This is a genomic window from Spirosoma sordidisoli, from assembly GCF_004138325.1.
GTDB lineage: Bacteria > Bacteroidota > Bacteroidia > Cytophagales > Spirosomataceae > Spirosoma > Spirosoma sordidisoli.
The window spans coordinates 807402-865072 of sequence record NZ_SBLB01000001.1; the positions used below are offsets into that span (position 1 = coordinate 807402).

The following is a 57671-nucleotide window of genomic DNA, read 5'->3' on the forward strand; positions in this document are numbered from 1 at the left end:
AGACGCCATGAACAGAGACGCGAGGGCCGGGACGCCGGTGCGATCGCGTCTCTACAGGCATCATAAGAAACGTGATGAACAGAGACGCGAAGGCCGGGACACCGGTGCGATCGCGTCTCTACGGGCAGAAAATCTTGTAGAAGGTATAACTGACCATGATGCCGGTATAGGTGTAGCTGTCGCGCAGGGCGGGGTTTCCCTGGGCGTTTTTAGCGGTTGTGACGCCGTAGGTAACGTCGCCGAGGCCGTCCAGATAGTCGCTGTTCGTGAACCGGGTTCCAAACTCAGCCCCGATACTCCAGGGGCGTTTGATCTCGTATTTTACGCCAATCCCAATCGGAAAGGTCATGTACCCTCTGGCGCGCACCACCGAGTTCCGGACGCTGAAGAGGCCGATTCCGCCGAAGACGTAGGGTGTCCAGTTGCGGACCTTGGGCTGCGGCTTGTAGGAAAAGAAGTTGTACTGAATGTCGATCGTTGCTTCGCTGACCCGGCTGTTGAACGAGTAATCGCGGGCCAGCTGAAGCGGATCGCGGCTCACCCGATCTTCACCTTTGATACCACCGATGGCCAGTCCGCCCCGGAACGATACGGATCGGGTGGCATTATACCGGAAGAACATATTGGCCGCCGGCATGTAAAAGCGGGGGTTGAGACTGGGCGACACGTCTCCCTTGTACAGCATTCCCCCCAGCCCACCGCCAATCTCGGCTTTTTGCGCCAGTGTAGTCAGACTGATAAAAAGCCCGGCTATGAGCAGCCAGGCCAATTTGATTCTATGCCTCATAGACGTGTGGAGAAACCCAACCGGTATTACTTGATGGGTGGGCACTTGATCCGACCCGGAATAATGTAACGAACGGAGAAATTAGTCAGCAGGTAGCCATCTTTCAGGACGGTGTTAGCCCCGCGAATCTCGCTCTGGAAAGGACTGGGATCGGCGGCAAACAACTCCTGTGCCACCGTGTACCGATCGGTATTGACGCGGGCTGCATCACGTTCGAAGCGCCGGTCGGCCATAATAGCGCCAAGCCCCTGCACGGCTTCCGGGCTGGCATAATTGCCGCCTACATCGTCCAGATAGTCGGTGAATGTAATCCGGAACCCGATTTCGGCGCCCAGGTCGAAGTTATCGTTCAATCTGTAGCGAGCGCCAAAGCCTACCGGCACGGCCAGCGTTACCAGCGAATAGGGCTTGTCGTAGCCGGGCTGACCCTGTCCTTCCGTACGAAGCGGCTGTAGCTTTACCCATTTACGGGCTTCGTACTCGCCATTGTTGTTGTTGGTTTCGGTAGGCGTGCGGGCTTCCGGTGCATGAGCCAGCAGGGCCAGGCCACCAAAAAGGTAAGGCGTAAATTTGGCCCGTGCGTTCGAGTTGCGTCCGTCTTCGATAAAATTATAAATGCCCGTTACGGCAAACTCTTTCAAGTCGTTTCGGAAGTGGAGGTTTCGGGCATACTGAGCCGCGAATAACGTGGGATTCACCTTGCTGAACGTGTAATCGTCGCCCGAAATGCGGGCCCAGGTAAACGATGCTCTGGCTGCAAAATGGGGCGTAAACTGACGCGTATAGCCAAGGGCCACGTTCCAGCGGGGCATGATAAACGTAGCACGCAGCGGCTGCCGGTAACCGGCCAGCTCACCGTAATAATGCGAGGAACCGACGCCCAGGGAGACGGCAGAGTAAGGGGCAAAACGAGTGTTTGGTCGGCGTTGGGCTACACTATCCGTAGCCCGGGTTGCCAGTAAAATAAGAACCGCAACGCCTGCTACTACGTACTGATATGTTTTCATAAAGCGTAAAATACGTGAATCAACCCCCACTGGCCCCAAAAGCCAGCCAATTCCCAAACGGAGGTATTGTTAAAATTATTGGCGAAAAGACAAAAAATGTACGACAGAGCGCCTGTCAAACCATTAATCGGACCATTAATTGACTAAAACGCCCGTCTGGTTTCAATTCCGGATATCCCAGCCCCAGTTAAGTTTGCTCCGGAGGGTGTTCAGGAAATTATCGTCACCGAGCTTAACCAGCCGGGCTTTGAACGCTTCCTTCTGTACGCTGATCCGCACCGACGTTTCAACCGTAAACGACCGGGAGTCGAGGGCGGCCAGAAAGTTTCCACTCCGGCTCTCAACCTCAAACGCCAGCTGACAACTGTCCATCACAATCATGGGCCGCACGTTCAGGTTATGCGGGCTGATCGGGGTAATGATAAAATTGTTGGTTTGCGGCAGCAGCACCGGCCCGCCACAGCTGAGCGAGTAACCCGTAGAACCCGAGGGCGTAGAAACGATCAGCCCGTCGGCCCAGTACGAATTCAGGAATTCGCCATCCAGATAGGTATGCACCGTAATCATAGACGAGGTCTGGGTGCGGGTGATGGTGAAGTCGTTGAGCCCGAACGGAAGCTGGCCGAATATCTCCTGGCTCGACCTGACGCTGACCAGGGTTCGCTCATCAATGCTGTACTGCTCGTTGAAGAGCGCGTCGATCATCAGTCGAATCGACGAGGGCGCTACCGTTGCCAGAAAGCCGAGCCGCCCAATGTTGATACCGATGATCGGAATCTGCCGGGGTCCAACGTGGGTTACGGCATCGAGCAGGGTTCCGTCGCCCCCCAGACTAAAGATGAAATCGGCATCGGCAAGGCCTTCGTCAACGGTATAGGTAGCGGTGCTGTAATGAGTAATGCCAGCGTTGTCGAGAAACTCGCGATACCCCTGCGAGATAAGCACGTCGGCCTGCCGTTTTGCCAGTTCTTCAAACATAGACTGGATATACGGTCGGGCCTGTTCGGGAAAGTTACGCCCGTGAATGGCGATTTTCATGGAAGAGCGTTTATAGTTTTCGGCATGGGGTTCCGGAAGCGGATGACACCCGCGTTTTCATCCAGGTGAAGGCTGACCAGAACCAGGGGCGAAACTACCAAAACTAGGTGTTTAAATAACGAAGCAACGAATCGAGCCGCTCCTGATCGATACTTTCGACGGGTGTGTTGGCAAAAGCCGCTTCGATCTGATACCCGAACCGTTCGAGCGTTGAAATCACGAGGGTGATATCGCGCCGGTTCAGCTTGAGCGTCAGTCGCGAACGGTCGGGTTGCCCGTAGGCCGCGCTGGAAAAATAGCTGCTGACAATTTTGGTGTTGTTCGATTCGATCAGCCGACTAATCTCGGCCATTGAATAATCGCGTTCGTTCAAACTCAGGATCAGAATGGCGCCGGCTTCCTGAACGCCCAGCTCCTGCGCAAACTGCCGGATCAGTTCGTTGGCCGAGACCGTTCCGATAAATTCACGCCCCTCGTTCAGTACCGCCACGACATCCATCCGGTTCTGAATCACGAGACTCAGAATCTCATACAAATGCTGATTATCGAACACGTAAATCTGTTCAAAAAGCCGCATTACATCGCTCAGGGGCTGCTCTTCGTCGGCCACATCTATGAGCAACTCTTCGGTTACTACGCCCCGGTATTCGCTCTGATCAGTCAGCACGAGTTGCCCGATGCGGTGCTCCTGCATCCAGTCCAAAGCCTGTCCGACAGAGTCAGACGGTTTCAGCGCCGGGAGCATGGGGTCAATAAGTTCGGCAGCCAGCATATGAATGGTGTCTAAGAAAACTGTATGCCAGAAAACTACAGAATTTCCGGCATAGTTTCCAAATCTTATTTAAAAGGCCGGGCGCGTAGAGTATAGGCCGGGCTACGAACCTGCGCCCCGGCCCCCGTACCCTATTCTACCAGTTCGCCAACCGGATGGCGGGCCAGCCAGCTTTCGAGCAGCTCGTTGAACCGGGCCGGGCACTCCATCATCGGCGCGTGGCAGCACTGGTCGATGAAGTAGAGTTCTGAATGGGTAATGAGCCGGTTGAACTCGTGACCCACGTTGGCCGGGGTAATGGTATCGTTGAGCCCCCAGACCAGCAGCGTAGGTACCTGAATCTGGTGCAGATCCTTACCGACGTTGTTGCGCTGGGCCGACTTGGCAATCGACACGATGCTCATGCACTTGGGAATGCTGCTGGTGATCTCAAACACCTCGTCGATTAGCTCTTTCGAGGCCACATTGGGATCGTAGAATGTGTAGGCTACTCGCTCAGCAATGTAGTCGTAACTGCCACGCTTGGGAAACGAGCCACCCATGCCGTTCTCGAACAGCCCCGAGCTGCCCGTCAGCACCAGCCGACGAACCTGATCGGGATTTTTGAAGGTGTACAGAATCGCCAGATGGCCACCGAGCGAGTTACCCAGCAACGTCAGGTCCTGTAACCCTTTCTGGGCAACAAACTTTTCGATGAACGCTACGAGCCCTTCCAGGCTGGCCTGCCGGATCGGCATTTCGTAGATCGGCAACATCGGAATAACAACCCGGTATCGGTTCGAGAAGGTCTGGATTACGTCGTCCCAGTTGCTGAGAGCGCCGAATAAACCGTGTAATAACAGCAGCACTTCGCCCTCTCCTTCGTCAACGTAGCGGAACCCCGCTTCTTCTCTGATTGTGTACTTCATGCGCATTAAACAGTTAACGATGCGGTAGATACTGGTTTTGGGTTAGTTTTTGAACAATTTTGATCCAGTTGGTCAGTAACGGAAGCCCCCACTCGGTCAGTACGGCTTCCGGGTGAAACTGAACCCCCCAGAGCGGTAACGTCCGATGCCGGATCCCCATCACCTCGCCCGACTCGGTTTCCAAGATACAGTCCAGACTGGCGGGGAGCTGGGTCAGCACCAGCGAGTGATAGCGCGTAACCGAAAACGAATCCGGTAGGCCGGTCAGCAGCGGATCAGGGTGTGTACCGACCCGCACCCGCGACACTTTGCCATGCATCGGCTGAAGGGCCGGACCCAGGCTAGCCCCAGCCCATTCGCCAATGGCCTGATGGCCCAGACAAACCCCCAGCATAGGCACCCGCCGGTGGTAGTAGTCAATAATATCCAGCAGCCGCCCGGCCTGTTTGGGACGACCCGGCCCCGGCGACAGAACAACGCCATCGACCGGCTGGGCTACCAGACGCTCGAACGGCTCGTCGTTGCGCACCACCCGACAGTCGGCCCCCGCCTGTCGTAAATAATCGACCAGCGTGAAGGTAAACGAATCGTAATTGTCGAGCAGCAGCAACTTCATGTTTCTGTAACGCAATCTGGTATCGCAAAATTAATAGTTTCCCCAAAAAGGCAAAGTCAAATATATAATCATTATTGATTTACAGACGTTTAACATTTAATTAACTTGATTTTATTCAATTTATCCAAAAATAATACTACGCATTTAGTGGATAACTCGCTGGTTAGGAGTCGGAACGTTTATTTTTGGTGCAGAATTCATCGACTCCATTACCTGATCGTATGCCTGCCGAATTACCTGTTGTTATTGTTGGTGCCGGGGTTGCCGGCCTGAGTTGCGCTGTCTATCTCAAACAGGCGGGTATCGACGCACTCGTGCTCGATGCGGCCGATGGTGTGGGCGGGCGCGTTCGTACCGATATCGTGAACGGTTTTCAGCTCGACCGGGGCTTTCAGATTCTGCTGACGGCCTATCCAGAGGCCCGGCGGCTGCTGAACTACAACGCGCTCGACCTGCGGCCGTTCCGTTCCGGCGCGTTGATCCGCCATCAGGAACCCAATCAGGCTGCCAGCTGGATGAAACTGCTGAATCCCTTCCAGGAGCCACTGTCGGTATTCGCTACGCTGGCCTCGCCCGTAGGCACCCTGGGCGATAAACTACGGATTGTCGAGCTGATGCGCCGGACCCAGTCGCTATCCGTGGCCGAGTTATTTCAGCAAACGCCCACCACGACGCTGGCCCTGCTGGACGACATCGGTTTCTCCGATCAGATGATTACCCGGTTCTTCCGGCCGTTTTTTGGGGGCGTTTTCCTCGAAGACGCTCTGGTTACGTCGAGTAACTTTTTCGAGTTCTGCTTCCGGATGTTCTTTGAAGGCGAAGCCGCCGTACCGGCCCGGGGTATCGGGGCTATCGCTGATCAGCTGGCCGGCCGACTCGCTCCCGATCAGATCCGGCTGAAGACGCTGGTTCGGCGAATCAGTGGCTCAACGGTCGAGCTGGCCTCGGGCGAGAGCCTGGTAGCGGGGGCGGTGGTCATGGCCGTGGATGCGGACCAGGCGGCCCGGCTAACGGGACAGGCGCCCCCCATCAGTCGCTCGTTCAACCATACGACCTGTACCTACTTTGCGGCACCCGCCAGTCCTAATCGGGAAAAACTGCTCATGCTGAACACGCACCGCAGTGCTGCCATCCATAACATGGCCGTCATGAGCGACGTAGCGCCCGGCTACGCCCCGGACGGGCAGGCCCTGATTTCGGTCAGTACCCAGGGGTTGGAAACGGTCATCGAAGAGGCCCTGACCCGGCGAATTCGGCAGGAGCTGACGGAGTGGTTTGGCGCCGACGTGGCCAGCTGGCAACACCTGCGTACGTATCATCTGCCGCAGGCCTTACCGGCCTACGATCCTACCGTTGTTCACCAGCCGCTGCAACTGGCCGAAGGGCTCTACCAGTGTGGCGACCAGACGGCGTACCCATCGCTCAACGCAGCCCTGCAGACCGGCCGTAACGTAGCCGAGCAAATCGTGATGAACCATCGCTAACCCAACTCCCCCGACCCTATGCTCTGCCGCCTGCTTCTCCTGTTGCTCACCCTGCCGGGTTGCCAGACCGATCCGCCGTTTCGGTATATGGGTCCAATTCTGAAAGGGGTCAATCTGGTGGCACCACCGCGTCAGCCCGACTCAGCCGCCCTGGCACCCGTTCGGGCGGTAAACGCAGACTGGGTGGCCATTGTGCCCTACGGCTTCTGCCGCAAAGACGACCCCCATTTCTTTTTCAGTGAGAACCGGCCGAAAGAGAGCCGGAAATACGGGCAGTGGTGGGGCGAAACGCCCGCTGGTGTAGCGGAAACGATTCGGATGGCGCAGAAACAGGGGCTTAAAACCATGCTCAAGCCGCACGTCTGGATGCAGGGCGGCTCGCACCTTGACCTGGAGTTCAGGACCGAAGCCGACTGGCAGTCGTTCGAGAAAGACTACCGCCAGTATGTGCTGTTTTTTGCGCGTATGGCCGACTCCCTGCAGGTTGATCTGTACTGCATCACCACCGAGCTGGACCGCTTTGCCATAGCGCGCCCGGCCTTCTGGAACCAGCTGATCACAGACGTACGGAAGCTGTACGGCGGTAAACTGACCTATGCCGCCAACTGGGACCGGTACGAATCGATTCCGTTCTGGAACCAGCTCGACTACGTTGGCGTCGATGCCTATTTCCCGCTGTCCGACGACCGCAACCCCTCGGTAAACGCGCTGGTTCGGGGCTGGAAACCCCATCTGAACGCCCTGCAGAAAACAAGCGATCGGCTGCAGAAGCCCATTTTATTCACCGAATTTGGCTATCGTGCCTGCGATCATACGGCCCGCCGTCCGTGGGAATCGGAGACCGACTGTACACCCAATCTGCAGGCGCAGGCCAACGCCTATGCGGCCCTGCTCAGTGCCACCCGCCCGCAGGCCTGGTTTGCCGGTGGTTTCGCCTGGAAATGGTTTATGGATAGTGAACCGCGCCACCGCGAACGCGACCAGTACAGCCCGCAGGGACGCATGGCCGAACAAACCCTCAAAAAGCAGTGGCTATCCAATGCAAACTAAACGCTGGGAATTAGCCCGACGACCATGAGAGTTAATAGATGAAGCAAGATAAGCCCAACTCAGCTGCGTTGCCACTTTTTGGGTGCCGCTCAGGCTAGCCAGAGTGTTTCCTATCCACGGTAAGTGGCCCCCGCAAGCTGACCGACGACTCTAATCTACTCGTCGCTTTAACAAGTCGTATATGTCCTTGCGTGGGCCTACAGCAACAATCGTAACGACGATTACATCATCTTCAATCGCGTAAACAATTCGGTAATCACCACTTCGAAGGCGAAATAATTTGTCATAGCCTTTGAGCTGCTTGATGTTGCCTGAGCGAGGGGACTCTCCTAACCGGCTAATAGCTTTGATAAGCTGTTGTTGGATCTTTTTGGGCAGTTTAAGCAAATCTTCCAGCGCAGCTTCATCATATTCAATGCGGTAAACAAGACTCATGCAAGTATCAATTGGGGAGCCTTTGCTTATAGCCCTAATCGGGCTTTCACTTCCTCAGTGGAGTATCGCCTGCCCTCCTTAGCCAACCGAGCAGTGGCTAGTTCACCATCAAGCTTATCTTCCAATTGCTGATAAAACTCGTAATCGTCAAAGGAGATGACGGCAGCTACGTTCTTGCCAGAGCGTGTAATGATAGTAGCCTCCTTAGCAAAGGCGGCTTTACTAATAATCTCCGAAAAGTTCTTGCGCGCATCCTGAGTGCTGCTAACTGACCGTGACATGATCTTTGAGAAGTTTATAAGATGACAACTTATAACGAAGATCGTAAGTTCTGTACAGAATGTAAAGTCTGTACAAAAAATCAACGTTCAGTCCACGGCTGATTGATTTGTCCGACCACGCGATATACGCCACCCAAAAACCAACTATTGAACGGACACCGAACTGTCGACAGGCACGTAGCAAATCCGAAAAAATTCTCACTGTCAGACTATTAACCTGTCGACTAAGACGCGCCCACGCCATTTGAATGGACGAACCGCCCAACGCCACGAAGGGCTGATGGTGAGCGCACAAAACGCACAAGCTGCTTTTCAGACCAGCGCGGAGCCTTCGGTACATTTCTATCAGACTCCTTAATAGGGGTATTTCTGATGTCGGACGCTATGTGGCAAACCCACTTTTTGACTCCGCTTGTCAGGGCGATTCTTGTGTCGCAGGCGACCCAAAACTACCAAACCGGGGCGGTCACTTTGTCAACCCAAGCCGCCTAACGAGCCAAACTGCCCGCCTTTTGAACGCGCTGACGGTCGCACGAAAGCTCACAAACGAGCACTATTTTTTGGCGCATCACCCAACGCCAACAGGTGTTGAAGGTGAGCGAAGAACTTCACTGAACACATGTACCTAAACCTTTACACACTCGTTTGGTTGAGCTGTCATTCTAACCTCGGGACGTGCATCCTGTCGCCGGAACAAAGACAGACGCGAAGAAGACAACAACGCACCAATCCGATTTTAGACCGAGCGCGAAGCTGTTGGATTGTTGTTGATCAAGCGGCTTTGTTTGTCGGCTATATAAATAGCCAAAAGGGGCTCCCATTTCAATAGGAGCCCCGATTAGTGTACATAACTGTCTGTAAAACAGATAGAACATGATTAGATTCGGATGTCTCGCATTTGTTTTTGGTTAACGTTGTTACAGTGAAAACCTATAACTAAGGTAAAATGTTAATTATAACTGGCAAAATTTATTTTATTAAAATTTATTAAATGTCAGGTGATAAAGATAATCCATGTTTAAACTCACCTTTCATTATATACTTAGAGGGTTTATAGTACTTTTTTGTAAACACACCAGAAAGACCACTAAGACCATGCCGAACTATAACTTGTAGTTGTAAATATTGGTTTCTTTGAGCAACTAAAGGTCTAATGTCCGTCGTTGTTGTGAAAATACAGGCGCAGGGGGAATTTTTATCTACTAGGCTACACCCCTTGATAACAGACTCAATGTAAAATAGATCGCTCCTTACAAGTGGTACGTCTTGAATAACTATATCGTTTTTGCCGCTAGCGACTTCCTCAGTTACAGACCATAGGTTTAGGTTGACATCAAAAGCCTTAAAAAAAATAGAACTATTTATAATTTTAAATGAGAAAACGGCTTGATTGGGGAATCTTGAATCTTTATCTGTCTCCATAATATAGGAGGATATGAGTATCTTGGGCTTGAGAAGAACAAATATCATTGGCAGAAAAACGGCGGATGATACTAGATTCGTAATTAGACCCAGCCTTGCAGTATTATCATAAAATACCTTCTTAACCCCTTCCTGACCAAACCATATACTTACAGCCGTAATCAAAAGCCAAACAGAGGGCCAAATAATTGCCTTTCCCATAGATAATAATACTTACAAAGCTTAGTGTGTTCGGACGAGTATGCTACTTGTGCATTCTGTACAATTTACTTTCAACATAAGTACAATTAATAAAAGTATAATGCTGACAAGCCGCCACTTTATTTAACGGCATATAAACAGTCGATTACTAGGCATTTATGCAATTTGCAAAGAGACAGGTTCCTTGTCGCTCGGCAGGGTAAAAACAGCGTACCTTTCATTCAAAACCAACTTGCGAAGCTTAGCTGACCAATTTTACTCAGGGCGCGAAGTTCAAAACACGTTTGTCGGGGCGGCTAACTTGTCGCACGCTACGTAGCAAACCCACTTTTTGATTCTCATAACTGGGGTGTTTCTCGTGTCGACCGAAGATCGCCTAACGAACCAAACTGCCCGCCTTTTGCACACGCTGACGGTCGCACGTAAGCCCACAAACGAGCATTATTTTTTGGTGCATCACCCAACATAGTATTGTACGCAACACCACTCACTATTAATCTATTGATTACTAACAAATTAATAGTAAGTGTAAGCAGTAACAACTACGCTTATAATGACTCTTGCCAAAGAAAGGGAGTTACTGACACATTTCAAAAAGATCATACGTGGGCAGTTGGGCGTTTTTAGGCAACGGTGGTTTAGCCAGCCAGGGCACGCCGGTACGCGCTCGGCGTCTGGCCCGTCACGCTCCGGAAGGTCTTGTTGAAATGCGAGAGATTGTTGAACCCAACCGACAGGCCAATGTCGGCCACCGTGCGCGCCGAATGCAGCAGTCGCCGGGCCTGGCTGATCCGGTATTCGTTCAGGAAATCGGTAAACGTCTGGTGGGTCATCCGCTTGAAATACCGACAAAAAGCCGGTACGGTCAGGCTGGCCAGGTCCGCCACCGCCCGGATGTCCAGGTCTTCGGCATAATGCTGCTCGACGTACTGACAAACCCGGTTGATGCGCTCTTTTTCCTTTGGGTTCAGGTCGAAGCGAACCCCGTCGGCGTGAAGCGGCTCTACATCAGTAGCGTCGGCCAGGTAGTGCAACACCCGCAGCAGACTCAGCATTCGTTCGAAAGGGGGCTGCTGGGGCAGCTGGGTCAATAAGGGGCCAACGCGCTGCCGGGTTTCATCGCCGAAGAGCAGTCCCGAGTGCGACCGTTCAAACAGTCGGCGGACCTGAGCCAGCTCCGGTTTTTGCAGAAAGTGCTCGCCCATAAAATCCTCGCGCATCTGCACAACGATCTCCTCGTACTGCCCCTCGGTTCCGTAGCTGAAGTTCAGGTGAGGCAGATTGGGGCCAATAAATACCAGCTCGCCGGCTTCGTAGCGTGAGAGGCTTGTGCCGATGCGTCGCTGTCCGCTGCCCACCGGAATGTAGACAATTTCATACTCGGGGTGGTAGTGCCAGTACACCCAGCACGGCTCGGCTTCGGTACTGTGAATAACCCGAAACGAACTCCCGACTTCGGGTTCTATTTTTTCGAACTGGAGTTTCATAAGGACCAGCGAAACAGGCCGTTTGGAGGGAAACCGCTTTTCGCTTTATAACGTTTATTAATCAACAGCTTGCTTATTCAAAAAACACCATGAACCGAATCCTTCTTTGCTTACTGAGTCTGATCACACTGGCCGGTCTGGCTCAGGGTCAGTCTACCGATTACGCCTTCGCCAAATTACCCGCTCCCAAACCGGGCGAAGCGGTAGCCACCTTGGCGGGCGGCTGCTTCTGGGCACTCGAAGAGGGGATGGACCAGCTCAAAGGCGTGCGCGAGGTCGTCTCCGGTTATTCGGGCGGCTCGGTCAAAAACCCAACCTACGAACAGGTAGGCACCGACCGGACCGGCCATGCCGAATCGGTACAGGTTTACTACGATCCCAAAGTCATCAGCTACGCCCAGCTGCTCGACGCTTTTTTTGCCGGCCATGACCCCACGACCCTTAACCGCCAGGGACCGGACGTTGGCCGCGATTACCGGTCCGTCGCGTTTTACCGCACTCCCGCCGAGAAGGCCGAAATCCTGGCGGCCATCAAACGGGTCAACGACTCGGGCCATTACTCGGGCAAGGTAGTCACTGAAGTAGTGGCGTTTCAGGCTTTCTACCCCGCCGAGAATTATCACCAGAACTATTTCGCCCTGCATCCTGATCAGCCATATATCCAGCGGGTATCGCTGCCCAAGGTCGAAAAGCTCCGCAAAGCAATGGCCGGACGGCTTAAAAATAATACGTCGTTAACAATGAATCGCTAATTAGCGGCATCAAAAAGACAATACAGCATCAGCAGCGGATAATAAAAACACAGAATAGCCGGCTACCACCGGCTATTTTTGCAGCATGAATACACCGGTTACGCTCAACAAATCACACCTAAACCTACTCGTTCGAAATGTACTGTCGTTCTTCACGAACCGACAGGCGCTGGCCGTTGGGTTGGTCTTTGCGTCAGACAGCCTGCTGTTCGGCAGCTGGGTTTCTCACATTCCCTACGTAAAACAGAAGCTAAGTTTATCGGAAGCCGAACTGGGCCTGGTTCTGTTTGCCATGCCCGCCGGTTTGCTGGTGATGAACCCGCTGACAGGCCGGATCATTGCCCGGCTTGGCGAAGCGCGGTCCTGTTTCTGGTCGGCGGTCGGGCTGGCTATTTCGATGTGCATCCCGATTAACGCGCCCAATACGCTCATGTTGACCATTGGCCTGTTCCTGGTCGGGCTGGCCGCAGCGCTCATCAACGTGGCCATGAACACCAGCGCCACCAACCTGGAACGGCACCAGGGCAGCGTGATCATGTCGTCCTGTCACGGCATGTGGAGCCTCGGTGGCCTGCTGGGTTCGGGTATCGCGGGAGCCGTAATAGCCCTGCACGTACCGCCCCCGGTTCATATCATGGTGGTATCGGTGCTGATCCTGCTGGCTACGTTTCTGATACAGCCCATGCTGGCCCGGATTCCGTCCAGCAGCCGCACCGAAACCGGCGAGAAGGCGGGCTCCTCCTTCGTTATGCCGACCTTCGACCTGCTGCTGATGATCCTCATCGGGCTGGCCCTGGCCATGGGCGAAGGAGCCGCTTTCGACTGGAGCGCCGTCTACCTGCGCGAAACCCTGGGAGCCAGCAGTCAGATTGCCGCCCTGGGTTTTGCCAGCTTCTCGCTCACCATGACCGGATTCCGTTTTCTGGGCGATGCCATCATCCCGAAAATTGGCGGCAAACGCTGGCTGCAGATCGGTGGCGTTCTGGCCGCGCTGGGTCTGGTTATGGCCATTGCGCTGCCCTACCCGACCACGGCGCTGCTGGGTTTCGGGCTGCTGGGGGCAGGCTGCTCGCTGGGGGCACCGGTTCTGTACGCGGCTGCGCTACGGGTACCGGGTATTCCGCCCGCGGCTGGTCTGGCTACCTTTGCTACGTTCAGCTTCATCGGTTTTCTGGCAGGCCCACCGCTGGTTGGCTTCATTGCCGAAGGGTTCGGCCTTTATTTCGGGCTGGGCTTTGTGGCACTGATGCTCCTGATTTCGGCGGGACTGGCCCGACTCGTAAACCTGTTTTAACCCGAAGAACAGACAACGGAACCCCGCCCTGGGGCGGTTAGTGTCCCTGCGTTCGCTTCTTCTCTTACTCAGTTATAGTGCATGAAAGCAGTTATTTTTGATATGGACGGGGTGATTGTGGACACCAATCCGCACCACCGCATTGCCTGGCGTGAGTACTACCAGCGCAACGGGAAAACCCTAAGCGACGCCGACTTCGTAGAGCATGTGTCCGGTAAGCACAACACCCACATCGTTGCCCACCTGTTTGCCGATCAAACCCTGACGCCTGACGAAGTGCTACGGCTCGGCAACGAAAAAGAAGCCCTGTTTCGGGAGCTGTACCGCCCGGTCATCACCCCCGTTGCCGGTCTGGTCGACTTTCTGAAAGCCCTGAAAGCGGCCGGGATCCGTACCGCCGTAGCCACGTCTGCCCCGGTCGAGAATCTGGAGCTGGTCATCGACGCGCTTGAGCTACGGCCTTATTTCGATGCCCTTATGAACGAAAGCATGGTCAGCCATCCCAAACCGGACCCGGAAATTTACCAGAAAGCCATGCAGCAACTCGGCGTCGACCCGGCCGATAGCGTGGTGTTCGAAGACTCCATGACCGGCATTCAGGCGGCCCGGGCTGCGGGGGCGCAGGTGGTGGGCGTAGCGACGACCCTCTCGTTCGACGATCTGCGGTCTTTTGTCGACGATAGTATCCACGACTTTACCGACATGGACATCGATAGGCTACAGCGCCTGTACGGGGTAGCGTCTTAAGTTTTTTTAACGTCCGTTTGTCGGGGCCCTGCTCCGAAACTTGTAGTTTTACGGAACTGTTATTCAGAACCAGTTGGGTAGTGAATCGTGCGGCAACTTCCTATCTTGCCACTGCTCACCAGCCAGCTGGTTCTGACCCGTTTTAGCTATGTCGCATCCGAGCCGTTTTTTCCTGGTACTGGCCGTTGCCCTCTGCAGTTTGACTGACATGTGGGCACAGGGGAAATACGTGATCGGAACGGTCATCGATCAAACGACGCAAAAGGGGGTTGACCGGGCAACGGTCATCAACCAGCGCACCCGCCAGCGGGCCCGAACCAACGCAGCCGGTCGTTTTTTTCTGACCATCCAGCCCGGCGATTCGCTCATCCTGAACAGCCAGCTCTACAACCGCACCGCCATCCGGTACGACGGCTCGGACAACCCGACCATTGTGGCCAAATCGTTGCCGCCCATGCCCTACCGGGTGGTCGATCTGGCCGAGGTGACCGTAACGGCCAAGCGGTATGAAGAGGTAAAACGTGAGATTCAGCAGGTGCTGGCCGAGCCTACCGCGTCCCGAAAAGTAACGGGCGAACAGGCATTTGACCGGCTGGCCGATGGCGCGGGCGTCACCCTGCTTTATGAACTGTTTGGCAAACGGCCCAAGTCAGACCGCAAGGCGTATTATATCATGCAGCAGGACCGTCGGCATGCGCTGGCGCTCGAACGGTTCCGGCTGCTAGTCGATCAGGCGACCGACCTCAAGGGCGATGATATCGACCGGTTCTACGACTTCTGCGACCTAGACGACGAATTTCTGCTCAAGGCCTCGGACTACGATCTGATCAACACCCTCCAGCAACTCCGCAACCGCTTCCGCTACGGGTTTAACCGCCCCAGCCGCCTGCAGGCCGACCCCGACGCGCCCCGCCAGTAGCCAGCCCCAACCCGGTCAGTGCAGCACGACAACCGGATCGCCGGCTCCGATCGTTCCGCCCTGAATGACTTTAGCCGTCAGCCCGCCGTGGCCCCGCATGGCGTTATACCCACCGGGACCGAGCGCCGTCTCCATCTTGGAACAGGGATGACACTGACCGGTGATCTGGAGTACTACGCCCCCGCTGGCCGGGTCACCAATCTGGAGCCGGTGGTCTTTCAGGGCCAGCAGGTTTATGCCCGATATAACCAGATTCCGACGCAGCAGGGCCGGATCGAGAGCATCGCGCCCCGTGAGAGCCGCCACAACCGGCAGGTGTTCGGCCTGGATCAGGGTAACATGGCGGTTCCCGCTCTGCCCGCTGTAGTGATCGCCGGCCAGCCCCCCTTTCGTGGATACCTCGACCGACTCGACGACACTGACCTCGCCCCGGCGCTCGGGCCGAATACCGATCCACTCCACCCGACCGGCGCGCGGAAATACCTCAAACAGGTCTTTGATATTTTGCATACGTGTCTCTGCGCCCGGATGAACCAGACAAAGAGATAACCTAATAGCTGAGGTAGCGGTTCTCGACCGAGCCGTCGTCGTACAAATCAACCAGCGCGTACCCGGCGGATGTATGATGATACCGGCCAAACCACCAGGCTCCGCTCACGGCGCCGTTGCAGTAGTACGAAACGCCGTTGTAGTCGACCCGGTCGGTGAGGTGAATATGACCGCTCAGGGCTGCTTTCACGTTCGGATACTGGTTGAAGAGGCCCGTTAATCGAACGGTATCGCTGTGCATCCAGCGCGACGGCACGTTCCAATGGTCGCCCTCGAATCGTTTGCCGTCGAAGAACACACAGGCGGCCAGGATGGGCACGTGCGATACGATCAGGATGGGCGTACTGGCGGGGGTGGCTTTCAGTTCGGCTTCGAGCCAGGCGTACTGTTCCTCGTCGAGGTGGGCGGTATACCAGCTGCCATCGGCTTTGGGCTGTACGCTGTCCAGCACGATGATCTGCCAGCCGTTGCGGTTCAGGCTGTAATAACGCCGGGTCAGCCGCAGCTCGTCCATGGCCCACTGCCGCCCCGACAAAAACGACCCGTTCCGATCCTGATGGCACCAGATGTCATGGTTACCGATGCAGCTGAGTACCGGCAGGGCATTTTCATTCGTCAATACCTTGTTGTAGAGGCTCCACTGGCGCTTAACGCTCTCCTGGCTGCGGCCGTGGGCTTCCATGATGGCGTCGCCCCCGTTCAGGATCAGGTCAGGCCGGTCGGGCAACTCCTGGAGGTGGTGCAGGCACCGCTCAAACCCTTTGGCCGCGCCAATGATGGGCTGCATGTGAACATCGGTCAGGTGAGCAATGCGCAGGAGTCGGCGCTTGGGGGCCGCAACGGGCCGGGCAGAAACAAGGTGAGGGGTCGAAAGGGCAGCCAGGCCCGTACTAACTCGTTTGACAACGTCGCGACGATTCATGCGTCATGATGGTTTGCCAAAAGTACAGACTTGCCGACGCTTGCCCGTTACGCCGATTTTACCCTTTTGTTAGCGAATCGTGTAGGCATCAGCGCCCTTGTTCACATCCGGTCAATACCGGCGGAGTAGCGCCAGCATTTTCTCGTCGAGCTTCATGCCCTTGTAGCGCTTGTACTCGATGTCGGTCCGGTCGCTGTCGAGGATACCAAACGCGCCCCGGAAGTTCCAGAGCGACCAGCCCCAGCCGGCCTGTTTCCAGAGTTTGAGCTGGTCTTCCATCCAGCGCAGTGCCACGTCATGGGGGGTTTTGTTGTAGCAGCCCCACTCGCCCACGTGTACGCCCACGCCCTGCTTCTGCAGTTTCTGCCAGGGCTCGATCGCGATCTTCCGCAGCGAATCGGCACTCCAGGTGGTATTCATCCACTGGGCCGGCCAGGTAGGCGGGGGCGTATCTTTCAGCATGGGCACCCACTCGGCCTTGTAATGGCTGACGTTCATGGGCAGATACCCCCGGGTACTTTGCCCCACCCTCAGGTCGGCCAGCTTGAAAACAGGCTGGTTGCCGTATTGCAGCCCATCGGCAATGATCAGCCGGTCCGGATCAACCGATCGAATCCCTTCGACCAGCGCCCGCACCACCCGCAGGTAGTTGGCTTCGTCGGTGGTGGGCTCGTTGATGAGGTCGAAGGAAACCTCCCGGTTGGGCAGGCCTTTATAGCGTTCGGCCAGGTGTTTCCAGTGGAAAACGGCGGCTTCGAGTGCCCGCTCATCGGTCCACAGATCGAGTGGCTCGGCGGGTGGGTTCACGCAATAGCCCGGAATCCGGTGCAGGTTCAGGTTAACATGAATCTTGTACTGCCGCCCAAACGCCACAGCTTCGTCGATCTCTTTCAGCACCTTTTCGTTGAGCTCGGTCCAGTGGGCCGGATCGGGGGTGGCCCAGCAGTGGTACGACATGGGCAGCCGCACGAAGTTGAACCCCCAGTCGGCGATCATGTCGAAGTCGCGCTCCTGATATGGCCCGGCTGGCGTGGGCCCGGTGTTGCCAGCTACGAACTTTTCGAGCAGGTTGAAGCCGCGCCAGCGGGGTAGTTTATCGGGTGTTGGTTCGGGGAGAGCCATGGGTGTCGCCAGGCTTAGGTGACTAAGACCAGCTGCCGCCGAGAGCGAGGTTTGGATAAAGGAACGACGATGCATAACGGAAACGTGGATAAGATGCCCTGCCGGCAGCCCGCCCAGCCAAAGACGCTGTGATATGCCGACGGGTAATACTGTAACCCGCCGTTTCGGTAAAAGTTGGCCCAATGGCAGTATGCGCCCGCGCTAGCGCCCGAAGTTGAGCGTAGTACCCAGCCGGTAGCCCAGCCCTTTGTAGGCCCCATCCTGAAACTGCCCGATGACCTCTACCCGAAAAAACGGTAGAATTTTAGGAACAAGCCCGTTTAGCCCGTACCCCACTTCGGTATAGTTCTTCAGCGACGGGGTGGTCAGGTAGTTGACGAACAGATTCTCGCGCAGGTCGAGCAGCCGCAGTACGGTCACCTGGGTGAGGATGAACTTCCGGAACTCGCCGAACACGTGGGCCTCGGCAAAGCGGTTGGCGGTGCTGTAGCGGTAATACGGCAACATGCGGAATACCGTTACCGGGTCGCCCTGCTGGAACCAGAATTCGTTGCCCATGAAGTGTTTGAAGTCCGGGAAAAACAGCTTCCGATCCTGCACGAATGCCCCGGCCGATACCGCATAACTGAGTCGGCTGCGGATACCCGTCTCAAGCGACTGCCGGGCCGAGACCTGCAGAAAATCATAATCTACGTCGCCCAGGCCACGCCGGTAGTTCAGGCTCAGCACGGGGGCTTCGTCATCGACCAGCCGGTACCGAACCCCGTTGCGCACCCGGTACCGAATCGTTCCCAGGTTAAGATGGCCCCACAGATCGAGCGTGAGGGCGTTGTGGGTCGGGAAGCTGGTAGTAGCCACCTCGACGTTATCGGGGCGGTTGGGGGTAAAGGTCCGGTTCTTCCAGTCGATCCACGGTCTGATCGATTCTTTAAAGTTGGCCAGCTCGCTGCGTTGGGCGTATTCGAAACTTCCCGCCAGCGAGAGCCGGTCGTTCAGCGTCCGCACGTCGCCCCGCAGCTTCACAAAATCCTTGGCGTACAGCTTCATAAAATTCTGCTCGAACACCAGCGTCGTCAGGCCGTTCAGAACTGGACTGATCGGGTTGGCCGGGTTAAACTGGTAAAAATACCGCCCGCCCGAGGCATCCAGACTGCCTTTCGCAAACCGCACCCCCGTTTGTCCGTAGCCGACCAGCGCCCGGGGTCCAAACTGATAGCGCCCCACGGCCCGCACGTACCAGCGCGGTGTGGATCGGAACACAGTCGGCGTTTTGAGCGAGTCGGCCTTGCTGGCCAGCTGGTTCAGCCGCAGGCCACCCTCGATGGCGTAGCCCTCCACGGTATTGTACTCGATGTTGGATACCGGACTCGTCCAGACTAGCCGCGTGCGGGGCCCCAGCCGGAAGGTAGAGCCAGACAGGACAAAACCGACCGGCGAGAACTTGTCCTTCTTTTTGCCTTTGATGCTGTCGGCTTTCATTTTCACCTCGCGGGTGATCCGCAGGCTATCGTTTTTGGCGTAGCTCGTTATTTCGGCCGTGGTCAGCGGCACCGCCCGGATCGAATCCCAGAAAGCCGTGGAGCGCTTACCCGCCAGCGAATCGATAGCCGTCGAGTCGTTCCGCACCACCTGCACATCGTCGCCCTTCCGCTTCCGCTCCTTAAACTGCTGCTTTTCGTATTCCTTGATGAGCTGTTTGAAGTTCTTCGTGGTCAGCTCTTTCTGTTTCTTCACGGTCTGCTCGAACGACTGCCCTTTGATATCGCGCTGGCTCAGCACCGAAGCCGGCTTCTCTTTTTTCTCGTCGATGACCGGCACATCGTCCACGAAGGCCGGGTTAACGGTCAGCTGATTATAGGTCTGGCTGATGGCGCCCTGGGCCGTAAAGTCAACCCCAAAGAAGCTGCCTTTGCTCTCGAACCGGAAGTTCACCGGCACCCATACGTTCTTGATGGGCGAGAGCGTGGCGCGGGTATTGGTCGTGAAGCCCTGACTGCTGCGGTATTCCAGCTGGAAACTATGCATGGCCCAGGTGTTCTCGATGATGTAGATCACCCCCCGAAAAACGCCTTCGCCCCAGGAGCGCGGAATAACCCGGATCTTACTGATTTCGATCTCCTGCCCGTTCGGACCCGGTTCGCGGAAGGTCCCCTCGTATTCAAATTTGTAATACGCAAACGCACTCGGCGACAGGGGCGACACACAACCGGCTATCTTGGGCGCGTAGAAAGAGCCCAGGTAAAACGAAGCCGGCACGACCTGATCGATCTGCGAATTTCGGGACGCAATGATCCGCCGGTTGTAGGAAGCCGGCTGCCGGAACGTCACCTCCGACACGGTCTCGTACAGGATCGGGCGACCTACTTTAAAGTTAGCTTCGCGTTCGGCTTCGGCCAGCTGTTTCTTGAACATATTGGCGATGGCCGGCAGCTTCAGCACCACAAACGACGCTTTTCCGTAGTTACGGGCCGTAAACTGCTGCACCTGCAACTGGTGGAACCGGCTTTTGGCAATGGCCCGGCGCATGATGGTATAGGCCGGGTCTTCGTTGCCGGCTTTGGCCTGCACTTCGGCCAGCCGGAAGGCCTGCTCTTCCAGTACCACATCGATAGTCTGGAAGCCGTTGGTAATCTCTACCGTTTTCTGAACGGCCTGGAAGCCCAGGTACTGAAAGGTAACGGCGTACTGCCCCGGCGTCAGCGCCAGTTCATAGCGCCCTTCGTCGTTGGTGATCGTCCCCTGCGAACGATCGGTAGCGGCACTACCTTTGACAATAATAGCCGCGTAGGGTAAGGCATCTCCTTTTGCGTTTTTTACCGTACCCCTCAGCCCTGACTGGGCCAGGGCAGCTAGTGAAGTAAGAATAAAGAGGCCAAGCAGCAAGAATGGTTTCATGAACAAAACGGCGAAGTGGGTAGGTGTGATCGGTAGTCTAAGGTAGTGAAGGAACGAAAGAAGGCCATTCTTCGCGCCATAAATAGCTGATTTTTGGCCGGATTGACCGATTTTACCCCGCTGCGTCCGGCATGACGGGCAGCCAGTAGTCGATCATGGGCCTGTTTCTATCCTTTTCTCGCCGGAACGTATACGGCGTTGACAGCCGCAGCCGGGCAGCACCAGAATGGACAGGCCGCCAAATTACAACGACCCGACTAGTACGGGATATCCGTTAAGGTAATTTAAGAATTCGGCCGGGTTGGCTCGCGGGCGAACCCGATGGGGAGGGCTGGGCGTAGAAGCCCGCTGCGTCTGAAACGGGAGCGTTTGGCCCGATGCGTCCAAACGACCGAACGCTGTACCCAAGGGCGTAGAGACGCCGGTCAGCCGCAACCTGGGAGTGAACGGAATACTCTGGACCGTCCACCCAACGGCCCAGAAGGTCGATGGGCTTTACTTAACTAGCCTGACAGCTCATCAATACCATCGCTACACGCGTACGCCTGGTTAGCTATCACTTTCCGCATGAGTGGGCTTCGACTGACGGGAAGCCCACTCATGAAGGATCAGATGGGTCACTCGACTGTCAATGCCGCGATCGGGAAAACATCGCTCAATAACGTGCCTGACGAATCAAACCATTGACATTTCACCTGTTCTTTGTCCTCCACAAGCGTTTTTAGGATGGAACCGTCTCCGTATTTTTTCCCATAACCCGTGACTGTCATTTGCGGACTGCCAGATTTAAGTTTAACGACGCTGCCAATTGTAATTTGTTCCATTAGGTCGGGTTGAAAAATGCATGGATGAAGCGCGAAGCTACAAACTAAATGTTGTCGTTAGAGCAATCACACAAAGCCTACATACATACGCTTTACACTTTTTCAAGGCTTGACCACTGCCTGCGCCCTGGTCAGAATTTGCTCGGCCAGGGCCAGGAGATTGGCTTTACTGCCCGATGCAGCAAAAACAACCTCTTTCTCGCCTTGAGACACTACACCTTTAACAGTGATACCATCACCCTGCACCGTGTAGAGGCCACTAATAACATAAGCACCCGGATAGTCTTTGGCTTCTACATAAGCCACTGGCGCGTCGGCTCCACGGGCACTGAGATCAATGAGGGCCGTTCGCACCTGATTACTCAGATCCAGCACATCGCGTAGGCGCGCGTTGTCAAGAAACCCCTCGACCACCAACACGGGCTTGGGATTAGCAAGTTGAATCTGCCCCTGAACGGCGGGGGTCACCTTCCCCACATCGAAGGTTGCCGAGACCTTGCCCCGGTTCACAGAGTTGTCAAGATTCTTAGGCCGAAAGAAAGGTTTCTGAATACCACCCAAGCCCCGAGCCAGTTGGGGAACCACCTTGACAGCGTGGCCCAGCCAACCTTCTACGTCCAGAAATTTGTCCACGCCCTCCTGCCGCAGTGAAGCTCCCCTCATACCCTGCAACAGAGCATAGGTCAGCAGGCCCTGCCCATACACACTCGCTTCATAACTCACAGCATCGGCCGCAGACCCCGCCAGCACATACATATTGGTGCGTTCGTACAAATCATCCAACGCTCGTTTTTGACTCGCTGGGACGTCGCGGGCCATCGTCAGTATCTTCTCGGCTCCCCGACCGGCCGCGCACACGTCCAGAATAACTACCTTCTTTTTGGCTGGAATCTGATTTAAGTAGTCAGCGATTTCCCCGCTCGACAGGGTGTAGTGCTCCCGAGTAAACCGATCGTTCAGATATTCGCTATCCGTTGAGGTGGCGCCAGCAGTCAGGTAGTATAAATCAGGCTCGGTCTGGTCAGGATTACGGTAGTTCACACCATGCCCCGACAGATACAGCACAAAAATATCGTCCAGGCTTAGGGTTTGCGCTGCTTTCAAGGCTTCGATCAGTTGCTGTCGACTCGTTTGTTGCGGGCCATTGGTATAGCTGGTCAGCAGTGAAATCGACACATTGGCCGCTCCCAACAGTTCGCCCGCCGACAGGCGCAACCCGTTAGCGATCTGTTCGGCATCTTTGTGGGCATAGCGCAGCCCCACGTTGGAGGTGCCGGCAACCACGGCCATCAGCCGGGGGATTGGGTGGGATGTATTATTGGCGGTTTCTGATGCCACCACACCTTTAGACAAAACTGCCGGACGATAGACAACTCGTTCGGGACGACTACGAATCCAGTTTTCACCGTTGTTGGCGATGACACTAATGACGTTGGCCGTGTCTAACCGATTCTGAAAGCGCGACAGATCCAGGGTAAGCGACAGGGTTTGGGGATGGGGTTTAGGGGAAGATGTGGTCCTTAGATCGTTCACCGCTTCGACGCCCTCGATGAACACCGAGACCTTGCCGATGCCGCCATTGCGGTTCTGTAGCTGCACATGCAATAGACTCCCCTGAAGACCCAGACGAATAGTGGGGGGCAGCGGCACCTGAATAAGCGTGTCTACTTCCCGCAACGGGTTTTTGCTGTAGCCCATCAGAATAGGCAGTAGACCGGGCTGATAGTAGCGTCGTTTAAGCTGGTCGAGTTCAACTATTTTCCAGGGTTCCTGATGGTCGGTAGAATCGTTGACCACATAGTGCAGTAGCTTCATAGCCACTGGCGAAGCGTCGAACAGGCCGGTGGGGGTCGTCACGACCCAATCGGTATAGTCAACAGCGATCAGCGTAGCTATTTCGTCGCCGGTAGCGATGTTCCAGAGTTTGGTGGTGGTATCCCAGGATCCAGAAACGATAAAGCGACCGTCGGGCGAAAAGGCTACTGTCTCAACCTGATCCGTATGCCCCCTGAAGGTGCGAACGGGTTGGCCTGTCTGCGTATCCCACAGCTTGAGCGTGTTATCCGCTGATCCCGACAACAGATAACGGCTATCTGGTGAGAAGGCCACCGATTTGACCATACCTGTATGACCCCTGAAAGTGCGAACGGGTTGGCCCGTCTGCGTATCCCACAGCTTGAGCGTGTTATCCGCCGACCCTGACAGTACATAGCGACTGTCAGGCGAGAAGGCTACCGATATAACCATATTTGTATGCCCGGTGAAGGTGCGAACCTCCTGCCGAGTTTGCATATCCCAGAGCTTGACAGACTTGTCATGTGACCCCGACAGCGCATAGCGACCATCGGACGAGATCGTCACTGTTCTGACGCCATTCGTATGCCCGGTAAAGGAGTGAACTGGCTGGCCCGTCTGTATATCCCAAAGTTTGAGTGTGTTGTCCGATGCCCCTGACAGCGCGTAGCGACCATCGGGCGAGATGGCTGCTGAGTAAACCTGAGCCGTGTGCCCGGTGAGGGTACGAACGTCCCGCCCTGTTTCTACTTCCCATAGCTTGACAGTTTCATCATATGAACCCGACAGGGCGTAGCGCCCATCGGACGAGATGGCTACGGAATGAACGGCATTCGTATGCCCGGTGAAGGTGCGCAGGAACTGACCCGTCTGCACATCCCAGAGTTTGAGCGTATTATCTCTCTCATTTGACTGCCGACTGTAAGCTCCGCCCTTCGCATCACCCATTAACAGGAACTGACCATCGGGCGAGAAGACGACCGATTCGACCATATTCGTATGCCCTCTGAAAATGCGAACTTGCCTCCGCATTGGCACATCCCAGAGCCTGAGGGTGTTATCCGATGATCCCGACAGCGCATGGCGACCATCGGGCGAGAAAGCCACAGATTCAACATGATCTATATGCCCCCTGAGTGCGCGAAGTTGTTGCCCTGACTCAACATCCCAAATCCCCAGCGTGTTATCCCATGACCCCGACAGCGCATAGTGACCATCGGGTGAGAAAGTCACTGATCTGACAATACTGGAATGCCCTCGAAACGTGCGGATTTCCTGACCCGTCTGTATATCCCAAAGTTTGAGTGTGTTGTCCGATGCCCCTGACAGCGCGTAGCGACCATCGGGCGAGAAAGCCACTGAGTAAACATGATCCGTATGCCCGGTGAAGGTGCGAACTGCCCGGCCTGTCTTTAAATTCCAAAACTTTAGGGTCTTGTCCAATGACCCCGATAACACATAGTTGCCATCGGGCGAGAAGGCCACTGAGTAAACCTGATCCGTGTGCCCTTTGAACGTGCGAACTTTCCGGCCCGATTGCACCTCCCAAAGCTTAAGTGTCTTATCCTTCGACCCCGACAGAATGTAGCGCCCATCGGGCGAGAAGGCCACTGATCTGACAATACTGGAACGCTCTCGAAACGTGCGGATTTCCTGACCACTTGCTATGTCCCAGAGCTTGATGGTATTGTCCCATGACCCAGACAACGCATAGCGACCATCGGGGGACAGGGCTACGGAGACGACCTGATCCGCATGCCCCGTAAAGGTGCGAACCTCCCGCCCTGTTTCTACTTCCCAGAGCTTGACAGTTTTATCATATGAGCCCGACAGGGCGTAGCGCCCATCAGACGAGAGGGCCACCGAGAAGACATGATTTGTGTGCCCAATTGGTACGACCAGCTGTGGTTTTTGGGCGTAGCCCATCATCGTACCTACGACAAGCAGCGTGCAAATCAGATAGCGGGTCATAGAGGAATAAACAGGGTGTTGTCTGAGAAGATACGTACTATCCGGCGCTGGCCAGCGAATGGGTCAGATAGGGCAAATTGTTCATACGCCTGGATATTCCATAACCTGAAGAAAGGTAACAGAACCGCTCTACTTTCAAGAGACTTGCTGACTGAACGCATGAACTGTCGACATTACTACCCACCGTTCGGCTTTCCTTTGCTGGCGAGTCCCCTATCGCCCCATAGTCAATCCACACCAGGCGTATACAAAGTACGTTCCCAGCCTTAACACGAACAGGCGAATCTCGACAATGCAATACTATCCACTTTCTTACTACCGGGCGCGATACCCAAGCCTACACAGCTGGTGCGCCTACATTGTCGAAATAGAAGCTAAAAGCTTCACCTCTGGGAGCGCTGACTGTCGCCGAGACACTGGCCCACAAACAAAACCTGCTTAACCGGGCATTCCCTGTGTCAGCCGGAACCCGCCGAACGAGCAAAAGCTTGATACCTGCAGCCTGTTTCCTGTCGCCCGACAAGCCGCCTACGTGGAGTGTTAGGCTTATTTAATCTCTACCTTATTACCACTACCCGACACCGAAACATCGGCTTTCCCTTCATCCGACTTAACCTTTACCTGGTTCCCGGCTGAATCGACCGCTACTGAATCCGTGTACTCCTTGCCATTGATGGTCACTTTCGATTGTTGCTCATTTTTTGGTTGGCAACCGGCCAGTAGTAAAGCTACAAACAGAAACGTTTTCATTTTAGCATGACAGATTACCCATCTGTTAGGGGAAGTGCCAAGTCAAAGATGGTTCCAACAAATAAAAATATCCTAACGAACGCTTCGGCTCGTCGAAGACAACTCACCTAACGAACAAAAGCCAAACTTGCGGGGCGCTTACCTTGTCGCACGAACGCTGGACTGTTAAACCAAACGCCAAAATGTGAGTGCATTTCGGTGTGTTTACCCAACGCCCATGAGTGTTGATGATGAGCGAGTTGCTCGACTGGACCAACGTACTTTAACCTTTACACTCATTATGTTGGGCTGCAAGCTCTCTTTTGTGACGTGCTTCCTGTCGACGGGAAGTCCAACCACGCGGAGCGTACACAAGCCGATCCTAAACCAAACTACTCGGAAATTCCTCCGCTATGATTTGTTCAACTGTCTTTGGGTCAGTTTGAGACTTCAACTTTTCAAGGATGGATAACGTTTCTCGGTACTCCATAGCTTCGGGAATTTTAGAGAACTCGGCCTCAATACCTATCTCTTGAATCTTTTGCTCTATCTCTTCCAGCGTTACGTTGAAAAACTCCTTTCGGTAATTCAACATATTTACTTTCCTATTGGTAAAAGCTTTATGTAATTCATATTCCAGCGTCGGAGCCTCATCGGAATAAATCATGGCGTGAATATCAAACTGAAATGGAACCGATGCATCCCCCAACTCTTTGACCCGATCTTCGGGTTCTAAGCGTCGGGTCATACCAATTTTATAAACGTTCTCGCCAAAAGAGCCGATGTTTGAAATGACATAAACGTGTCCACGTTTGGTTTGTTGAGCCATTGACATGGCTCTTTCTTTCTTCTCTTGGGCTTCTTGAAGTTCCTGCTCTAAACGCGCAATTTGGGCTTGTAATCTGTCGTGTTTTTCTCCCGTCGCCAATTCCATTTCCTTTCGAGCCTTGTCTAAGGCTTTTTGATAGTTAGCTTCTTCTTTTTGGGCTTCACGTTGTGTCTGCTCAAATTCTCTCTTGGCCTTTTCTTCTTCCCGCAATTCTTCTTGAATTGCTCTCATGGCCTCTTTTTCTTGTTGGCGTTTTGTCTGATACTCGTGTTCAAGAATCAACTCTTTACGTTTTAAATCAAGATATTGAGTACTGAGATAAACTCTAAAACCTTCTCCTAACTTGTTTATTGCATCAAAAATCTTCTGCATACGTTCTTTCATTTGGTTAATGTTGTTCCATTTCACTTTAGCAATTAGAACATCGCATTCTCCATTGAAAGCGCGTAGCATCAACTTTTTATAAACTCTTACTACTGCTTTGCCTTTTGCTTCGCTTCCTTCTACCGTCCATTGTGTACTACAAATAGCGGCAGTGTCTGCGCTAATCATGGTCTTCTGCTTCTCAACAATTTTGTTTTGCTCCGCACGATATTCGTCTGATTTCTCGAAATCGTAAACGGGTTCATAAACCCCAAATTCAATCAAGTCTAACTTAGATTCGAATACGCCTACTTCTTTTTGGAGTTTAGTGTAAGTGTCTAAAGCTGTTTTGTAATTCTCTTTAAGGGTTCTTAGATTCTCTTCAATAGCCAGAATATCTGATTTCTTGGCTTTAACCAGTTCATCCAGATTGTTTCTTTGTTGGACGGCTTCTGCTTCAATGTCTGAAATGAGCTTGTACTTTTCAAGCTGTGATTTAAGTTCAGCAATCTCTTTGAGTTCTTTCGCTCTTAAAAAGTCAAACAAGCCCATTGGTGATGATATGTTATTTCAAAAAAAATTGAAAACTTCTTTAATTAAAACGTTTGCCTTGTCGGGCGCAACCCGCCTTACATTTTAAGCCTGACCTACGGGGCGTTTACCCTGTCGCAAGGACGCTGGCCTACAAACCTAAACCTGCTCAACCGGGGCGTTCAATTTGTCACACCGAGCCGGATACCGAGACACTTTTTCGACCATCACCCAACGCCCGCAAGGGCTGATGGTGAGCAAGCTGGCTAATCGTGTTGAGGTCTCCCCACCTTTTCACCCTTGCCCGGTTGGGCTGTCAACGTTAAAAACCCGGCGAGCATCCTGTCAGCGGGTAACTACCCCACGCGGAGCGAAAACAAAATCTTACACAGCCGAACTGCTCAATCTGCCTGATACTCAACTACCCGCTATTGCTGGTGATCTGCCTGTATTTTGGCCAGCCCAAAAGCCCATTTACCCGTTGTCAGAGTAACTAATTTTGAGCATTATTTTCGGTAGTTTTAAGCTTTTTTTCTAACTTAGCTTGTTCTTCTTTAGCCTTTATTTCAGCCTCGATAGTTTTAATACGTGCTGCTATTTCAGCAGACTTATTTTTTAAATTATCTATTGTTTCATTAATATTCTGACCTTCTAATGAGTTAACTGTTTCCTTGAAAACACTGTAGTATCCTGCAAGAGCATGAAGAGTTTGTTCATTTTGAGTTCTTAATTCAATTAAACGATCCAAACTGTTAATGTCCTTAATTTTGCTTAACGACTCAGTATCGGTATTAGCTTTTCGTTTCTTCAAATAGTTAGTAACATCATCATATTCCTTCCAGCTTTCTATTATATCAATATTTTTTAATTGATCTCCTAATATGTCCTCAATTTCACGACGTTCTTCCGCTGGACAGCATATTACTTTTATAGAAGAATGTAGAAAATTAATACCTTCACTGTTTGGACATCTCCACTCTCTTTCCCACATAAAACCTTGATAACGAGTCTCCTCTAAGAGAGGAAATAGAAGAGGTTTTGTTGCACTAAATAATTCTTTATAATCTAATAACTGACCATCCTTATCAACTATGTTGTACTCACCGTCAATAATTTTATTGCATAAGTTTAGAACTGTACTGTTAGTTTTTGTGTCAAAATAAAGTACAGGCCGTGCCCCTCTATGCTCTATCAGGGCCGATTTTGAGAATCCAATCCCGTATTGTTGATTATCTGACCATCTACGGTAACTCCTGTAACGGAAAAAATCAAGAGCAAATATTGGAGATTCAGTAAAACAAACAACTTTTGAATTGTATAGTGCTTCTTGACCCTCAAACGAAGGCTGTACGGCTTTTATATATCCTTGATCTTTTTCCAAATTACTATCTTTTGGAGCATTTTGACCTTTTAGAATGCTTACCAGACTATTCTTCCCTGTCATGTGTATGAGAAAGGGGGATAAATCAGGTTTTTCAACAGGCGTTAATTCAAAGGTAGGAGTTGAATTTTGATAATCTTTCCATTTTATGCCACTACTTGGTAAGCTCATAATTTGTATGGTTTAGACTCTTTATAGTCAAAATTAGATTTTTTAAGGCATTCATATTTTACAATTAATAGACAGCTCAATAATGTAACAAATACGCTTTTGTCGAGCCGACTTACCGGGGCGTTTCTCGTGTCGCAAGGAAGTTGCCTGATCTGTCAACGCCCGAATGACGGGACGGTTGGCCTGTCAACCGGAGCCGCCTAACGAGCCTAAAAGCTCCCCTTTGAGCCGTTCAACCTGTCGCAGGTAGCCCGCCCCGAAAGCCCCTTTTGGCCGTTGCACCCAACGACCCCGTGTGCTGATGACGACCGTAGGGAGACATTTGCACACACGGCAGGTTGGGATGAAAACGTTGCGTACCCGGCAAGCATCCTGTCGCCCGTGACCTGACTTGTTGAGTTGCCAAAAGACTTGACTAATGCCGGGTTGCCACTTGTCGCAGGAGAGCCGCCCACGCAGATCGACTACGATAAAACAGGCATTGCATCGTAAGTTGTACCATTCAACTCTCGACCAGCCAGTTTTTTGTTCTTCCCGCCCCACTGCTTGAAAAAGAACGCAACGCCCTGTTCTTCACATTGAATCCGAATATCCTGAACCCATTCTTCTTTCATTGGTCGTGGATTGCGCCCTGACTCTCCACCAACTATAACCCAGTCAATACCAGCCAAATTCAAACTTGGCAGCGGTCCCAAAAGGGGCTCAATTGAAAGAAATTTAGTCTGGGCACCACTTTTTCGAAGATGGTCAATACGATTAATTACTCGTTCATCTTCGACAGATACGCCCATCCAGATATTAGGCGTCCAAATTAGTTGGTCTGAATATTGCTCAACTAAGTCCCCCCGTTTTGTAAGCACTTGAAACGTATGTTGAAAGCACTCATTCATTGTGTTAAATACTTTTTGAATAAATGCAAGAGGCACATTTTTATGAAAAAGGTCGCTCATTGAGTTAACAAACACAGTACGCGGCTTTTTCCAGGTATAAGGCAAACTTAACTCCGAATCATGAGTCTTCACGACTTTGAAGCCGTCCTGATACTTTGGTGAACCCATCGCCTGAAGGCGTCTGCTCATCACCTCTGCATAACAGAATTTACAACCGGCCGACAGTTTATCGCACCCAGTGGTCGGATTCCACGTCATTTCCGTCCATTCAATACTTGACTGTGCCATTTTCGTTATATTTCATTTGTCATATAAAATACGCAAATATATATTACAATCAAAATACTCACCGGCATTTTTATGAAAAGTTTATCTGTGTACCCTCAGCAAAAGTTTTTCCTCGGCGTCGGGATCCATCCTTCTTAAGCTCTTCAACAGTGATTGACCCGTCTTCTTCCATAAGCCTTAATGCAGCTCTCAAGTGTTTAACTAGGTAAACAGTTTTAGTCTCAATCCAAGCTTCCATTTTTTCTATAGGTACCAATTTAGAAGTGCTGCCAACGTCTTTGATCAAAACAACAACATCGTTAGCCGGATCTTTTCTTAAAAGCATCAGTTGGTTGGGGTCGTCCTTGTCAGAAAACCTAAATCCTCCATTTTCATCAACTGACCACATAGCTTCCTTCATTTTGACATATCCCTTGACACTATTACTAGCAAAAAACAAATCATAAATAGGAACTCCTCTATCATCAATCATTGTGAAGGATCCAACAAATTGAGCTGCTTCTTTTAATCGACGCTCGTAAAGATTTTTTATCTCGTTCATCCTGTTAGGGCCTTTGGGTATCGTTATTGTTTCCATACCAAAAAGCTCTGCTATATGATGCTCAACTTTATCGTTTTCAAGATGACGATTTACCGCATTCCTGGCGAAATAAACAAATACTTCTGTTCTTGCCATTCTTAACAGACGATGAATTAAATGATAAGGAACGCTCGAAAAACCAAATGGATCAATAAAGGCAAATATGGGTGCATTAGGAAGACCTTTTTGATCGAAGTTATCAAGGTCATTAGCTAAGACGTTGGCAAATTCTCCTTGTTGAAGATCAATAGTAAAATTCGCCGGATATTTATCTTCTTCAACCATTGATTTTAAGTGGTCGAATCTTTTTGCATCGTTTTCAACAAAGTAAAAGTTAAGTTCTCCTGTAAAGTTTGCAGTGTGATTTTTTGCCAAATTTAAAGCAACAATTGGCGAACCTTTTTCACCGCCCGTGTATTCGCCAGGCCCAGCGAATCCATCCATATATATAATGCGCTGATGATAGCGTCCGAGTATTGGGAACCAGGCATTTAAATACTTTTCTAATATCAAATGCTTTGCTTTAGTGTGTGGGGCACAGTCCCATATTGTTGTCCTAGGTACAGCCATGTAATTTTAAGCGCGATTAGAAGCGAATATTGTCCATTAATAAAGGTTGTGTTGCGCCCTTTTTACCCGGTACTACAAAGAGCCGCCGAATAGATTCTCGTACTATTCAGAAAGGCTATCACTGCGCTTCTTGTGTCACACGTATAAAAAAAGCTGCCCACTCCGGCGTTTATGTTGTCGAGCGCAACCCGCCCAACGAGCACAAAAGTCAGCTTGTAAGAATGCTTCTTGTGTCAACCGGAAGCGAACTAACGAATCGCAAAACTACCTGTCGAGCCCTGCATCCTGTCGCTGGAGTGATGATATACTAGCTTTTTCAATTTGAACCCGCACCCAACTCCTTCAAGGACTGATGGATGAGCAAGCTACTCCAAAAAACCAACGTAGCCTCACCCTTTACATCCTTGATCTGTTGGGCTGAAAACCCTCCTTCGGGACGTGCTTCCTGTCGACGGGAAGCCAGCCCACGCGGAGCGAATCACTTTGTAAAACTTTGCCTTATCAAAAGGCGTTGTTGAACCTCGGCAATCTATTGTTTTTTTTGTAATATTTATAGAGTAGAAGAGCTTCAATATACGCTGGTGGTTCGCCTGCCTTTGAGTACATTACGTAGAAGTCAAAAGAATTGATATTATTTTGGGTCATCAATTCACGAATGTAGTCGTTCGTTTGAATGTCCTTTTTAGTTATCTTATCTTTTCCTCTTGAAGCAAGTAATCTACTTTGGATTGAATGGTCGCCAAGTGTTCCATCGGTCTTTATTTTTCCAGCCATACCAATGTAAACTATTTCATCAGTGGCTTTGTCAACCCATATATAGACCCCAAATTTTTTGCCTACATACTGCCGAACTGTACGATTGAATGCCTCTCTACCGGATTCACTGTCAAAAATTGTTTTGTCAATCTGAAAATTGACGATTGTCTCGTCTACAAATGATTCAAGAAGTGTTTTGACCTCGTCTATTTTCATTTGATTTTATGTGGGTCTTATAACAAAAATATGGATTAATTGTACAGGTTTGGCTTGTCAGTCGAAACCTGCCTTGAAAGCATAATCCTCCGCACCGGGGCGTTCACTCTGTCAGCCGGAAGCTGGAAATGGAAGCCCAAAACTTACCCACCCCGGGCGTTTCCATTGTCGCCCGAAAGCTGGAATTTGAAGCACTTTATGGACCCGCACCCAACATAGTATTGTACGCAAAATCACGGAACTATGTATTTCTGACAGTCAGGCAGATATAGTTCCGTAGTAGTACTTAGCCTCATCTGGTATGGTACTAATGCCGGCAGTATAGAATCAGGACGTCCGACACCCTTGCTATTATTTAGTTCTACGCAACTCCACGTATTGATAAACCGATGATCAACCGTTGACTGACGTTAATTCGGCGGACAGAAACCTCTTCCTCTTTGCGACTGTCTTTATCACAAGAAAAAAATCTAGTATAATAATAGACACATCACGTGTACCGATCACTAATAACAGGCCGGAAAGCCAGACTCGTTAAGCTCGAATTTATTATCCGGTAGTAAAACGGGTATGGGCTACCAGACTGGCTCTGAGCAACGGGGCGAGGCAGATTTGTAAAAAAACGTTGGCTGGGTTTTGTATCTTGCCCGAAACTGCCCATTCATTCCTATGCGTCAACGGATCTACCTGTTACTCTGTTTCTGGCTGCCCCTGGCCGCGGCTGCCCAACCCACCACCATCCTGCCCGAACGCGAACGGGCCCGAATTGTCGATGAGATTCTCGAAGACCGGTTCAACAACTTGCTCCCGCAGCTGATGCGTCGCGAAGGGCTGGATATGTGGATCATCATCTCCCGCGAGTACAACGAAGACCCGGTGCTTCGGACCATGTTGCCCAGCACCTGGCTCTCGGCCCGCCGACGGACCATCATGGTTTTTTTCGACACGGGCAAGGAAATTGAAAAGCTGGCCATTGCCCGCTACGATGTGGGCAACCTGCTCAAAGGCGCCTGGGATATCGATGTGCGGCCCAACCAGTGGGAAGCCCTGGCCAAAATCATCGAGGACCGTAAGCCGAAAAAGATCGGCCTCAACACCTCCACCAACTACGCTCATGCCGATGGCCTGTCGTCGACCGAACAACGGGAGTTTCTGGAAAAGCTGCCCGCCGATTATCGCAAACGCATCGTGTCGGCCGAGAAGGTAGCCGTGGGCTGGCTCGAAACCCGCACCGAGAAAGAAATGGCGATCTACCCCATGATCTGCCGGCTGTCGCACCAGATCATTCAGGAAGGGTTCTCGGAGAGCGTGATCCAACCGGGCGTCACCACCACCGACGATGTGGTCTGGTGGTTCCGGCAGCGTATTACGTCGCTGGGGCTCGACACCTGGTTTCACCCGACGGTGGATGTGCAGCGGGCCGACAGCCAGGATTTCGAACACCTGCGCACGTTCTCGAAGCGGCCCGACAAGCAGGTGATCATGCCCGGCGATCTGCTCCACGTCGATTTCGGGATTACCTACCTGCGCCTGAACACCGATCAGCAGCAACACGCCTACGTACTGCGCCCCGGCGAAACGGATGTTCCCGATGCCATCAAAGCCGCGTTCAAACAGGGCAACCGCCTGCAGGATATCCTGACCGACCAGTTTAAGGCCGGCAAGACGGGAAACCAGATGCTGCTGGCCGCCCTGGATCAGGCGCAGAAAGAAGGTATCAAAGGCACCATCTACTCGCACCCCATTGGCGTACACGGACACGCGGCCGGCCCGACCATCGGCCTCTGGGACCAGCAGAAGGGCGTTCCCGGCACGGGCGACTATCCGCTGCTGGCCAACACGGCCTACTCCATCGAGCTGAACGCAGCCGTTGAACTGCCGGCCTGGAAAAAAACAATCCGGATCATGCTCGAAGAAGACGGTTTCTTCGATGGGCAGTCGTTCCGCTACATCGACGGGCGGCAGACGGAGATCTACACCATTCCCCGCCAGCTGGGGTATGTGAAGTAGGGGCTAAACCAGAACGGGTGCCTGCCATAGACTGTGCGATGAAGCAGCAGGTCTACGGCAGGCACCCGTTCGTTTACCGGTATGGCTTAGGCCAGGCGGTTGATGCAGTTCAGGTCTTCAAACGCAATTTTCAGGCGCGACACCATGCTTTCTTCTCCTTTGCGGAGCCATACGCGCGGGTCGTAGTATTTCTTGTTCGGCGAGTCGGCTCCTTCGGGGTTACCGAGCTGGCTTTGCAGATAGCCTTCTTTCGCTTTGTAGTAGTTCAGCACCCCTTCCCACATGGCCCACTGCATGTCGGTATCGATGTTCATTTTCACGGCGCCGTAGCGGATAGCCTCCCGGATTTCGTCGCGGCTCGATCCCGATCCACCATGGAATACGAAGTTTACCGGCAGCGGACCCGTTCCGAATTTCTCCTGGATGTAGTTCTGGGAGTTGTTCAGGATGATCGGCGACAGTTTCACGTTACCGGGCTTGTATACCCCATGAACGTTACCGAAAGCCGCGGCAATGGTGAAGTTCGGCGATATTTTGCTCAGCTCTTCGTACGCATACGCCACTTCCGACGGCTGGGTGTACAGCTTGCTGTCGTCAACGTCCGAGTTGTCGACGCCGTCTTCTTCGCCACCCGTTACGCCCAGCTCGATTTCGAGGGTCATGCCGATTTTGGCCATCCGCTCGAAGTACTTGGCGCAGATCTCGATGTTCTCTTCGATCGGCTCTTCCGACAGGTCGAGCATGTGCGAGGAGAACAGCGGCTTACCGGTCTGGTCGAAATGCTTTTCGCCCGCCGTCAGCAGTCCGTCGATCCAGGGCAGCAGTTTCTTGGCGCAGTGGTCGGTATGCAGAATGACCGGAACGCCGTACAGCTCGGCCACCTGATGAACATGGGTAGCGCCCGAAATCGACCCGGCAATAGCGGCCTGTTGTTTGTCGTTGGGCAACGCTTTTCCCGCGTAGAAAATGCCGCCCCCGTTCGAGAACTGAATGATCACGGGCGAGTTAACGACCTTGGCCGTTTCCAGTACGGCGTTGACGGAGTCGGTGCCAACAACATTGACAGCCGGCAGGGCGTAATCATTCTCGTTAGCATGCCGAAAAATTTCGGAGACAGCGTCACCGGTCACGACGCCGGGTGCAAATCGAGTGGCTACATCGCTCATAAGAAGGGTATTTTTGGATTCGTTCAAGATATAATTTGCCGGAAAGCAGATTTCCGCCTGACACGGCCAACGGGGGGTAAAATTGCGGATAATCCGGAAATAATACTACTTACCCTACTGCGGTTCCGCGCCCAGGCCCGTCTGATTAGTCGACCAAAGAGTCTGATCCGGTTTTATTTCTCCGGAACGACCCGCCTGATTTACAGCCAGTCGCTCCGGTAGTGCACCCTTGTTATCTGTTGCTATCAGTAGGCAATCGGGGCCGACGGGTTTGTCTGGTATAGCTTTTTCGCTCTACCTTGCATCCATTCGCTAAACCCAGACTCGTATGAAAACCGTATTCTTTTGCCCGATGTGGGGCATGGAAAGCCTGTCCTATCCTGAAGCCGCCAAACGGGTAAAAGCCGCTGGCTACGACGGCATGGAAATATCGGCCGGACCCGGCAAACGTAAAGAAGCCGTTCAGGTCATGCGCGACCAGGGCCTGGAGGTGATTCTGATGGCCTTTGGCGGAGGCAGCAACTTTACCGAGCATAAACAGAAATACCGCGATGACCTGCTCGATATTGCGGCCAACAAACCGCTCTTCATCAACGCGCATACCGGTCATGACTACTTCACCTTCGAGCAGAACGCCGAACTGATCCAGACCGCTCTCGACGTGCAGAAGCAGACCGGGGTCCGTATCCTGCACGAAACCCACCGGGGGCGGTTCAGCTACAGCGCCCCGGCCATTCAGTACTACCTGCTCAAACTACCCGATATGCGCCTGACGGCCGACTATTCGCACTGGGTCAACGTGGCCGAGTCGTACCTGGCCGACCAGGCCGAGAACGTAACCCGGGCCATTGCCGTCAGCGACCATATCCACTGCCGGGTTGGCCAACCCGAAGCCCCGCAGGTGTCGGACCCGCGCGCCCCCGAATGGCAGGCCGCGCTGGAAAGCCACGCCAAATGGTGGGACGCCATCCGGGCCCGGCTCCAGAAAGCCAACGCCCCTACCCTGACCGTTACCTGCGAGTTCGGGCCGGCGCCGGGCTACCTCCCCACCCTGCCCTACACCAACCAGCCCGTAGCGAGCCAGTGGGACATCAACGTCTTCATGAAAGACTACCTAAAAAAGCGCTGGCAGGAAAATTGATACATCCATTCCGAATAGCGCAATATGCGTTGGCAAACGAGCTGAATCCTACGGCGTTATTTGTAACTTTACTTCATGCTCCGCTCTCTCTTCATCGCTTGTGTGTTTCTCTGCGTTTCCCTGCCACCGGCGCAGGCGCAACTGGCGCAATCGCTGCGGATTGAGATCCCCTCAGACCCCAACGAACCCGAAGCCTTCGACGTTGTTCCGCTGGCCGACCGGGGGGTACTGATGACCGTACGAACGGGCGGTTTTTTCGACAACAGCCCGGCCGAATTCACGTTTCAGAAGTTCGACACCAACCTGAAATCGCTGTGGAGCGTTCGGTTCAAACAGGACATCAAGTACAGACCGCTGCTGTCGTATAATGATCAGCAGTACATGTATCACCTCTTTCGGGAGTACGATACGAACCGGTTTCAGTTTCTGCGACTCCACCTCGACGATGGCGTTGTTGAAACGATTGACGGTGTGCTGCTCGACCAGTTCGACATTCAGCAGTTCAAGGTGATGGGAAGTCAGGCCTACGTGGGTGGCTACCGCCATCAGCGTCCGGTGGTGATGGCATTTTCCTTTTTCGACGGCTCAGCCAAAGTCCTGCCCGGTTTGTACGTGAACCACATGGACATCAGCAGCCTCGAACTCGACGAAACCCGACGCGAAGTCAACGTGCTGGTTCACTCCACCCGGCGCCGGTGCCGGTTCTCGATACGCACCTACAGTTACGACAGCAAACTCATTCGCGTGGTCGATTTCGACGGGGCTAAAAACAGCCTGATTTCCGGCAAGCTGCTGCCCGTCAACGAGCACGAATCCCTGCTGGTCGGCAACTACTCGGCCGATTGTACGCCTTATTCGCAGGGTATCTACGTGACGCGCGTACGGCACCCCGAGCCGGGCGAATCCATGGCCGAGGTCACCGCCGACGCCGTAGGGGCGATTCAGTACATCGAGTTTTCGGAACTACAGAACTTTTTCAACTACCTCAAACCCCACCGCCAGCAAAAACTCAGGGCCCGGGCGCAGAAGAAAAAAGAAGAAGGCAAGGATTACAAGTTCCGCTACCGGCTGCTGGTGCATGACCTGCAACCCACCCCAACCGGCCTCACCCTTGTTGCGGAGGTCTACTATCCGCAATACCGGACCAGCACCCTGGGCTACAGCGGCTACCTCCGCGGAGCCGACCGGTACGACGGGTTTCGCTATACCCACGCCTTTGTTTGCGGCTTCGACAAACAGGGAAAACTGTTATGGGACAACTGCCTGCCCATCAAAGAGCTGCTCAATGCCGAGCTGACCGAAATGGTACAGGTTTCCCAGCAGGGCGACCGGATGGTGCTGGCCTACCCGAACGACGGCGAAATAACGACCGAAGTGATACAGGGCAACAAAGTGCTTAAGGAAACGGAAAAGATAAAAATACAGACCAGCGATACCGACGAACGCGTCACCTACTCGGCGCAGGAAAACCTAATGGCCTGGTACGACCGCCACTTTCTGGCCTGCGGCTTCCAGAAGATTGCAGCTTCTAAAGCATTTCCGAACCCGCGCGAGGTCTTTTACCTGAACAAACTCACCTACGATCCCGATGCCCGCCCCGCCAGTACGGCTAGCCAAAAAACCGCCGGATCAGGGCGATGATCAGGTTCAGCAGCACACTGACCACCAGACAGGTGACGATAGGAAAGTAAAAGCCTCCCCCGTTTTTGCCCATAATCCGGATGTCGCCGGGAAGGCGGCCCAGCCAGCTGAGCCGATCGCCCAGGACATAAATAACGAGCCCGACCAGCAGCAGGGCTGCCCCCGCCAGCATGATGTATTTACCAACCGTTGCGTTCATATAAATAAGCGTCCCTTCCCGTCAACGAAAGCCCCCGCGGTTGCGGTTCAGTCAGGCTTATAAAATCAGGTCGTCCGGATTCTGAATCTCGCGCAGGTCGGTGGTCACCTCAAAGCGGCCCGCTCCGGCGCGGTGCAGCGGATCATGACTAAAGTAAGGGCTGAAGTCAAGCTCCGTCAGCGCCTGAATCTGCGACAGCGGCACCTGGTACGTCCGAAACGCCCCAAATCCGTCTTCGGCTATTCCTTCGCGCAGATCGACCAGCAGGCTTTTCTGACTCAAGAGATAACCCGTCATGGAGAGTTCACCATCTTTTTTGATCACGGCGGCTACTTTCCAGAACTGGAGCGGCAGCAACACCCCCCGGTAGGGTATATCGGCCTCGCCGAAAACCGGCCCCGTAAACACCGACACCTTCAGCTGGGCCAGCTTCGTATTGTTCAGGATATAATCTTCCAGGTCGGCCCAGGCTTTCTGGTTCAGGCCCGCATGTTGTGGGCACGAGTTCGTGTAATGAAAGGTGTCGTCATTGGCCTGCTGGGCCTGCGCGCCCCAGACCGGATCGAGCCGCCGAACCATGTGACCCCGGTCCAGGTCGTTGTTGGCATATACCTCCGGCCCGGTCTGGTAGGTTTCGCTCAGGCGCGGGTCCAGAATCCAAACGTCGGAGCGGCCCATCGACTGGGTTCGCTGACCGTCGATGTTCACCGCCGTGGCTACAGACAGTCGCCGGATCCGGTGCATCGCCACGCTGAAATTTCGATAGGCCAACACGGTTTTCTGGTCGATTGTCAGAGCCAGCCGGTCCGTGATCGGGGCCAGCAGCGACTCGAACGAAATGGACGTTCCGGTCAGAAAAGCCGGGTCGTAGCCGTTGCGGTCTGTGTAGGTCCGGGGTGCTGGCTTGCGCGTCTCGAACCCAACGGCTACCGGACCGAAGCCGACCGAGACAGCCTGTTCCACCCCGGCTGCGCCCAGCTCGATACGGATCCGGAGCGGAACGGTAAACTGAATAGTTCGTACCGTTGCATCGGTCGATACGGGTATAGCGGCCGCTACTGACGAAGATGTGTTGTTGTCTGACATGGCTGACGGAACGGTTTAGGGGCAGACGCTGACCGAATCGGACAGGGCGAACTGGGTGAGTGATAAAGTTAATGTACAATTTTGGGGTATAGGTCGACTGGGTTCACAAGCGGCTAACTAGCTTATTTAACGGCCGTTAGATTAACGTATGTCGTACGTCATCAACCAGACAAATACAATTTATTTACAAACACTGCTTGACTTTACCAGATAAATTCTCTACTTTTGCACCAGATTTTACAAGCGGCATCCGTCGCGTCTCTGTTCTCTCACTATTTACACGCTGAGTTAGGTCTGACAGAGTCCGGTATGGACATACCACAGTACGGATGTACAGATGGGTTTTCTGGGTGGACGTCCCGCCGTGAGCGGGACATTTGCGCGTGGGCTAATCGGTCAATTTTCATTGTCTTCTCCCCTATTGACAGGCTGGGGGTTTGGTGGTCCTTGTTGGGTCGTTGGGCAATCGTTCGTTGGGCAATTCTCGCATTATCGCGCCGTTCACTGGCACACACTCGTCTTCGCTTGGAAAGTTTAAACACAACTTTCTAAGAGTAATGAAAACGAAAAAAAGTAACACAGATGAGCAGGATCTTCTGCTCACACAGGATCAGCCTACTACCGACGTTGCCGCCGTTGACGTCCCTAAGGCCAAAGTTCCCCGCAAAAAAGCAGCTAAACCGGAAGAGGCTCCCGTAGCCGCAGCCCCGGCCACTGATGACAACGACGCCGAAACGCCCGTTGCCAACACCGAGGTAGAACAGGCCGTTGCTGAGGTTATTACGGTCGACGAAACAACGCCGGCCGCAGCCCCGGCGCAACCCGTTGTTGATCCCAACCAGGTGCTTTTCTCGCAGCTGGATATTTCTGACGAGATTTTACAGGCCGTTACGGACATGGGCTTCATCAGCCCGTCGCCCATCCAGGCCGAAGCCATTCCGCCCATTCTAGCGGGTCGTGACGTAATTGGTCAGGCCCAGACAGGTACGGGTAAAACGGCCGCGTTTGGTATTCCAACCCTCGATCTGATCGACACCCAGGACCGCTCGGTACAGGCGCTGATTCTCTGCCCTACCCGCGAACTGGCCCTTCAGGTAGCCGACGAAATTCGTAAGCTGGCCAAATACAAGCGCGGTGTGCGCATCGAAGCCATTTATGGTGGCGACTCGATCGAACGCCAGATCCGGTCGCTGAAGAGCGGGGTGCATATCGTAATCGGTACGCCCGGCCGCGTTATGGACCACATGGAGCGCAACACGCTCAAACTCGACAACGTCAAGATGATGATTCTGGACGAAGCCGATGAGATGCTCGACATGGGCTTCCGCGAGGATATCGAAAGCATTCTGGAAGATATGCCCCAGGAGCGGCAGACGATTCTGTTCTCGGCTACGATGTCGAAACCGATCATGCAGATCACCCAGAAGTTCCAGAAAGATCCGGTGCTGGTGAAGGTGGTGAAGAAAGAGCTGACCAACGTCAACATCGAGCAGGTCTACTTCGAGGTGAAACCCAAGGCGAAAGTCGAGGTGATGTGCCGCCTGATCGATATGTATGACCTGAAACTGCTGCTGGTTTTCTGTAACACCAAGCGCAAGGTCGACGAGATCGTTGAAGACCTGCAAATCCGGGGCTACCAGGCCGAAGGGCTGCACGGTGACCTGCGGCAGGCGCAGCGCAACAACGTAATGGGCAAGTTCCGCTCGGGTACCACCAGCATTCTGGTCGCGACCGACGTAGCCGCCCGCGGTATCGACGTAGACGATGTCGACGCCGTGATCAATTTTGATATTCCCCTCGACGAAGAGTATTACGTACACCGTATCGGCCGGACCGGCCGCGCGGGTAAGTCGGGCCGGGCGTTCTCGATGGTCGGTCGCGATGAGAAATATCGCTTCCGCGAAATCCAGAACTACACGAAAGTACGGGTCGAGAAAGGCGTTATTCCGTCCTTCGAAGACATTGTCGGTATTCGTAAAGCCCGCTTTATCGAACAGATTCAGCAGACCATTCAGGACAGCAAAGACCTGAACCTGTACGAAGATACGCTGACCCAGCTTCACCACGCGGGCTTCTCGACCGAGCAGATCGTAGCCGCCCTGGTAAAACGCAGCATGGGTCTGGAGAAAAACGAATTTGCCGATCAGAACCTGGCCCTCGAAGACGATCGCCGTCGTGAGGATCGGGGCGGACGGGGCGACCGGTTCGAGCGCGGCCCGGGTCGGTTCGACGACCGGCGTGGCGGTTCACGCTTCGGCGACCGCGAGGATCGGGGCGGCTCACGCTTCGGTAACCGCGACGATCGGGGTGGTTCGCGCTTTGGCGACCGCGACGACCGCGGTGGCTCACGCTTCGGCAACCGCGACGATCGGGGTGGCGACCGGAAGCAATACTTCGAGCGCGATGACAAACGGGCGCCCCGCGAGCGCGAAGCGAACATGACCCGCCTGATGGTTACCATCGGTCGTAAGGATTACGTTCGGCCGGGCGATATCGTAGGCGCTATTGCCGGTGAAGCCAACATTCCGGGCAACACCATCGGCAGCATCGATATTTTCGACAAGTACACCTACGTTGATGTGCCTAAAGACGTAGCTAACCGGGTCGTTGATGCCATGGAAGGCAACACGATCAAAGGCCGTCGGGTCAACATCGAGATTGCCCGCTAAGCGCGAGCAACTCATCTATACACCAAAACGCCGGACGGTTTCGATCGTCCGGCGTTTTGTGTTATACGGGTTAGTTCCCCTACCTGGTCATGCTATAGTCCAAGATCTGCTTCCGGACCCGGACCTGACGGGCGCGGGCTTCGTCGGTTTTCTGCCTGAAGCGCTCGACTTCGTCGCACCACCGACGAGGCTCTTCGCTATCTCGACCAGTGCGATGGGCAGGCAGGAGTCCTTTCTAAGCTGGTGTTGCTGAAGCTGTACCTGCCCGATGCTGAACAAGCGTGGCGGTTTCTGACCCAGGGGAACGATCGTTCGTGGAAGCGCTCATTGTCTATTTTGGTACTCAGCCTGTAGAGTTCGCCCGCCGATGTAATTCAGGCCTACGAACTGGGCGCCAATTCATACATTATCAAGCCCGTTAACCTGGCATACCTATTTTTCCTCGCTGCGTCTGTACTGGTGGGAAACGGTTACGCTGCCCGTGGTAAGCCCCGCACCAAAGCCGTGAGAGCTACGGCAATTCGTAGTAATACCCGAAGATAATTCCCATTTCATCCTCACTGGTCAGGCCGAAACCAACGGCCTTGCTGGTGGTATTGTTGTAGGTAATTTCGGAAGTAAGCCCTTCGCCGGCCTTCAGGTCGATGGGTGTTTTGAAGGTAATAATGTCCGGATGCTCCCAGTCGGTCGAGGTATAGATAATCTCGCCGTCGCGGGTGCCGCCCTTGATCCGGATCACGAACTTTTCGCCCAGCTTGTGCATGTGCGACGTCAGCGTCAGAATACGACGCGGTTTGTTGAAGGTGAACGATCGGGTGGCGGTGGTGCGCTGATTGGGCGGCAGGTTCAGGCTGCTGTTGCCCAGATCGAGCGTCTGCACGACCTGTTTGACCTGGGCGGGGTCTATGCTGTAGAGATTGAACTGCGCTTCGCCCTTCATAACGCCATCGGTCTTGTTGACGTAATGCGAGTTCAGATCGAGCGACGCGCCGGCGGGCAGCAGCAAGGCCATGCCTTCAGGAAACGTGTAATCGATATACTGCGCCTGCGATCCGGCCAGGTACACATGGTTCGACATGGTCAGGGCCGTCGCGAAGTTCAGCGAGTTGTCGGGGTTACGCAGGTCACGAACGTCGTTCAGGTTCGGCAGCAGGCTTTTGTTCCGAAAGTCGTAGGCTACAAAGTGATGGCTGCCGCTGCGCATCTTGATCTCGTAGCGGTTTACGTACATGGGGGCCGTGTTGCCCACCAGCTGACGGGTAAACAGCTCGCGTTCAAACTTCGGCTGGATATCGAAAGCCGCAATCCGCATCTGTATCCCCCGCCCGCTGGCCGGTGCCGCCAGGGGTTCGTAGGTGGCTACGGTAGTCGTTTTATCATCCAGCAGAGCCGCATCGGCCACACTCCCCGTTTTTGGAGCGCCCGCTTCGATCCAGCGCCGAACAAACTCGACCTGACCATCGGGCAGCTGCGCACTCCCCAGCGGCATCAGGTTACCGTACTGACGGCCGCTATGGTGACCAGCGCTGGCGTTGAGTTTATGGTAAAGCAGACTCTCCAGCGACGCAAACGCCTTTACCCGCTTCAGCCCGTCGGCTTTGGCTGAACTGTTTTTGGGGTCAACGCCCACCAGGTTCTGATACGCCAGCCCCGCAGCCAGTACCAGGCCGTGCTGCGCAAACGAAGGGTCTTTCTCCGACGCGTGGCAACCCGCCGTAGCACAGGAGGGGGTCAGAATTTTCTGCTGCATCAGGTCGAACGACGATACCGCCGTGGGGTCGTCGGTCGCGTCGGTGGCGGCATTCTGGCACGAAGCCATGGCCAGCAGCAAACAGGCAACTCCAATTCCTGAGGGCAAGAGCGTAGACGTCAGACGGTTCATACAGGTTTGGGAGGAAATGCGTTCGTTCTGATAACGAAAAAACAGCGGCTGTAATACCGCACAAGTTACCTGTTTTTTCGTTGCGATGGGCAGTTAATTCCCTGACTCAGAAACGGAGAACAAAGTCCTGCCGGGGCTGTTCGGTACGCATAAATACGAGCCCTACCCAGTACAGATCAACCGTTACGCGCACCGCCGGGTGGTTCTTTATGTACGCCCAGGCCTGCTCCATCTCCTCCGACCAGTGAATGTCGTCGAATACAAACACCGTATCGTTATGGGCGTGAGGCAGGCAGGTTTCGAAATAACGGACTGTAGGCTCGTAGCGATGGTTGGCATCGAAAAATACCAGATCGAGCGCGTCGAGGGAGGCAAGCCGGGCCGGCAGGGTTTCGTCGAGGTTGCCCACCACAACGGTTGTATTGTCAATATTGAGCTGCTCGAAGTGCTGACGGGCCAGCGCAGCCGTTTGCGGACAACCTTCAAACGTCCACACCTGCCCCTGGTTGAGCCGGGCGGCTTCGGCCAGATACGCCGTTGTCAGGCCCAGCGAGGTGCCCAGATCGAGCACCGTTCGCGCCTGGAAGCGCCGAATCAGCCGGTAAAGCAACCGACCAAAGCGGGCGGGCTTCTGCGAATGCCGGGCAATATCGGCCACGCTGCGCTGCCGCGAGCCATTTACTTTCGAGCCTGCCCCGAAGTCGGTAATATCGATCCGGTTTTTGTTCCGACGTACTTCGTGTCGAAGCGAGCGGATTGGCGCAAAAGCCGGTTCACGCCGGTTGTCGGCCTGGATAACTTGGGTATACAGGGCAAATAAAAAGGGCGAATGCAGCGAGTGCTCGTCGCGGGCGCGGCCGAGGTAGCGGAAATAAGAACGAACCAACGGAGAAAGTAATGACTAATTTAAGCGGAATGGCACGACCATCGTAAACTCGGGAATATTTACCTGGAGCCGTTTTCCGTCAATAATGCGCTCGACCAGATAGGTGCCGGCCATCTTGCCCATACTCGACCGGAGGTTACAACCCGACACGTATTCGTGTACCTCACCCGGCTCCAGAACGGGTTGCAGACCAACTACGCCCTCGCCTTCGACCTCCCGGACGGTGCCGTTCGAATCGTAGATGAGCCAGTGCCGGCGAAGCAGCTGGATGGTGTAGTCGCTCGCGTTTTCGATCGTGATTCGGTAGGTAAATACGTAGTGTGCCTGAAGCGGGCTGGAGTAGTCCGATTGATACTCAGTCTTCACGCTCACTTTTACGCCTTCAGTGACTGACGATACCATAATTATCCTGTCGTTTGGCAACCTTACAACGAAAATACGGTTGATAAGTTATTTTACGCAAGAACCCATCTTAAAAATTTTCGGGGTATAGGTTCCAGCGGTTTTGGCCTATAATTCCCATTCACCCGTATCAGTTCCCGCAAATGAAAGTTTCCATAGCCGAATCCTGGCAACCTTACCTGCAACCTGAATTCGACGCGCCCTATTTTCAGCAACTGGCCGAATTTCTTAGACAGGAATACAGCACCCAGCGCGTTTTCCCGCCGGGAAAACTGATTTTCAACGCATTCGACAAATGTTCGTTCGACGACGCCCGGGTCGTTATTCTGGGGCAGGACCCTTACCACGGCGAAGGGCAGGCCAACGGACTGGCGTTTTCGGTAGCCGACGGTATACAGAAGCCCCCCTCCCTGGTCAATATCTTCAAAGAAATTCAGGATGACCTGGGCAAGCCTGTTCCCAAATCGGGGAACCTCGAACGCTGGGCCAGTCAGGGAGTTATGCTGCTCAACGCTACGCTGACCGTACGCGCCGGCCAGGCGGGGTCGCACCAGGGCAAAGGCTGGGAAACATTTACCGACTCGGTAATCAAACTGATTTCCGACCAGAAACAACACGTGGTCTTCATGCTCTGGGGAGCCTACGCCCAGAAGAAAGGGGCCGTGATCGATAGTAAGAAGCACCTGGTTCTGAAATCGAAACACCCCTCCCCCATGGCAGCCCAGTGGGGCGGCTGGTTCGGTAACAAACACTTTAGCCAGGCCAACGACTACCTCCAGAGCAAAGGCCTGCCTCCCATCGAGTGGTAAGACGTTTTTGTCATTCCTCCTGCCGCACCGGCGGACCGGTCGGGATAACAAAACGCCCTTATCAGGAGCTGGACCAGGCCCTGCCACCAGTCTCATTAATCCGAACAGCCGAAGGGGCAGGAACGGGAGAAGCGGATAGGTTTAGTATCCAGCTTTTCCATTCCTGCCCCTTCGGCTGTTTTTGGGCTGTTTGCTTAATCGATCGTTCTGAACAGGCGGTTCCAGCGGATTTTGTTGTACCACTTGTCCGGGTTCGGATCGAGCGACATCCAGACGAACACGGCTTTGCCGACAATATGATCGGCCGGCACGAAGCCCCAGAAGCGCGAATCCAGCGAGTTGTCGCGGTTGTCGCCCATCATGAAATAATAGTCCTGCTTAAACGTGTATGAGGTGATTGGTTTGCCGCCAATCTTGATACCGGTTGGACTAGACACTACGTTTTCGTTGCCTTCGTACAGTTCGATGACCGGGCCGTAGAGCGCTATGGTCTGCGCATTGATCGGAATCGTTACGCCCTGTTTTGGTACGGTAATCGGGCCAAAGTTGTCGTGGTTCCACTTGAACGTCGGGGTACCGTAGATACCCGGCGACATTTCGCCCGGCTTGTCGCTCATCGGCTCGATTCCTTTCACCCAGTCGAACCCCTTCAGCTGATTGATAACGGTTTCGGTCGTGTTGATGCTGTACCCCACCATGGTCGAACTCTTGGTCGAGTCGTTATACTGCTCCAGGGGCTTCCAGTTTTCGGTCGGCTGGCCCGGATCACGGTAGTCGTTCACGATGTCGTACTTACGAAAGAAGGCCGCGTCCAGCACCTCGGTTGTCTTCAGAAAGTATTTCTGCTCCGAGCGGGGCGGCTTGGGCAGCAGGGTGCCGTTGACATACACTTCCCGCTGCCGTACTTCGAGCACATCGCCCGGAATACCGACGCAGCGCTTGATGTAATTCGTTTTCAGATCGACCGGGTAGTCGATGTTGTCGTTCAGGTATTTGGGAGGCACGTTGAACACGACGACATCACCATTTTTAACGCTCGTGAAGCCGGGCAACCGGTACGAGGGCAGCTGAATGGCTGTGCTGTACGACGGGATGTTGGTTCCCCAGATTTTCTGGTGGGTCAGAGGGACCTGGAGGGGCGTTGTGGTAGTACGGGTACCGTAATGGAGCTTGCTCACGAACAAAAAGTCACCCACCATCAGGCTGTTTTCCATCGATGGCGTCGGAATGGTGAAGGCTTCCATAAACAGCCACCGGATGAGGGTAGCTGCCACAACGGCGAACAGAATCGAATCGAACCATTCGCGGAGAGGTGATTTTTTGGCTTTAGCCGGTTTACGGTCGGCGCGGGTTTTAACTTCAGACACGTCCTATAACAATTAATGATGAATGATTACCGATGAATGATGGTCGATGAAAGGCAGCGCGGGCTCATCATTGATCATTCGTACCTAACAGGTCGTCCATCCCGAAAATGCCCTCGCGGCCAATGATCCATTCGGCCGCGACAACAGCTCCCAGCGCAAACCCCTGTCGGCTGTGGGCAATATGGGTAATTTCAATCCGGTCAACGTCAGAATCGTAGCGAACCGTATGCGTTCCGGGTACGGATCCTTCACGAAGCGACTCAATTTCAACCGCTTCGGTCGAATTGATCTGCGAATTGGTACTATCGGTCTCTTTACTGGCCCAACGGCGTTTGGTCGGCAAGTGTTCCATAACCCCCTCAGCCAGCGTAATTGCCGTGCCACTGGGCGCATCTTTCTTTTCGGTATGGTGAATTTCGGTCATCGACACCTGATACGATGGGTAATTACGCATGAACTGCGCCAGCGTTTTGTTTAGCCTAAAAAACAGGTTGACGCCAATGCTGTAGTTCGACGCGTAAAAGAAAGCCCCGTTTTTCCGGCGGCAAACGGCCTCGATGGTCTGCCGCTGGCTCAGCCAGCCCGTTGTGCCACAAACGACTGGCCAGCCCCGTTCCAGACAATAGGTAATATTTTCGGCAGCCGATTCGGGCGAGCTGAACTCAATAACCACATCAACAGCCTCGTTGGGCAGGGTATCGAAATCGGCGCGGTTGTCGGCGTCTATGCGACCGGCAATCTGGTGGCCCCGTTCGAGCGCCAGCTGCTCGATGGTTTTCCCCATTTTACCGTAGCCAAGCAAAAGAATGTTCATGTTTTTTTCGGTGTTGTCAGCGACGGGTTCCGTTACTTGAATGTAAGGGCCAGGCGTATCCCCGGCACGGGCCCGGTGCCCGGCAAAGGTAGTACGGTTGGCTCAACACGCATGGAAATATCGTCGGATAGATCGAAGGTTTTCAGGTGGGCCGCTACGTTGGCCTCTACGGCGCTTACGGCGTAGAGCACAATAGACAAGAGTATATTCAGGTCCCGGTAGCGCCGGTAGAAGTCGTACGCATTTTTGGCACCCGCCGTCGACCGGAAAATATTATCGCCAATCTGCACCTCCTCCACTTTCTCAATCACGGCCGGTACGGGAATCGGCTGGCTGATCAGCTGGGGTATGTTGGTGAGTTCGACCTGCGTTGGGCCAACTATCTGGCGCCCGTACAGAAGGAGTCGGTAGCCATCTTCGGCTTCGTTAGCCAGCCGCCGGTAGCGCAGGAAGTAGTAGCCAATAGCGGCATATCCGCCGTAGATGAACGGTATTTTGTAGTACTGCCGGTTATAGGCCTGCCCCAGGCCGGGCAGAATCAGCGACCGGATGGTAGCCTGTCGGGGAATAATTTTTCGGATTTCGGCCTGCTGACGGGCCCCTACCCGAATGGTATCCGCCAGCGACTGCACCAGCGAGTCGCCCTCCGGGGTCAGTTCCGACGAACCCACCCGAATCGGGCGACCTCCGTTGTTGGGCAACGTAGCCGGAATGGTGTCGGCGGCCGACCGGATCTGCCGCGTCGAGTCAACGGCTGCCGGTGTCCTGGCGGGCACAATAGCGGGTTGTTGTGCAAACAGGCGTTGAACGGGTACGTTGAACAGCAGAACGGCTACAAATAGGACAATAAGCTGTTTCATGCTTACACAACGCTCAAAGTCGGTTGGTTGACCGGGCGCTGTATCCGTTTACGATAATTTAACACCACTAGGTTTGGGAATTGAGAACCTCCAGAATCTTGGTCAGCTCTTCCTGCGACGTGAACGGGATCTTGATCTCACCCTTATGCTTCTCATCGGCTTTGATCGATACCTTGGTCCCGAACAGCGACGAGAGCTTGAACTGCAGACTCCGCATTTCCTGTTTGGGCAGCGTCACGCGCCGGGTGGCGGTTAGCAGATCGTCATCGTCTGACAGGTTCCGTACGGCTTCTTCAACTTTTCGCACCGACCACTCCTCATCGACAGCCCGGTTGAAGAGCCGGATCTGCGAATCGGGGTTTTCGATATTGATGATAGCGCGGGCGTGCCCCATCGATATTTTGTTGTCGCGCAGAGCTGCCTGAATAACGGGGGGCAGCTTCAGCAGCCGGATGTAGTTGTTGACCGTGGTGCGGTTCTTACCCACCCGTTCGCCCAGTTCTTCCTGCTTCAGGCTACATTCCGTAATAAGCCGCTGATAGCTCAGGGCAATTTCTATGGAATTGAGGTTCTCGCGCTGGATGTTCTCGATCAGCGCCATTTCCAGCATTTGCTGGTCGTTGGCCGTCCGGACATAGGCGGGAATGGTTGTCAGTCCAATCAGCTTGGAGGCCTGAAGGCGCCGTTCGCCGGAGATCAGCTGGTAGCGGTCTTTGCCTAACTGACGAACCGTAATGGGCTGGATAATACCCTGTACCCGGATCGACTCCGCCAGTTCCTGAAGCGCTTCTTCGTCGAACCGGGTTCGGGGCTGAAACGGGTTTGTCTCGATCAGCGAGAGGCTGATCTCGGTCATGGTACTGATCGACTCAAACGGCGAGGTTTTGGTCTGGCGGTTTACCGCGTCACTGTCATGCAGCAGCGCACCTAATCCACGGCCCAGTCCAATCATCTTCTTATTCGGTGCTTTGGTGTTCGCGTTCTCCATACCTTGGATACGAGCCGAAGCCCGTTATGTTGGTAGAAATCACGGGGGTTGGCCCGTAGTACTAGGCTTCCTGCGGCATCATGCCGTTCTTGATCAGAATTTCGCGGGCCAGGTTCAGGTAACTGACGGCTCCTTTACTGTCGGCATCCTGAGCCAGGGCGGGTACGCCAAAACTGGGCGATTCGCTCAACCGGATGTTGCGGGGAATAATGGTGCTGAATACCATTTGCTGGAAATGGGTCGTCACTTCCCCTACTACCTGGTTCGAAAGCCGAACGCGCAGGTCGTACATCGTTAGCAGAATACCTTCAATGGATAGCCGGGTGTTGAGCCGTGACTGAATAATCTTGATGGTATTGAGCAGTTTACCCAGTCCTTCGAGCGCGAAGTACTCGCACTGGACCGGGATAATCACCGAGTCAGCCGCGGTCAGACTGTTGATTGTGATCAGACCGAGCGATGGAGAACAGTCGATAATAACAAAGTCGTACTCATCGCGGATGCTGTCGAGCGCGTTCTTCATCTTGTCTTCGCGGTTCTGAAGATTGATCATCTCAATCTCGGCTCCGACCAGATCAATATGTGACGGCAGCAGATCCAGATTTGGAAACTCCGTTTGTATGATCGCATCGTGAGGACGTACGCCCTCCACCATGCATTCATAGATGCTGTTCTCGATTTCTTTCGGATTGTAGCCCAGTCCCGAGGTCGAATTGGCCTGCGGATCTGCGTCAACAATGAGCGTCTGGAATTCGAGGGCGGCCAGGCTGGCGGCCAGATTTATTGTCGTTGTAGTTTTACCGACGCCCCCTTTTTGGTTGGCGATAGCAATGACTTTACCCATGGGTCTGTGCGTTGCAGTCCCAAATATGCCGGATAGTTTTCACGAATCCAAGCTATGTTCCACGACTGTTTCACAAAAAGTCGTGAAACAGCCTCAGCGGGTCAACAGGCCCGCATCCAGCACGAACTGCGAACCAGTGATGTAACGGGCTCCGTCAGAAACCAGATAGAGCACCATAGCCGACACGTCTTCGGGCTCTACCCAGGGTACGGGTAACAGATTTCCCGCCGACCGTTCGGCTATTTCCTGCGTGGTGGTTCCCTCCAGCGCGGCCAGACCATCGTTCATGGGGGTGTTCACGCCGGTGGGGTGAATGGAGTTGACCCGGATGTTATAAGGCGCCAGTTCAATGGCCCAGGATTTGGTCAGCCCCACGAGTCCCCATTTGGACGCGGCATAATGGCTCAGCCGATTCATGCCCCGCAGACCGGCAATGCTGGAGTTGTTGATGATAACGCCCGACTGCTGCTCCATCATAACGGGTATGACCCGGCGGGCTACCAGCCAGGCCCCTTTGAGGTTAATATCGAGCATATCGTCCCAGGCGGCTTCGGTCAGCTCGTGGGCCAGCCCATACGCACAGATACCCGCGTTGTTGAACAGGATATCGATTTGGCCAAAGTGGGTCATGGTCTGCTCCACGGCCGCCACGATGTCGTCGTCGCGCCGGACGTCGCCCCGCCAGATCAGGCAACGCGTACCGATAGCGTTGATTTCGCGCTGCAGCGAGTCGAGTTCGTTCTCAGACCCGAACGTATAGGCCGGATAGGTGAGATTGCGGGCTACATCGAACGCAACGATGTCAGCCCCTGCCTGCGCCAGTGCCAGCGCGACGGCCCGCCCCTGCCCGTGGGCTGCGCCCGTGATAAAAGCCGTTTTGCCGGTTAGACTGGCCATACTGAAGGTTATTTTGACGGCTTATGCAGCCTTGTCAGGTTGGGTTGGTTACAGGATAATACGGAGCCAGGTACGAATCGACCTCCACCTCCAGCGCATTGTTGAACACGTTGGTAGCGATCATCTGCCCGGCAAAAGCGACGAGTATAACGAGTTCTGCCGCCGTATGTCGCCGGGCCACGGCCTGGTACAGATCAGCAGGCACTTCACCCTTGTTTCGGGCCATCTCACTCCCGAACCGGAGCAGCGTCTGCTCGTCGTCGGTCAGGACAAGCGCTTCGGGCTTCTCGCCATGGTCGATTATGATCTTCCGGAAGAACATGGTGCAGAGCGGGCAGTCTGATCCGTCGGAGATGGCATGCGCAAACAGGTACGCCAGCCGGTTACCCACCAGCCCGATGACCGCCTGATACAACGGATACCACTGCATATATACGTCGAACGCCAGGGGCGAATGACTCAGGGTAGCCTTCATGTTCGTGATGCGCGAACCGGGGTAGTCAGCGATGTGCCGGGCCCAGGCCGCTTTCAGGTCGTCTGACGCCTGACTCTCCGGTAGTGGATCGATGCGAGACACAGATTGAGTGATGAGTGATGAATGATGAGCGATGAGTGATGCGGGTAAGGGAACGGGGTAGTAGTTGCTTAGTCGTTCCTTCGTCGAAATGACAAAAATAGCGGCATGATAAACCTGATTCGTGGCAAACCAGCCTGGTGATTGGCGTCGGACTGGCGAACCGGGCGCTGACGTGACGGAGTGGGCGCTGGATAATGGGCGCGTTACATGCTCCTGCTCCACTGAGCTAGTTTTTCGCCGGCCCGGCGGAGGGTTTCGTCGTCTTTGGCGAAGCAGAACCGGAGTATGTGGTAGTCGTTCCGCTGGTCGTAAAAGACCGATACCGGAATGGAGGCTACACCGATCTCTTTCGTTAGCCGAACCGCCAGATCGTAGTCAGGCTCGTCGGTTATAGCCGCGTAGGACACGTTCTGGAAGAAAGTGCCTTCGGTGGGCGTAAACGCAAACCGGGACCCGGCCAGCGCCTGTAGAAACAGGTCGCGCTTTTGCTCGTAGAACCCGGCCAGTGACAGATAGCGGTCGGGCTCGCTGAGATACCCGGCCAGCGCCACCTGCATCGGGGTCGATACGCTGAAGGTCAGGAACTGGTGTACTTTCCGAAACTCGACGGTCAGCTCGCGCGGGGCCAGGCAGTACCCGACCTTCCAGCCCGTTACGTGAAACGTTTTCCCAAACGACCCCACCACAAACGTTCGCTCCTGCAAAACAGGGTGCTGCATCAACGAGCGGTGTGGCCGCTGGTCGAAGGTAATATGTTCGTAAACCTCATCGCTGATTAGAAACAGGTCGCGCTCCTGCACCAGATTAGCCAGCTGGTTCAGATCATCGGCGGTCCAGACGCGGCCGGTCGGGTTATGGGGGGTGTTGACCATGATCAGCCGGGTCCGATCGGTTACTTTCGTGGCTACCTCTGCCCAGTCGATGGCGTAGTCGGGTGGAGTCAGGCTAACGAAGACCGGAACGCCCCCGGCCAGTTCGATGGCGGGTACATAGCTGTCATAGGCCGGTTCGAATACAATGACTTCATCGCCAGCCTGCACCACGGCCGTAACGGCGGCATAGAGCGCTTCGGTAGCACCCGAAGTAATCGTAATCTCGCTGTCCGGGTCGTAGATCGTACCGTATACCTCGGCGGTTTTCTGCGCAATGGCTTCGCGCAGCACCGGCATGCCCGCCATGGGCGCATACTGGTTATGATTGTTGCGCATGGCTTTCGTGACCAGCTCCAGCAGGGCCGGGTCGGCCGGAAAGCTCGGAAACCCCTGCGACAGGTTCAGCGCTCCCAGGTCAGCCGCCAGTTTCGACATGACGGTAAAGATCGTGGTGCCGACGCGGGGCAGTTTAGAAGCAAGCGTTTGCGTAGGTTGCATGCAGAGAGGTCAACTACTGAAACAGAAAATAAGCCACCACCAGCGTAATGATAATGTTGAAGCCCTGTGCCAGCAGAAACGCGTAAAGTGGTCGGCGGTTGTCGGCATTGAACAGATCGGCAAACCGGGTTTCGAGCCCGATGCTTACAAAGGCCAGCGCGAACCAGAGGCCCTGCAGGCTTTTCAGGCTTCCCTTTACCGTATCGATCGTTTCGGCCGACAGCGCAAAGGAGAACAGCAGCGATGCACCCAGAAAACCCAGAATGAACTTCGGAAAACGCTCCCAGATCACGCCCAGCGTGGGTTTTTCGGCCTGTACACCGTCTTTACCCGAGTAGGTCCAGTAAACGCTGATGGCAAAAGCCGCCAGTCCGAGGAGAACGTTCTGCGAGAACTTGACGATGGTACTGATTTTCAGCGCGGCCTCGCCTGCAAGCGAACCCGACGCCACCACCGCGCCGGTGGTATCGATCGTACCGCCGAGCCAGGCGCCCGTCACTTCGGGCGTAAGTCCCATGGCCTGAGCCGCGTAGGGCATCAGCAGCATCATCGGAATAGCCGTAATCAGCACCAGCGAGATCACGTACGACAGTTTCTTGCTGTCGCCATGGATAGCGCCCGCCGTGGCGATGGCGGCCGACACCCCGCAAATAGACACCGCCGACGCCAGCATCATGGTCATTTCATCGTCAATCTTCAGCCGCTTGCTGATCCAGTACGCCACGTACCAGACCGACAACACCACGACCAGCGCCTGAATCAGCCCCAGCGAACCCGCCTTCAGAATATCGCCGAAGATGACGGTCGTACCCAGCAGCACTAGCCCGATTTTCACGAACAGCTCGGTAGCCAGAGAAGCCCGCAGCCAGTCGGGGAGCCGCATCGTATTACCAATGGCCAGGCCAATCATCAGACTGAAAATAACGGCTTCGAGGTTGAGGTCCTTGAGGGTTTTGTTCCCCGCCAGAATAAGAGCCAGCACCGTTAGGCCGAAAATAACCGGAAAGCCCAGCGCGGTAGCCCGAACGGAACGACCTGTCAGCCAGGCGCCGGCCAGCGCCACCACGTAGGTAAACGCAAACTGCGCGGCTATGGCCACCAGATTTTTCGCCGAGAATACGGTGCCTGCCAGATCGCTGCTGTCTTTCCAGCCAAAAGCCGGGGCGGCAATGACCAGTCCGGTCAGCGAAAGGCCAATGATAGCCAGCCCCAGCACCACAACGGTCCAGTCTTCGTTCAGGATCGATGTAGCGGGCGGGATAGCGGGCTGCGTCGCTGCGGTTGTCTTCTTACTCGTACTTTCCATTCGTTTGTGCGTTGTTTGTCTTCCTTACAGTATGAAATCTATCGGTTCGTCAAAACTACCGGTGTAGCCAGACCAAAACTATCGCGCAGTACCACCCGGGCGGCCTGGTAGCCACACATTCCGTGTACTCCTCCGCCGGGTGGCGTGGCCGACGAGCAGATGAACAGCCCCGGTTCCGAGGTCCGGTAAGGCGTCAGGCTCAGGGTAGGCCGCGTATACAATTGCCCGATATCGATGATACCCCCGTTGATGTCGCCCCCAACGTAATTAGGGTTCCAGGCTTCTACCTGGGCGGTGTTCATCGTAGCGCGGGCCAGAATCCGATCCCGAAAACCCGGCGCAAACCGCTCAACCTGCCGTTCTATGCGGTCGGTCATGTCGACGGTCGAGCCGTTCGGTACGTGGCAGTAGGCCCAGGCGGTATGCTTTCCGGCCGGAGCGCGGCTGGCGTCGAAGCGGCTTTGCTGGGCCAGAAGCACATACGGCCGGTCGGGATGCTGCCCGTCATAGGTCTGCTGCTCAGCCATTACGATCTCTTCCAGGGTGCCGCCGAGGTGAATCGTGCTGGCGCGGTCGCAGTCGGCAGCGGCAAACGGAATAGGACCGTCGAGCGCCCAGTCGACTTTAAAAATACCGGGTCCGTAGCGGTAGCGCTCCAGCTGTTTTCGATAGAACGCTGAAAACCGATCACCCGCGATAGACAGCAGCTGCTTCGGGGTAAGATCGAACAGCACGGCCCGGGTTTTGGGCAGGTCGGCCAGCGTTCTGACGGGGCGGTCTACCTCAATCCGGCCACCCAGCGATCGAAAATACGACGCGAGGGCATTGGCGATCTGCTGCGACCCACCTTTGGGCATCGGCCAGCCACGCTGGTGGCCCACCGTCATCAGCACCAGCGCAATAGCCGCCGTTGTCAGGTTGGTCAGGGGCTGAATAGCGTGGGCGGCCATACCCGCCAGCAGGCCCCGCGCTTCGGTGGTTTTAAAACGCCGGGCCAGCTGGGTTGCCGGCAGCAGGGCGTTCAGGCCAAATTGCGCCAGATCGATCGGGTGATCCGGAAATCGCAGCGGTCCCAGCACATCGGGGGCCAGCCCGGGCCAGTGCCGCACCAGCGGTTCAAACAACCGCCGGTATGTTTCTTCATCAGCGCCAAGCGTCCGGGCCGTATCGGCTACGGACCCAGCCAAAATAGCCGCCGTCCCTCCGTCGAACGGATGCGCGGCTGCTACGGGCGGGTAAATAAATTCCAGCCCATGCTCGGCCAGGGGCAAACTCTGAAACAGGGGCGATCCAGCGGCCATTGGATGAATGGCCGACCCCATGTCATGCATAAAACCGGGCAGGGTTAGCTCGGCCGATCGGGTACCGCCCCCAATGACTGATCGCGCTTCCAGCACCAGCACCGACAGGCCTGCCTGCGCCAGCACGATAGCCGCGCTCAGCCCGTTGGGGCCGGCCCCAACAACCACCGCATCATAGTCAGACTTACTCATACGTCGATTGGGTTTGCGGGCGAACCCGGGTTTGATTGGGTGGTTTGATCCAGTACGTTGCTCCGCCCACCACGACTATCCCCAGCCCGATCAGGCTTTCGACGGGTCGGTCGCTGATGATAAAGGCCAGCACGAAAAGGCTGAAGCCAATGTAGGCCCATTGCAGATACGGGCGAAACGGACTCGGAAAGTCGTCGGTCCGGCGCGGGGTGCGGAGCAGACTCGCCACCGCCAGCGTACCCATCAGCTGCAATACGAATGACGTGCAGAGCAGTACCTGCTCGAGGGTTCCGGAGAACAGCAGCAGCAGGGTAACCCCCACCTGTAGCCAGGTGGCCCGAACCGGAACCTGTTGCCGGGAGACCACCGCAAAATACCGCCAGAGCGGGAAGTCGGCAGCCATACGGCTCGTTACCCGCGCCCCTACCCAGACGTATGAACTCATGGTAGCCAGCAGTTGAACCGCAATACCAACGCTGATCCATTTGCCGGCCGTCGGCCCGAAACCATGCTGAAAAGCCAGCACGGCCACATCAGCCTGGTTCCGGAGCTGATCCAGACTGGCAAACCGCAGAAAAACCAGCTGCAGCGCCACGTATAGCACCGTCACCACCCCCGTACCCAGCAACAGCGCCCGGGGCAGGTTATGGCGGGGATTACGGATTTCGGCGACGATATAGGCC

General features: G+C 54.4%; 50 protein-coding genes (1 of these 50 only partly in view). 11 read left to right on the plus strand and 39 right to left on the minus strand.

Annotated features, from left to right (window positions below; genetic code table 11):
* Window positions 1-118 precede the first annotated feature (118 nt).
* From porG to EQG79_RS03585, 6 genes are all read right to left on the minus strand, one after another.
* Window positions 119-787, minus strand: a complete 669-nt coding sequence (porG, locus tag EQG79_RS03560) for a type IX secretion system protein PorG (protein ID WP_170315640.1) — start codon at window positions 785-787, stop codon at window positions 119-121.
* A 26-nt stretch (window positions 788-813) separates the two neighbouring features.
* Window positions 814-1794 (minus strand): DUF6089 family protein, encoded by a 981-nt coding sequence (locus tag EQG79_RS03565; protein ID WP_129599944.1) that lies wholly within the window; start codon window positions 1792-1794, stop codon window positions 814-816.
* Window positions 1795-1956: 162 nt separating this feature from the next.
* Window positions 1957-2832, minus strand: coding sequence for an NAD kinase (locus EQG79_RS03570; RefSeq protein ID WP_077920316.1), 876 nt, complete (start codon window positions 2830-2832; stop codon window positions 1957-1959).
* A gap of 103 nt (window positions 2833-2935) precedes the next feature.
* Window positions 2936-3604 carry a CBS domain-containing protein gene (locus EQG79_RS03575; protein WP_129599948.1) on the minus strand — a complete coding sequence of 223 codons (669 nt, stop codon included), beginning with the start codon at window positions 3602-3604 and terminating at the stop codon, window positions 2936-2938.
* A 131-nt stretch (window positions 3605-3735) separates the two neighbouring features.
* Window positions 3736-4512: an alpha/beta fold hydrolase gene (locus tag EQG79_RS03580; protein ID WP_129599951.1), complete on the minus strand. Its 777-nt coding sequence runs from the start codon at window positions 4510-4512 to the stop codon at window positions 3736-3738.
* A 13-nt stretch (window positions 4513-4525) separates the two neighbouring features.
* Window positions 4526-5128, minus strand: coding sequence for an anthranilate synthase component II (locus EQG79_RS03585; RefSeq protein WP_129599954.1), 603 nt, complete (start codon window positions 5126-5128; stop codon window positions 4526-4528).
* Window positions 5129-5349: 221 nt separating this feature from the next.
* Here EQG79_RS03585 and EQG79_RS03590 point away from each other — a divergent pair, with 221 nt between their 5' ends.
* Window positions 5350-6612 carry an NAD(P)/FAD-dependent oxidoreductase gene (locus tag EQG79_RS03590; RefSeq protein WP_077920319.1) on the plus strand — a complete coding sequence of 421 codons (1263 nt, stop codon included), beginning with the start codon at window positions 5350-5352 and terminating at the stop codon, window positions 6610-6612.
* Window positions 6613-6630: 18 nt separating this feature from the next.
* Window positions 6631-7662: a glycoside hydrolase family 113 gene (locus EQG79_RS03595; protein ID WP_077920320.1), complete on the plus strand. Its 1032-nt coding sequence runs from the start codon at window positions 6631-6633 to the stop codon at window positions 7660-7662.
* Between the two features lie 150 nt (window positions 7663-7812).
* Here the strand turns inward: EQG79_RS03595 and EQG79_RS03600 are convergent, their stop codons facing one another.
* The 4 genes from EQG79_RS03600 to EQG79_RS03615 form a co-directional block, all read right to left on the minus strand.
* Window positions 7813-8097 (minus strand): type II toxin-antitoxin system RelE family toxin, encoded by a 285-nt coding sequence (locus tag EQG79_RS03600; protein WP_077920321.1) that lies wholly within the window; start codon window positions 8095-8097, stop codon window positions 7813-7815.
* A gap of 26 nt (window positions 8098-8123) precedes the next feature.
* Complete coding sequence (locus tag EQG79_RS31590; RefSeq protein ID WP_129599956.1) at window positions 8124-8378, minus strand: type II toxin-antitoxin system Phd/YefM family antitoxin; 255 nt, start codon at window positions 8376-8378, stop codon at window positions 8124-8126.
* 987 nt (window positions 8379-9365) lie between these two features.
* On the minus strand, window positions 9366-10001 hold the full coding sequence (locus EQG79_RS03610) for a hypothetical protein (protein ID WP_077920323.1): 636 nt from the start codon (window positions 9999-10001) through the stop codon (window positions 9366-9368).
* Window positions 10002-10639: 638 nt separating this feature from the next.
* Entirely contained in the window at window positions 10640-11488 is an 849-nt protein-coding gene (locus EQG79_RS03615; RefSeq protein WP_129599959.1) for a helix-turn-helix domain-containing protein, read from the minus strand.
* An 89-nt stretch (window positions 11489-11577) separates the two neighbouring features.
* Between EQG79_RS03615 and msrA the strand changes: the two genes are divergently transcribed.
* The 4 genes from msrA (at window position 11578) to EQG79_RS03635 (ending at window position 15200) form a co-directional block, all read left to right on the plus strand.
* Window positions 11578-12240 carry a peptide-methionine (S)-S-oxide reductase MsrA gene (gene msrA / locus EQG79_RS03620; RefSeq protein ID WP_129599962.1) on the plus strand — a complete coding sequence of 221 codons (663 nt, stop codon included), beginning with the start codon at window positions 11578-11580 and terminating at the stop codon, window positions 12238-12240.
* An 85-nt stretch (window positions 12241-12325) separates the two neighbouring features.
* Complete coding sequence (locus EQG79_RS03625) at window positions 12326-13534, plus strand: MFS transporter (RefSeq protein WP_129599965.1); 1209 nt, start codon at window positions 12326-12328, stop codon at window positions 13532-13534.
* An 81-nt stretch (window positions 13535-13615) separates the two neighbouring features.
* Window positions 13616-14281, plus strand: a complete 666-nt coding sequence (locus EQG79_RS03630) for an HAD family hydrolase (RefSeq protein WP_129599968.1) — start codon at window positions 13616-13618, stop codon at window positions 14279-14281.
* 148 nt (window positions 14282-14429) lie between these two features.
* Window positions 14430-15200 (plus strand): hypothetical protein, encoded by a 771-nt coding sequence (locus EQG79_RS03635; protein WP_129599971.1) that lies wholly within the window; start codon window positions 14430-14432, stop codon window positions 15198-15200.
* 15 nt (window positions 15201-15215) lie between these two features.
* On the opposite strand, the gene EQG79_RS03640 is transcribed toward EQG79_RS03635, so the two are convergent.
* The 12 genes from EQG79_RS03640 to EQG79_RS03695 all read right to left on the minus strand — a co-directional run bounded on the left by EQG79_RS03640 (window position 15216) and on the right by EQG79_RS03695 (window position 32581).
* The gene (locus EQG79_RS03640) at window positions 15216-15710 is read right to left on the minus strand and encodes an MOSC domain-containing protein (RefSeq protein ID WP_129599973.1); all 495 of its coding nucleotides are present in this window, start codon (window positions 15708-15710) and stop codon (window positions 15216-15218) included.
* 40 nt (window positions 15711-15750) lie between these two features.
* Window positions 15751-16671 (minus strand): metallophosphoesterase family protein, encoded by a 921-nt coding sequence (locus EQG79_RS03645; protein ID WP_129599975.1) that lies wholly within the window; start codon window positions 16669-16671, stop codon window positions 15751-15753.
* Window positions 16672-16782: 111 nt separating this feature from the next.
* The gene (locus tag EQG79_RS03650) at window positions 16783-17868 is read right to left on the minus strand and encodes a glycoside hydrolase family 5 protein (RefSeq protein WP_129599977.1); all 1086 of its coding nucleotides are present in this window, start codon (window positions 17866-17868) and stop codon (window positions 16783-16785) included.
* Between the two features lie 126 nt (window positions 17869-17994).
* The gene (locus tag EQG79_RS03655; protein ID WP_129599979.1) at window positions 17995-20688 is read right to left on the minus strand and encodes a DUF5686 and carboxypeptidase regulatory-like domain-containing protein; all 2694 of its coding nucleotides are present in this window, start codon (window positions 20686-20688) and stop codon (window positions 17995-17997) included.
* A 617-nt stretch (window positions 20689-21305) separates the two neighbouring features.
* Complete coding sequence (locus EQG79_RS03660) at window positions 21306-21512, minus strand: DUF2158 domain-containing protein (RefSeq protein ID WP_077920333.1); 207 nt, start codon at window positions 21510-21512, stop codon at window positions 21306-21308.
* Window positions 21513-21614: 102 nt separating this feature from the next.
* Window positions 21615-25277: a caspase family protein gene (locus EQG79_RS03665; RefSeq protein WP_129599981.1), complete on the minus strand. Its 3663-nt coding sequence runs from the start codon at window positions 25275-25277 to the stop codon at window positions 21615-21617.
* 546 nt (window positions 25278-25823) lie between these two features.
* Complete coding sequence (locus EQG79_RS03670; protein WP_129599984.1) at window positions 25824-26027, minus strand: hypothetical protein; 204 nt, start codon at window positions 26025-26027, stop codon at window positions 25824-25826.
* Between the two features lie 361 nt (window positions 26028-26388).
* Window positions 26389-27750: a DUF4041 domain-containing protein gene (locus EQG79_RS03675; RefSeq protein WP_129599986.1), complete on the minus strand. Its 1362-nt coding sequence runs from the start codon at window positions 27748-27750 to the stop codon at window positions 26389-26391.
* Window positions 27751-28222: 472 nt separating this feature from the next.
* Window positions 28223-29281: a hypothetical protein gene (locus EQG79_RS03680; protein ID WP_129599988.1), complete on the minus strand. Its 1059-nt coding sequence runs from the start codon at window positions 29279-29281 to the stop codon at window positions 28223-28225.
* Between the two features lie 464 nt (window positions 29282-29745).
* Entirely contained in the window at window positions 29746-30459 is a 714-nt protein-coding gene (locus EQG79_RS03685; protein WP_129599990.1) for a DUF5131 family protein, read from the minus strand.
* Between the two features lie 70 nt (window positions 30460-30529).
* Window positions 30530-31609, minus strand: a complete 1080-nt coding sequence (locus tag EQG79_RS03690) for a three-Cys-motif partner protein TcmP (RefSeq protein ID WP_129599992.1) — start codon at window positions 31607-31609, stop codon at window positions 30530-30532.
* 501 nt (window positions 31610-32110) lie between these two features.
* Complete coding sequence (locus EQG79_RS03695; protein WP_129599994.1) at window positions 32111-32581, minus strand: hypothetical protein; 471 nt, start codon at window positions 32579-32581, stop codon at window positions 32111-32113.
* A 669-nt stretch (window positions 32582-33250) separates the two neighbouring features.
* Between EQG79_RS03695 and EQG79_RS03700 the strand changes: the two genes are divergently transcribed.
* The gene (locus tag EQG79_RS03700) at window positions 33251-34591 is read left to right on the plus strand and encodes a M24 family metallopeptidase (RefSeq protein ID WP_129599996.1); all 1341 of its coding nucleotides are present in this window, start codon (window positions 33251-33253) and stop codon (window positions 34589-34591) included.
* Window positions 34592-34677: 86 nt separating this feature from the next.
* Here the strand turns inward: EQG79_RS03700 and fbaA are convergent, their stop codons facing one another.
* The gene (gene fbaA / locus EQG79_RS03705; protein ID WP_129599999.1) at window positions 34678-35757 is read right to left on the minus strand and encodes a class II fructose-bisphosphate aldolase; all 1080 of its coding nucleotides are present in this window, start codon (window positions 35755-35757) and stop codon (window positions 34678-34680) included.
* Window positions 35758-36085: 328 nt separating this feature from the next.
* Between fbaA and EQG79_RS03710 the strand changes: the two genes are divergently transcribed.
* Together EQG79_RS03710 and EQG79_RS03715 are read left to right on the plus strand one after the other, a co-directional pair.
* On the plus strand, window positions 36086-36898 hold the full coding sequence (locus tag EQG79_RS03710; protein ID WP_236648662.1) for a sugar phosphate isomerase/epimerase family protein: 813 nt from the start codon (window positions 36086-36088) through the stop codon (window positions 36896-36898).
* Between the two features lie 75 nt (window positions 36899-36973).
* Window positions 36974-38539: a hypothetical protein gene (locus EQG79_RS03715; protein ID WP_129600001.1), complete on the plus strand. Its 1566-nt coding sequence runs from the start codon at window positions 36974-36976 to the stop codon at window positions 38537-38539.
* On the opposite strand, the gene EQG79_RS03720 is transcribed toward EQG79_RS03715, so the two are convergent.
* On the minus strand, window positions 38508-38738 hold the full coding sequence (locus EQG79_RS03720; protein WP_077920344.1) for a DUF2905 domain-containing protein: 231 nt from the start codon (window positions 38736-38738) through the stop codon (window positions 38508-38510). The two genes, EQG79_RS03715 and EQG79_RS03720, sit on opposite strands and share 32 nt — an antisense overlap.
* Before the next feature lie 57 nt (window positions 38739-38795).
* Window positions 38796-39824: a DNA/RNA non-specific endonuclease gene (locus EQG79_RS03725; RefSeq protein WP_077920345.1), complete on the minus strand. Its 1029-nt coding sequence runs from the start codon at window positions 39822-39824 to the stop codon at window positions 38796-38798.
* Between the two features lie 557 nt (window positions 39825-40381).
* On the opposite strand from EQG79_RS03725, the gene EQG79_RS03730 reads away from it, so the two are divergent.
* Window positions 40382-42493 (plus strand): DEAD/DEAH box helicase, encoded by a 2112-nt coding sequence (locus EQG79_RS03730; protein ID WP_129600003.1) that lies wholly within the window; start codon window positions 40382-40384, stop codon window positions 42491-42493.
* Between the two features lie 511 nt (window positions 42494-43004).
* On the opposite strand, the gene EQG79_RS03735 is transcribed toward EQG79_RS03730, so the two are convergent.
* From EQG79_RS03735 to apaG, 3 genes are all read right to left on the minus strand, one after another.
* Window positions 43005-44375, minus strand: coding sequence for a monooxygenase (locus EQG79_RS03735; RefSeq protein ID WP_129600005.1), 1371 nt, complete (start codon window positions 44373-44375; stop codon window positions 43005-43007).
* Between the two features lie 106 nt (window positions 44376-44481).
* On the minus strand, window positions 44482-45261 hold the full coding sequence (locus tag EQG79_RS03740; RefSeq protein WP_129600007.1) for an O-methyltransferase: 780 nt from the start codon (window positions 45259-45261) through the stop codon (window positions 44482-44484).
* Between the two features lie 15 nt (window positions 45262-45276).
* The gene (gene apaG, locus EQG79_RS03745) at window positions 45277-45663 is read right to left on the minus strand and encodes a Co2+/Mg2+ efflux protein ApaG (RefSeq protein WP_077920350.1); all 387 of its coding nucleotides are present in this window, start codon (window positions 45661-45663) and stop codon (window positions 45277-45279) included.
* A 143-nt stretch (window positions 45664-45806) separates the two neighbouring features.
* Between apaG and ung the strand changes: the two genes are divergently transcribed.
* A complete protein-coding gene (ung, locus tag EQG79_RS03750) occupies window positions 45807-46472 on the plus strand; it encodes a uracil-DNA glycosylase (protein ID WP_129600009.1) in 666 nt (221 codons plus the stop codon).
* A gap of 194 nt (window positions 46473-46666) precedes the next feature.
* Here ung and lepB read toward each other — a convergent pair whose 3' ends face one another.
* The 11 genes from lepB to EQG79_RS03805 form a co-directional block, all read right to left on the minus strand.
* Window positions 46667-47839, minus strand: coding sequence for a signal peptidase I (gene lepB / locus EQG79_RS03755; protein ID WP_129600011.1), 1173 nt, complete (start codon window positions 47837-47839; stop codon window positions 46667-46669).
* 67 nt (window positions 47840-47906) lie between these two features.
* Window positions 47907-48653 (minus strand): 4-hydroxy-tetrahydrodipicolinate reductase, encoded by a 747-nt coding sequence (dapB, locus tag EQG79_RS03760; RefSeq protein ID WP_129600013.1) that lies wholly within the window; start codon window positions 48651-48653, stop codon window positions 47907-47909.
* Between the two features lie 32 nt (window positions 48654-48685).
* Window positions 48686-49513: a DUF5683 domain-containing protein gene (locus EQG79_RS03765; RefSeq protein WP_129600015.1), complete on the minus strand. Its 828-nt coding sequence runs from the start codon at window positions 49511-49513 to the stop codon at window positions 48686-48688.
* Between the two features lie 67 nt (window positions 49514-49580).
* Window positions 49581-50501 (minus strand): ParB/RepB/Spo0J family partition protein, encoded by a 921-nt coding sequence (locus tag EQG79_RS03770; protein ID WP_077920355.1) that lies wholly within the window; start codon window positions 50499-50501, stop codon window positions 49581-49583.
* 61 nt (window positions 50502-50562) lie between these two features.
* Complete coding sequence (locus EQG79_RS03775) at window positions 50563-51345, minus strand: ParA family protein (RefSeq protein ID WP_077920356.1); 783 nt, start codon at window positions 51343-51345, stop codon at window positions 50563-50565.
* Between the two features lie 93 nt (window positions 51346-51438).
* Window positions 51439-52242 (minus strand): mycofactocin-coupled SDR family oxidoreductase, encoded by an 804-nt coding sequence (locus EQG79_RS03780; RefSeq protein ID WP_129600017.1) that lies wholly within the window; start codon window positions 52240-52242, stop codon window positions 51439-51441.
* 34 nt (window positions 52243-52276) lie between these two features.
* Complete coding sequence (locus EQG79_RS03785) at window positions 52277-52819, minus strand: carboxymuconolactone decarboxylase family protein (RefSeq protein ID WP_129600018.1); 543 nt, start codon at window positions 52817-52819, stop codon at window positions 52277-52279.
* 203 nt (window positions 52820-53022) lie between these two features.
* Window positions 53023-54189, minus strand: coding sequence for a methionine aminotransferase (locus EQG79_RS03790; RefSeq protein ID WP_129600020.1), 1167 nt, complete (start codon window positions 54187-54189; stop codon window positions 53023-53025).
* 13 nt (window positions 54190-54202) lie between these two features.
* Entirely contained in the window at window positions 54203-55495 is a 1293-nt protein-coding gene (locus EQG79_RS03795; RefSeq protein WP_077920360.1) for a YeiH family protein, read from the minus strand.
* A 38-nt stretch (window positions 55496-55533) separates the two neighbouring features.
* Window positions 55534-56988 carry a phytoene desaturase family protein gene (locus EQG79_RS03800; RefSeq protein ID WP_129600023.1) on the minus strand — a complete coding sequence of 485 codons (1455 nt, stop codon included), beginning with the start codon at window positions 56986-56988 and terminating at the stop codon, window positions 55534-55536.
* Window positions 56981-57671: the 3' end of an APC family permease gene (locus tag EQG79_RS03805; protein WP_240699260.1), read on the minus strand. Its footprint extends 740 nt past the window's final position; only the last 691 of its 1431 coding nucleotides appear in the window; its start codon lies off the right edge, out of view — the gene reads right to left on this strand; it ends in the stop codon at window positions 56981-56983. The genes EQG79_RS03800 and EQG79_RS03805 overlap by 8 nt, the downstream gene beginning before the upstream one ends.

Bases quoted from the DNA above. Each gene is read 5' to 3' on its own strand.
- EQG79_RS03700 (WP_129599996.1), top strand. From the start codon at position 33,251: ATGCGTCAACGGATCTACCTGTTACTCTGTTTCTGGCTGCCCCTGGCC.
- EQG79_RS03635 (WP_129599971.1), top strand. From the start codon at position 14,430: ATGTCGCATCCGAGCCGTTTTTTCCTGGTACTGGCCGTTGCCCTCTGC.
- EQG79_RS03610 (WP_077920323.1), bottom strand. From the start codon at position 10,001: ATGGGAAAGGCAATTATTTGGCCCTCTGTTTGGCTTTTGATTACGGCT.
- EQG79_RS03800 (WP_129600023.1), bottom strand. From the start codon at position 56,988: ATGAGTAAGTCTGACTATGATGCGGTGGTTGTTGGGGCCGGCCCCAAC.
- ung (WP_129600009.1), top strand. From the start codon at position 45,807: ATGAAAGTTTCCATAGCCGAATCCTGGCAACCTTACCTGCAACCTGAA.
- EQG79_RS03675 (WP_129599986.1), bottom strand. From the start codon at position 27,750: ATGGGCTTGTTTGACTTTTTAAGAGCGAAAGAACTCAAAGAGATTGCT.
- EQG79_RS03735 (WP_129600005.1), bottom strand. From the start codon at position 44,375: ATGAACCGTCTGACGTCTACGCTCTTGCCCTCAGGAATTGGAGTTGCC.
- EQG79_RS03600 (WP_077920321.1), bottom strand. From the start codon at position 8,097: ATGAGTCTTGTTTACCGCATTGAATATGATGAAGCTGCGCTGGAAGAT.
- EQG79_RS03630 (WP_129599968.1), top strand. From the start codon at position 13,616: ATGAAAGCAGTTATTTTTGATATGGACGGGGTGATTGTGGACACCAAT.
- EQG79_RS03790 (WP_129600020.1), bottom strand. From the start codon at position 54,189: ATGCAACCTACGCAAACGCTTGCTTCTAAACTGCCCCGCGTCGGCACC.
- fbaA (WP_129599999.1), bottom strand. From the start codon at position 35,757: ATGAGCGATGTAGCCACTCGATTTGCACCCGGCGTCGTGACCGGTGAC.
- EQG79_RS03720 (WP_077920344.1), bottom strand. From the start codon at position 38,738: ATGAACGCAACGGTTGGTAAATACATCATGCTGGCGGGGGCAGCCCTG.
- EQG79_RS03725 (WP_077920345.1), bottom strand. From the start codon at position 39,824: ATGTCAGACAACAACACATCTTCGTCAGTAGCGGCCGCTATACCCGTA.
- EQG79_RS03650 (WP_129599977.1), bottom strand. From the start codon at position 17,868: ATGCATCGTCGTTCCTTTATCCAAACCTCGCTCTCGGCGGCAGCTGGT.
- EQG79_RS03690 (WP_129599992.1), bottom strand. From the start codon at position 31,609: ATGGCTGTACCTAGGACAACAATATGGGACTGTGCCCCACACACTAAA.
- EQG79_RS03625 (WP_129599965.1), top strand. From the start codon at position 12,326: ATGAATACACCGGTTACGCTCAACAAATCACACCTAAACCTACTCGTT.
- EQG79_RS03715 (WP_129600001.1), top strand. From the start codon at position 36,974: ATGCTCCGCTCTCTCTTCATCGCTTGTGTGTTTCTCTGCGTTTCCCTG.
- msrA (WP_129599962.1), top strand. From the start codon at position 11,578: ATGAACCGAATCCTTCTTTGCTTACTGAGTCTGATCACACTGGCCGGT.
- EQG79_RS03590 (WP_077920319.1), top strand. From the start codon at position 5,350: ATGCCTGCCGAATTACCTGTTGTTATTGTTGGTGCCGGGGTTGCCGGC.
- EQG79_RS03615 (WP_129599959.1), bottom strand. From the start codon at position 11,488: ATGAAACTCCAGTTCGAAAAAATAGAACCCGAAGTCGGGAGTTCGTTT.
- apaG (WP_077920350.1), bottom strand. From the start codon at position 45,663: ATGGTATCGTCAGTCACTGAAGGCGTAAAAGTGAGCGTGAAGACTGAG.
- EQG79_RS03765 (WP_129600015.1), bottom strand. From the start codon at position 49,513: ATGAAACAGCTTATTGTCCTATTTGTAGCCGTTCTGCTGTTCAACGTA.
- EQG79_RS03655 (WP_129599979.1), bottom strand. From the start codon at position 20,688: ATGAAACCATTCTTGCTGCTTGGCCTCTTTATTCTTACTTCACTAGCT.
- EQG79_RS03640 (WP_129599973.1), bottom strand. From the start codon at position 15,710: ATGCAAAATATCAAAGACCTGTTTGAGGTATTTCCGCGCGCCGGTCGG.
- EQG79_RS03660 (WP_077920333.1), bottom strand. From the start codon at position 21,512: ATGGAACAAATTACAATTGGCAGCGTCGTTAAACTTAAATCTGGCAGT.
- EQG79_RS03595 (WP_077920320.1), top strand. From the start codon at position 6,631: ATGCTCTGCCGCCTGCTTCTCCTGTTGCTCACCCTGCCGGGTTGCCAG.
- EQG79_RS03730 (WP_129600003.1), top strand. From the start codon at position 40,382: ATGAAAACGAAAAAAAGTAACACAGATGAGCAGGATCTTCTGCTCACA.
- EQG79_RS03670 (WP_129599984.1), bottom strand. From the start codon at position 26,027: ATGAAAACGTTTCTGTTTGTAGCTTTACTACTGGCCGGTTGCCAACCA.
- EQG79_RS03570 (WP_077920316.1), bottom strand. From the start codon at position 2,832: ATGAAAATCGCCATTCACGGGCGTAACTTTCCCGAACAGGCCCGACCG.
- EQG79_RS03795 (WP_077920360.1), bottom strand. From the start codon at position 55,495: ATGGAAAGTACGAGTAAGAAGACAACCGCAGCGACGCAGCCCGCTATC.
- EQG79_RS03770 (WP_077920355.1), bottom strand. From the start codon at position 50,501: ATGGAGAACGCGAACACCAAAGCACCGAATAAGAAGATGATTGGACTG.
- EQG79_RS31590 (WP_129599956.1), bottom strand. From the start codon at position 8,378: ATGTCACGGTCAGTTAGCAGCACTCAGGATGCGCGCAAGAACTTTTCG.
- EQG79_RS03645 (WP_129599975.1), bottom strand. From the start codon at position 16,671: ATGAATCGTCGCGACGTTGTCAAACGAGTTAGTACGGGCCTGGCTGCC.
- EQG79_RS03575 (WP_129599948.1), bottom strand. From the start codon at position 3,604: ATGCTGGCTGCCGAACTTATTGACCCCATGCTCCCGGCGCTGAAACCG.
- EQG79_RS03710 (WP_236648662.1), top strand. From the start codon at position 36,086: ATGAAAACCGTATTCTTTTGCCCGATGTGGGGCATGGAAAGCCTGTCC.
- EQG79_RS03585 (WP_129599954.1), bottom strand. From the start codon at position 5,128: ATGAAGTTGCTGCTGCTCGACAATTACGATTCGTTTACCTTCACGCTG.
- EQG79_RS03665 (WP_129599981.1), bottom strand. From the start codon at position 25,277: ATGACCCGCTATCTGATTTGCACGCTGCTTGTCGTAGGTACGATGATG.
- porG (WP_170315640.1), bottom strand. From the start codon at position 787: ATGAGGCATAGAATCAAATTGGCCTGGCTGCTCATAGCCGGGCTTTTT.
- EQG79_RS03780 (WP_129600017.1), bottom strand. From the start codon at position 52,242: ATGGCCAGTCTAACCGGCAAAACGGCTTTTATCACGGGCGCAGCCCAC.
- EQG79_RS03685 (WP_129599990.1), bottom strand. From the start codon at position 30,459: ATGGCACAGTCAAGTATTGAATGGACGGAAATGACGTGGAATCCGACC.
- EQG79_RS03580 (WP_129599951.1), bottom strand. From the start codon at position 4,512: ATGAAGTACACAATCAGAGAAGAAGCGGGGTTCCGCTACGTTGACGAA.
- dapB (WP_129600013.1), bottom strand. From the start codon at position 48,653: ATGAACATTCTTTTGCTTGGCTACGGTAAAATGGGGAAAACCATCGAG.
- EQG79_RS03775 (WP_077920356.1), bottom strand. From the start codon at position 51,345: ATGGGTAAAGTCATTGCTATCGCCAACCAAAAAGGGGGCGTCGGTAAA.
- EQG79_RS03680 (WP_129599988.1), bottom strand. From the start codon at position 29,281: ATGAGCTTACCAAGTAGTGGCATAAAATGGAAAGATTATCAAAATTCA.
- EQG79_RS03565 (WP_129599944.1), bottom strand. From the start codon at position 1,794: ATGAAAACATATCAGTACGTAGTAGCAGGCGTTGCGGTTCTTATTTTA.
- EQG79_RS03695 (WP_129599994.1), bottom strand. From the start codon at position 32,581: ATGAAAATAGACGAGGTCAAAACACTTCTTGAATCATTTGTAGACGAG.